46 protein-coding genes and 1 pseudogene (1 of these 47 running past the window's edge) are annotated in these 57,671 nt (G+C 68.5%); 27 read left to right on the top strand and 20 right to left on the bottom strand.

All coding sequences use genetic code 11. The annotated features are described in order from the left end of the window. The first annotated feature begins 129 nt into the window (after nucleotides 1-129). Nucleotides 130-1,617, top strand: a complete 1,488-nt coding sequence (locus ABIB25_RS20505; RefSeq protein WP_354530380.1) for an MFS transporter — start codon at nucleotides 130-132, stop codon at nucleotides 1,615-1,617. Between the two features lie 126 nt (nucleotides 1,618-1,743). Here ABIB25_RS20505 and ABIB25_RS20510 read toward each other — a convergent pair whose 3' ends face one another. Together ABIB25_RS20510 and ABIB25_RS20515 are read right to left on the bottom strand one after the other, a co-directional pair. Further along, nucleotides 1,744-2,598 (bottom strand): hypothetical protein, encoded by an 855-nt coding sequence (locus ABIB25_RS20510; RefSeq protein WP_354530381.1) that lies wholly within the window; start codon nucleotides 2,596-2,598, stop codon nucleotides 1,744-1,746. 239 nt (nucleotides 2,599-2,837) lie between these two features. After that, complete coding sequence (locus ABIB25_RS20515) at nucleotides 2,838-4,763, bottom strand: DUF222 domain-containing protein (RefSeq protein ID WP_354530382.1); 1,926 nt, start codon at nucleotides 4,761-4,763, stop codon at nucleotides 2,838-2,840. A 161-nt stretch (nucleotides 4,764-4,924) separates the two neighbouring features. Between ABIB25_RS20515 and ABIB25_RS20520 the strand changes: the two genes are divergently transcribed. The 3 genes from ABIB25_RS20520 (at nucleotide 4,925) to ABIB25_RS20530 (ending at nucleotide 9,087) form a co-directional block, all read left to right on the top strand. After that, nucleotides 4,925-5,677, top strand: a complete 753-nt coding sequence (locus ABIB25_RS20520; RefSeq protein WP_354530383.1) for a class I SAM-dependent methyltransferase — start codon at nucleotides 4,925-4,927, stop codon at nucleotides 5,675-5,677. A gap of 180 nt (nucleotides 5,678-5,857) precedes the next feature. Then, complete coding sequence (locus ABIB25_RS20525; protein WP_354530384.1) at nucleotides 5,858-6,472, top strand: glycoside hydrolase N-terminal domain-containing protein; 615 nt, start codon at nucleotides 5,858-5,860, stop codon at nucleotides 6,470-6,472. Further along, nucleotides 6,433-9,087: a glycosyl hydrolase family 95 catalytic domain-containing protein gene (locus ABIB25_RS20530; protein WP_354530385.1), complete on the top strand. Its 2,655-nt coding sequence runs from the start codon at nucleotides 6,433-6,435 to the stop codon at nucleotides 9,085-9,087. Before ABIB25_RS20525 ends, ABIB25_RS20530 begins: the two co-directional genes overlap by 40 nt. Before the next feature lie 43 nt (nucleotides 9,088-9,130). Here ABIB25_RS20530 and ABIB25_RS20535 read toward each other — a convergent pair whose 3' ends face one another. Together ABIB25_RS20535 and ABIB25_RS20540 are read right to left on the bottom strand one after the other, a co-directional pair. Then, complete coding sequence (locus ABIB25_RS20535; RefSeq protein WP_354530386.1) at nucleotides 9,131-11,365, bottom strand: diguanylate cyclase domain-containing protein; 2,235 nt, start codon at nucleotides 11,363-11,365, stop codon at nucleotides 9,131-9,133. 154 nt (nucleotides 11,366-11,519) lie between these two features. Then, nucleotides 11,520-13,895 (bottom strand): putative bifunctional diguanylate cyclase/phosphodiesterase, encoded by a 2,376-nt coding sequence (locus ABIB25_RS20540; protein ID WP_354530387.1) that lies wholly within the window; start codon nucleotides 13,893-13,895, stop codon nucleotides 11,520-11,522. Between the two features lie 540 nt (nucleotides 13,896-14,435). Between ABIB25_RS20540 and ABIB25_RS20545 the strand changes: the two genes are divergently transcribed. After that, on the top strand, nucleotides 14,436-15,401 hold the full coding sequence (locus ABIB25_RS20545) for a diguanylate cyclase domain-containing protein (RefSeq protein ID WP_354530388.1): 966 nt from the start codon (nucleotides 14,436-14,438) through the stop codon (nucleotides 15,399-15,401). Here ABIB25_RS20545 and ABIB25_RS20550 read toward each other — a convergent pair. Next, a complete protein-coding gene (locus tag ABIB25_RS20550; protein ID WP_502919873.1) occupies nucleotides 15,382-16,866 on the bottom strand; it encodes a CCA tRNA nucleotidyltransferase in 1,485 nt (494 codons plus the stop codon). The two genes, ABIB25_RS20545 and ABIB25_RS20550, sit on opposite strands and share 20 nt — an antisense overlap. Before the next feature lie 343 nt (nucleotides 16,867-17,209). Here ABIB25_RS20550 and ABIB25_RS20555 point away from each other — a divergent pair, with 343 nt between their 5' ends. From ABIB25_RS20555 to ABIB25_RS20595, 9 genes are all read left to right on the top strand, one after another. After that, entirely contained in the window at nucleotides 17,210-19,531 is a 2,322-nt protein-coding gene (locus ABIB25_RS20555; protein WP_354530389.1) for a bifunctional metallophosphatase/5'-nucleotidase, read from the top strand. A gap of 63 nt (nucleotides 19,532-19,594) precedes the next feature. Beyond that, the gene (locus ABIB25_RS20560; RefSeq protein ID WP_354530390.1) at nucleotides 19,595-20,059 is read left to right on the top strand and encodes an NUDIX hydrolase; all 465 of its coding nucleotides are present in this window, start codon (nucleotides 19,595-19,597) and stop codon (nucleotides 20,057-20,059) included. Then, nucleotides 20,056-23,271, top strand: coding sequence for a hypothetical protein (locus ABIB25_RS20565; RefSeq protein ID WP_354530391.1), 3,216 nt, complete (start codon nucleotides 20,056-20,058; stop codon nucleotides 23,269-23,271). Before ABIB25_RS20560 ends, ABIB25_RS20565 begins: the two co-directional genes overlap by 4 nt. Then, nucleotides 23,268-27,176: a murein biosynthesis integral membrane protein MurJ gene (gene murJ / locus ABIB25_RS20570; protein ID WP_354530392.1), complete on the top strand. Its 3,909-nt coding sequence runs from the start codon at nucleotides 23,268-23,270 to the stop codon at nucleotides 27,174-27,176. The genes ABIB25_RS20565 and murJ overlap by 4 nt, the downstream gene beginning before the upstream one ends. 101 nt (nucleotides 27,177-27,277) lie before the next feature. Further along, nucleotides 27,278-27,964, top strand: coding sequence for an RNA polymerase sigma factor SigM (sigM, locus tag ABIB25_RS20575; RefSeq protein ID WP_354530393.1), 687 nt, complete (start codon nucleotides 27,278-27,280; stop codon nucleotides 27,962-27,964). Continuing rightward, nucleotides 27,961-28,929: an RsmA family anti-sigma factor gene (locus ABIB25_RS20580; RefSeq protein WP_354530394.1), complete on the top strand. Its 969-nt coding sequence runs from the start codon at nucleotides 27,961-27,963 to the stop codon at nucleotides 28,927-28,929. Before sigM ends, ABIB25_RS20580 begins: the two co-directional genes overlap by 4 nt. 288 nt (nucleotides 28,930-29,217) lie before the next feature. After that, nucleotides 29,218-30,276: a thioredoxin-disulfide reductase gene (gene trxB, locus ABIB25_RS20585; protein WP_502919870.1), complete on the top strand. Its 1,059-nt coding sequence runs from the start codon at nucleotides 29,218-29,220 to the stop codon at nucleotides 30,274-30,276. A 76-nt stretch (nucleotides 30,277-30,352) separates the two neighbouring features. Further along, nucleotides 30,353-30,676, top strand: a complete 324-nt coding sequence (trxA, locus tag ABIB25_RS20590; protein WP_354530395.1) for a thioredoxin — start codon at nucleotides 30,353-30,355, stop codon at nucleotides 30,674-30,676. Nucleotides 30,677-30,897: 221 nt separating this feature from the next. Continuing rightward, nucleotides 30,898-32,049 (top strand): N-acetylmuramoyl-L-alanine amidase, encoded by a 1,152-nt coding sequence (locus ABIB25_RS20595; protein WP_354530396.1) that lies wholly within the window; start codon nucleotides 30,898-30,900, stop codon nucleotides 32,047-32,049. 3 nt (nucleotides 32,050-32,052) lie between these two features. Here ABIB25_RS20595 and ABIB25_RS20600 read toward each other — a convergent pair whose 3' ends face one another. Continuing rightward, the gene (locus ABIB25_RS20600) at nucleotides 32,053-32,979 is read right to left on the bottom strand and encodes a MerR family transcriptional regulator (protein WP_354530397.1); all 927 of its coding nucleotides are present in this window, start codon (nucleotides 32,977-32,979) and stop codon (nucleotides 32,053-32,055) included. A gap of 126 nt (nucleotides 32,980-33,105) precedes the next feature. Further along, nucleotides 33,106-33,291: a hypothetical protein gene (locus tag ABIB25_RS20605; RefSeq protein WP_354530398.1), complete on the bottom strand. Its 186-nt coding sequence runs from the start codon at nucleotides 33,289-33,291 to the stop codon at nucleotides 33,106-33,108. Nucleotides 33,292-33,330: 39 nt separating this feature from the next. Between ABIB25_RS20605 and ABIB25_RS20610 the strand changes: the two genes are divergently transcribed. After that, nucleotides 33,331-34,032: an ANTAR domain-containing protein gene (locus ABIB25_RS20610; RefSeq protein ID WP_354530399.1), complete on the top strand. Its 702-nt coding sequence runs from the start codon at nucleotides 33,331-33,333 to the stop codon at nucleotides 34,030-34,032. Between the two features lie 146 nt (nucleotides 34,033-34,178). Here ABIB25_RS20610 and ABIB25_RS20615 read toward each other — a convergent pair whose 3' ends face one another. Next, nucleotides 34,179-34,994 (bottom strand): MFS transporter, encoded by an 816-nt coding sequence (locus tag ABIB25_RS20615; protein WP_502919871.1) that lies wholly within the window; start codon nucleotides 34,992-34,994, stop codon nucleotides 34,179-34,181. A 257-nt stretch (nucleotides 34,995-35,251) separates the two neighbouring features. On the opposite strand from ABIB25_RS20615, the pseudogene ABIB25_RS20620 reads away from it, so the two are divergent. Beyond that, nucleotides 35,252-35,509 (top strand): annotated as a pseudogene (locus ABIB25_RS20620) (helix-turn-helix domain-containing protein); the annotation flags it as partial. An 80-nt stretch (nucleotides 35,510-35,589) separates the two neighbouring features. Here ABIB25_RS20620 and ABIB25_RS20625 read toward each other — a convergent pair. Next, on the bottom strand, nucleotides 35,590-36,213 hold the full coding sequence (locus ABIB25_RS20625) for a DedA family protein (RefSeq protein WP_354530400.1): 624 nt from the start codon (nucleotides 36,211-36,213) through the stop codon (nucleotides 35,590-35,592). A 433-nt stretch (nucleotides 36,214-36,646) separates the two neighbouring features. After that, a complete protein-coding gene (locus ABIB25_RS20630) occupies nucleotides 36,647-37,054 on the bottom strand; it encodes a hypothetical protein (protein ID WP_354530401.1) in 408 nt (135 codons plus the stop codon). Here ABIB25_RS20630 and ABIB25_RS20635 point away from each other — a divergent pair. Then, nucleotides 37,053-37,250 carry a hypothetical protein gene (locus ABIB25_RS20635; RefSeq protein WP_354530402.1) on the top strand — a complete coding sequence of 66 codons (198 nt, stop codon included), beginning with the start codon at nucleotides 37,053-37,055 and terminating at the stop codon, nucleotides 37,248-37,250. The genes ABIB25_RS20630 and ABIB25_RS20635 overlap by 2 nt on opposite strands. A 124-nt stretch (nucleotides 37,251-37,374) precedes the next feature. Continuing rightward, a complete protein-coding gene (locus ABIB25_RS20640) occupies nucleotides 37,375-38,082 on the top strand; it encodes an aquaporin (protein ID WP_354530403.1) in 708 nt (235 codons plus the stop codon). 29 nt (nucleotides 38,083-38,111) lie between these two features. Here ABIB25_RS20640 and ABIB25_RS20645 read toward each other — a convergent pair whose 3' ends face one another. Continuing rightward, a complete protein-coding gene (locus ABIB25_RS20645; protein ID WP_354530404.1) occupies nucleotides 38,112-41,387 on the bottom strand; it encodes a hypothetical protein in 3,276 nt (1,091 codons plus the stop codon). A gap of 216 nt (nucleotides 41,388-41,603) precedes the next feature. Between ABIB25_RS20645 and ABIB25_RS20650 the strand changes: the two genes are divergently transcribed. Together ABIB25_RS20650 and ABIB25_RS20655 are read left to right on the top strand one after the other, a co-directional pair. Then, a complete protein-coding gene (locus tag ABIB25_RS20650; RefSeq protein ID WP_354530405.1) occupies nucleotides 41,604-42,401 on the top strand; it encodes a MerR family transcriptional regulator in 798 nt (265 codons plus the stop codon). Nucleotides 42,402-42,479: 78 nt separating this feature from the next. Continuing rightward, nucleotides 42,480-44,081, top strand: coding sequence for a S8 family peptidase (locus ABIB25_RS20655; RefSeq protein WP_354530406.1), 1,602 nt, complete (start codon nucleotides 42,480-42,482; stop codon nucleotides 44,079-44,081). A 56-nt stretch (nucleotides 44,082-44,137) separates the two neighbouring features. On the opposite strand, the gene ABIB25_RS20660 is transcribed toward ABIB25_RS20655, so the two are convergent. From ABIB25_RS20660 to ABIB25_RS20670, 3 genes are all read right to left on the bottom strand, one after another. Beyond that, the gene (locus tag ABIB25_RS20660) at nucleotides 44,138-44,386 is read right to left on the bottom strand and encodes a hypothetical protein (RefSeq protein ID WP_354530407.1); all 249 of its coding nucleotides are present in this window, start codon (nucleotides 44,384-44,386) and stop codon (nucleotides 44,138-44,140) included. Nucleotides 44,387-44,562: 176 nt separating this feature from the next. Then, nucleotides 44,563-45,672, bottom strand: a complete 1,110-nt coding sequence (locus ABIB25_RS20665) for a Gfo/Idh/MocA family protein (protein ID WP_354530408.1) — start codon at nucleotides 45,670-45,672, stop codon at nucleotides 44,563-44,565. Between the two features lie 94 nt (nucleotides 45,673-45,766). Next, nucleotides 45,767-46,516: a sugar phosphate isomerase/epimerase family protein gene (locus tag ABIB25_RS20670; protein ID WP_354530409.1), complete on the bottom strand. Its 750-nt coding sequence runs from the start codon at nucleotides 46,514-46,516 to the stop codon at nucleotides 45,767-45,769. 290 nt (nucleotides 46,517-46,806) lie between these two features. Here ABIB25_RS20670 and ABIB25_RS20675 point away from each other — a divergent pair, with 290 nt between their 5' ends. The 4 genes from ABIB25_RS20675 (at nucleotide 46,807) to ABIB25_RS20690 (ending at nucleotide 50,213) form a co-directional block, all read left to right on the top strand. Then, the gene (locus tag ABIB25_RS20675) at nucleotides 46,807-47,346 is read left to right on the top strand and encodes a hypothetical protein (protein ID WP_354530410.1); all 540 of its coding nucleotides are present in this window, start codon (nucleotides 46,807-46,809) and stop codon (nucleotides 47,344-47,346) included. 52 nt (nucleotides 47,347-47,398) lie between these two features. Next, complete coding sequence (locus ABIB25_RS20680) at nucleotides 47,399-48,652, top strand: sensor histidine kinase (protein WP_354530411.1); 1,254 nt, start codon at nucleotides 47,399-47,401, stop codon at nucleotides 48,650-48,652. 97 nt (nucleotides 48,653-48,749) lie between these two features. Then, entirely contained in the window at nucleotides 48,750-49,496 is a 747-nt protein-coding gene (locus tag ABIB25_RS20685; protein WP_354530412.1) for a response regulator transcription factor, read from the top strand. 126 nt (nucleotides 49,497-49,622) lie between these two features. Continuing rightward, nucleotides 49,623-50,213 carry a hypothetical protein gene (locus ABIB25_RS20690; RefSeq protein WP_354530413.1) on the top strand — a complete coding sequence of 197 codons (591 nt, stop codon included), beginning with the start codon at nucleotides 49,623-49,625 and terminating at the stop codon, nucleotides 50,211-50,213. A gap of 36 nt (nucleotides 50,214-50,249) precedes the next feature. On the opposite strand, the gene ABIB25_RS20695 is transcribed toward ABIB25_RS20690, so the two are convergent. Then, a complete protein-coding gene (locus ABIB25_RS20695) occupies nucleotides 50,250-51,266 on the bottom strand; it encodes an aldose epimerase family protein (protein WP_354530414.1) in 1,017 nt (338 codons plus the stop codon). 220 nt (nucleotides 51,267-51,486) lie between these two features. On the opposite strand from ABIB25_RS20695, the gene ABIB25_RS20700 reads away from it, so the two are divergent. From ABIB25_RS20700 to ABIB25_RS20710, 3 genes are all read left to right on the top strand, one after another. Then, the gene (locus ABIB25_RS20700; RefSeq protein WP_354530415.1) at nucleotides 51,487-51,744 is read left to right on the top strand and encodes a type II toxin-antitoxin system Phd/YefM family antitoxin; all 258 of its coding nucleotides are present in this window, start codon (nucleotides 51,487-51,489) and stop codon (nucleotides 51,742-51,744) included. After that, nucleotides 51,741-52,142 carry a PIN domain-containing protein gene (locus ABIB25_RS20705; RefSeq protein ID WP_354530416.1) on the top strand — a complete coding sequence of 134 codons (402 nt, stop codon included), beginning with the start codon at nucleotides 51,741-51,743 and terminating at the stop codon, nucleotides 52,140-52,142. The genes ABIB25_RS20700 and ABIB25_RS20705 overlap by 4 nt, the downstream gene beginning before the upstream one ends. A gap of 76 nt (nucleotides 52,143-52,218) precedes the next feature. Further along, entirely contained in the window at nucleotides 52,219-53,211 is a 993-nt protein-coding gene (locus ABIB25_RS20710; RefSeq protein ID WP_502919872.1) for a cation diffusion facilitator family transporter, read from the top strand. A 6-nt stretch (nucleotides 53,212-53,217) separates the two neighbouring features. On the opposite strand, the gene ABIB25_RS20715 is transcribed toward ABIB25_RS20710, so the two are convergent. From ABIB25_RS20715 to ABIB25_RS20735, 5 genes are all read right to left on the bottom strand, one after another. Then, a complete protein-coding gene (locus ABIB25_RS20715; RefSeq protein ID WP_354530417.1) occupies nucleotides 53,218-54,531 on the bottom strand; it encodes an MATE family efflux transporter in 1,314 nt (437 codons plus the stop codon). 39 nt (nucleotides 54,532-54,570) lie between these two features. Next, nucleotides 54,571-55,269, bottom strand: coding sequence for an HAD family hydrolase (locus ABIB25_RS20720; protein ID WP_354530418.1), 699 nt, complete (start codon nucleotides 55,267-55,269; stop codon nucleotides 54,571-54,573). Nucleotides 55,270-55,343: 74 nt separating this feature from the next. Next, the gene (locus ABIB25_RS20725; RefSeq protein ID WP_354530419.1) at nucleotides 55,344-56,411 is read right to left on the bottom strand and encodes a hypothetical protein; all 1,068 of its coding nucleotides are present in this window, start codon (nucleotides 56,409-56,411) and stop codon (nucleotides 55,344-55,346) included. Between the two features lie 178 nt (nucleotides 56,412-56,589). Continuing rightward, complete coding sequence (locus tag ABIB25_RS20730; RefSeq protein WP_354530420.1) at nucleotides 56,590-57,228, bottom strand: hypothetical protein; 639 nt, start codon at nucleotides 57,226-57,228, stop codon at nucleotides 56,590-56,592. Then, nucleotides 57,221-57,671: the 3' portion of a SigE family RNA polymerase sigma factor gene (locus ABIB25_RS20735; RefSeq protein WP_354530421.1), read on the bottom strand. 140 nt of this gene lie beyond the right edge of the window; only the last 451 of its 591 coding nucleotides appear in the window; its start codon lies beyond the right edge, outside the window; its stop codon occupies nucleotides 57,221-57,223. Before ABIB25_RS20735 ends, ABIB25_RS20730 begins: the two co-directional genes overlap by 8 nt.

Genomic DNA, 57,671 nt, shown 5'->3' on the forward strand with positions numbered 1-57,671 from the left:
GGTCCCCGGGCACCAACCCGTGGACGACCGGGGTCCCCGCCCGGGGGGGGGGGGGAGTTCATCCGCCCGGGCGGATGAACTCCGCCACCGGACCTGCCGTACTCATCCTCCTTGCGTAACGTTCGCGGTGTGAACCCGTCATCGACCCCGCCCTCAGGACCCTCGCGGGCCTCCGGGTCGGTCTCGACGAGTCCGCCGCCACAGCGCACGCGATCCCACGGGCCGGAACCGCATCTCGGTGCGACCCCCCAGGGTGTCCATCATCTGGCCCCGTCGGTTCGGGGACTCCGGGGACTGCTCGGCCTGTCCGGTCTCCGGCGCCTGGTCGCGGTGCGGTTGCTGGTCTCGTTCGGTGACGGCGCGTTCCAGGGCGCACTGGCCGGCGCGATCCTCTTCGACCCGTCGCAGCGTTCCAGCCCGGGCGAGATCGCCACCGGCTTTGCGGTGCTGTTGCTGCCTTACTCGATTCTGGGTCCGTTCGCCGGCGCGCTGCTCGACCGCTGGAGTCGCCGGCAGGTATTGGTCTGGGCCAACCTGGCCCGCGGCGCCGTGATCGCCGTACTCGGTGTTCTGCTGGTGTTCGGCACCCCGCTCTGGGTCCAGTTCCTTGCCGCCCTGGTGGTGACGGGGTCGGGCAGGTTCATCGGCTCGGGTCTGTCTGCGTCGTTACCGCACGTGGTGGCCACGGATTCACTGGTCGGCGCGAACTCGCTCGCCACCACCGTCGGGTCGATCGCGACGCTGCTGGGCGCCGGATTCGCGCTCGGCATCCGGTCGTTGGTCGGCAAGGGTGACGGGCCGACGGCGATCGCCACCGCCTCGGTGCTGCTGTTCTACCTGGCCGCCGCGTTCGTGGTGGGCAAGTTCGCCCGCGCCGCCCTCGGTCCCGACGAGACGGACGAGCCGCCGCAGCCGATCCGAGCCATCCTGCAGGGCTTCGCCGCCGGATTCAAACACGCCCTCGAGAGGCGGACCGTCGGCGTCAACATCCTGATGGTGATGGTGGTCCGCTGCTGCGTCGGCATGTCGACGCTGGTCGTCCTGCTGCTGTTCCAGCACTACTTCACCCGGCATCACGGGATCTTCCGGGCCGGTCTGTCCGGCGTGCTCGAGGTGCTCGGCGTGGCCGGAGCCGGCCTCTTCCTCGGTGCGATCGCGACGGCGCCGATGGTCCGCTGGGTGGGCCGCACACGTTATCTGGTCTGCCTGCTGACCTTTGCCGCCCTCGTGGTGGTGATCGCCGGCACGCAGTTCACCCAGCTCGGCACGATGATCACCGCGCTGGTGTTCTCGTTCACCTATCAGTCGTCGAAGATCTGCGCCGACACGGTGGTGCAGTCCGACTGCGACGACGCCCACATTGGACGCGTCTTCGCGTTGTACGACACCCTGACCAACGTCTTCTACGTGGCCGGTTTCGAGATCGGCGCCGCGCTCGTGCCGTTCAACGGGCGCAGCTACCTGCTGGTCGTGCTCGTCAGCGTGGTGTTCCTGATTGCCGCTGCCGGCTACGGACTGGGCATGCGAGCCCTCGTCCGGCGCGGGGCGGTACAGGCGAAAGCCGGCATCTCCATGGTTGCGCCTTCGAGCCTGAACGATCCGCACTACCGTTCGTGACGATGCACCAGTAGGGACGACGCACGACTAGAACTGTGCCGCAGTAGAACGTTGCGGCAGAAGGACTGTGCCGCAGTAGACCCCTGCAGCAGCAGGACGCCACCTGTATGAACGTGCGGCGGTCAGTCAGAAGCCGTGCTGGAAGTCCTGGTGAGCCGGCTCGTCAGCGCTCGTCGCGACGTGGGCGAAGGGGTCGTCGTCACTGCCGACCACCCACGTGTGGTCCGAGTCGCCACTGCCGTCGTCGGTCCCGAGGTCAGGGGTGTCCGGGGCCGATGCCGGCGGCGGTGTATCCGTGCCGTGGTCAGGTGGCGGCGTCGCCGCACTGGCACCGGCACCGGCCGACGTGACGTCGCCGTGGATGGCGTCGGCCTCGTTCCAATGACCGTCGCCTGACGGGTCGTGATAGGCGGTGTCGTACACGCCGTCGTGATGCGAGGACACCAGGATCGTGTCCACCTTCCCGTCACCGTTCGAGTCCCAGGCGATCGAATCGTGGTGCCCGGAGCCGTCGAAGTCCAGGTACAGACCGTCCGGATGACCGTCCCCGTTCACATCGACGTGCGCTTCACCCGTATAGGTGTGGGTCGGAGTGCTGCTGTCACCGAAGGAGTAGGTGAGGACCTGGTCGGCAGTGTCCGGGCTCAGCGTCACGGTGGACGCACCGGAGTGGTCGGCCGGCGGCTCCACCTCGGCCGCGGGCGGCCCGTCGAACGGCTCTGCGGCGTCCCAGTGACCGTTGCCGGACGGGTCGTAGTAGGCGGTGTCGTAGACGCCGTCGTGATGCGAGGACACCAGGATCGTGTCCACCTTCCCGTCACCGTCAGAATCCCAGGCGATCGAATCATGGTGCCCGGAGCCGTCGAAATCCAGGTACACCCCATCCACGTGACCGTCACCGTTCACATCGACATCAGCTGCACTGCTGTAGGTCTCAGTCGGTGTCTGGGAGTCACCGAAGGAATAGGTGAGTGTGGTCACCGTGCTGTCCTTCCCGTGCGATGGAACTGTCAGGGGGTCGTTCGTGTCCGGGTTACTGCATCAGCAGTCGGGCTGTGTGGCCAGGATCGGGGAACATCCCGGGGACCGACACGCCTTCAGACGGGAGGACGTTCCGGCTGGTTCCGCCCATCCTGGACCGATTCGTGTGGCATCGACAGAACTGTCACACCCAGCACCTGGGCGGTGGCTGACCGTGCCCCGACTACGAGGGTGGGGCGTCACTGCTCGGTTCTCTTGGCTGACCCCAGTTCCGAGTCCAGCTCCGGTTCCGAACCCGAACCCGGTTCCGGTCTCGGCTGCGTCACCGAATCGGTTCCGGCGCCGGGGTCTGGCCCGGGTTCCGGGTCGATGGTGAATGCCGGGCCGGAATCGGGCTCGGGTTCGGATGTCAGGTCTGGTTCGGGTGTCGGGCCGGTTGGTGGTGTCGGGTTTGGTTCGGGTGTCGGGTCGGGCCAGTTTTCTGCCGGCAGGGGTGGGTCGGGGGTGGTGTAGGTGTGGCCGGTGGGGGTGGTCCATTGGTTGGTGTGCGGGGTGGTGCGGGTGCTGTGGTGGCCGGCGTGGGTTTTGGCGCGGTGGTCGCCTCGGCATTTGTTGTCCAGGTTGTGGGCGGCGGTCGGTCCTGATGGTGCGGGTTGCAGGTGGTCCAGGTCGCAGCGTCGGCCGGGGACGGTGCAGATGGGGTTGGTGCAGGTGCCGTCGCGGAAGGTGAGGGCGTGGCCGAGTGTGCGGGAGGGGAACCGGCCGAGTTCGGTGGTGGCCAGGAGGTTCCCGGTCTGGTCGGTGAGCAGTTGGTAGAACAGGGTGCCGGGTTGGTGGGCGTAGTCGCGGATGGTGTCGGCGGGGATGAGGGCGGAGCGGTCGGCGAGTTGGCCGGGGGTGTCGGTGTAGCCGAACAGCGATTGGACGGTGATGATGACGCCGATGGTGACCGGTAGCGGCCGCGCGGGGTGCGGTTGGGGGCAGGGGGTGATGACGGGCCGGCCGGGGCGTTCGGGGTCCCGCGGCTGGGTTGCCGGGCCGCCTGGACCGGTGCCGGGTGGCGCGGGGTCGGCGGGGTATGTGGTGGGTTGGGTGCGGGGGTCGGGGCGGAACGCCGACGGCGGCAGGTCCCACTCGTCCTGGACAGCAACGTCCTGCGCGGTCGTGTCTTCGAGGTCGGCACCTTCAGGCGCAGCGTCGTCGGGGACCTTGCCGGCGTCCGGGCCGTCGCTGCGCTCGTCGACTGCGTCCTCGGCCTGCCCGGCCTGCTCGGCGTCCTCGGCGTGTTCGGCCCGCTCGGCCTGCTCGGCCCGCTCGGCTTGCCCGGCCTGCTCGGCGTCCTCGGCCCGCTCGGCCCGCTCGGGGTCGTCGACTTCGGCGGCGTTCTCGTCGACCGCGTCGTCTTCGACAAATTCGTCGTCTTCCCAGGCGACGTGGCAGCCGTTGCTGACCCGACCCAACACCAGATCGACCAGCACATCGGCGCGGCGCTGCGCCCAGGTCCGCCGATCACCCGGCTCCACCAACCCCGCCACCGCGTTCAACACCTGATCCACCGCATCGGCATCGACCGCCGAGATCGCCGCCGACAAAAACGAGATCCCATCGACATCGGGCCGGACCGAGACATACCGGTCGGCGAAAGACCGCCGCAACCGCTCGTTCGTCTGATCCGGTTCGACCTTCGCGACGAACTCGTTCAACCAGCGACCCAGCAGCTCCGCGGTCTTGCACGTCGCCACCGGCACCACCAACAAATTCAACAACCGTTTCGAGGAGTCCCGGGTCAGCCGCAGCAACGCACTGCTGATCTTGCCCGCCCGGCGCAGGTCCACATCCCCGGCCAGCCACGCATCCCACACCCGCGGCGCCTCCTCCTGCAGCCGCCGGGTGATCCCCATCGTCCGCTGCACCGAAAACTTGGTGACCTTCACCGCCAGCCCGATCTCCGTCGCCGCGAACTCGCCCGGCTCGTACCGCGCCGAGATCCCCACCCCGGTGCGGTCGGCGATCCGCCGGACGTCCACATCGTGGCGCAACGCGGCGAACTGCACCATCAACTCCGCCTGCCGCGCCTGCGCACAGGCCAGAACCCGCTGCTGGCAGGACAACTCATCAACCAACGCAGCCGCCCGCTCGGCCTGCACATCGGTGGCTGTCCCCATACCAAAACCCTAGACCGGACCACCGACAGTCACTCCAAGTCAGCAACCCGATACGAACGGGTGTAGCGGGTAGGTGCCTGGATCCAGTTCATCCGGACTACGGCTGCCGCGAGCCGATCCTGTGCTCCGCGACGAAAAGACGTCGCAGATAGGCTCGCCTGGTGCCTTCCTCTGAGCGCGAGTCGTTCTACGACGCCCCCGGCGTCCACGACCGGTACCTCGCCCATCGCGAGCACACGCGACTCAGCCCGAACCACGTCATGGAAGAGCCTGCATTCTTGACCGAGGTGGGTGACCCAGCTGGATTGCGGATTCTCGACCTCGGATGTGGCGACGGTGCATTCGGAAGGCTGTTGCTGGCGGCAGGAGCGCGCAGCTACTTCGGCGTCGACAACTCGCACCACATGGTCGAGCAGGCCACAAGAACCCTCGTCGGCACGACCGGAAGAGCGGATCTTGCTGATATCCAAGACTTCTCACCCCCAGCTCGTTCGGCGGACCTGGTGACCGCTCGACTCTCGCTGCACTATGTCGCCGATCTCGACCGCGTGCTCGCCACCTGCGTTCGAGCGCTCGCGCCCGGTGGACGCCTCATCATGACCGTCGTGCATCCGGTCATCACCAGCTACGACAATCGCACCGCAGGCCCCCGCACCACCTGGACCGTCGACGACTACTTCAACCCGGGACCGCGCCTTCGAGACTGGATGGGCGCGCAGGTCACCTGGCACCACCGAACGGTGGAGAACTACGTCGCGGCCATGACAGGAGCTGGCATGACCGTGACCTCACTGCGGGAGTGTGCGCCGGATCCAGCCCACTTCGAAGGTGACACCGACGAGTACATCAGACGTCGACGCGTTCCGTTGTTCCTGCTGCTCAGCGGTCGTCGCCCCGCGGGCAGTCGAGCCTGACCTACCGCGGCTGGACGGACTCCGGCCGGTGCCTCAATTCATCCCGTCGCGCCGGTGTTTCTGCCGGCCCGTCTTTTGCCAGTATCGCTTTGCCCTAGACATCGGATGACTCGTCGGCCATGCTCGAGCCCGAAGGCGCAATGACGCGCAGGTTCGTGCGGTACCGCCTCGAGAACTCCGATGAATCAGGAGGCCGTACTCGTGGTGCGTTCCAACGGAACCTCAGGACCGGATCGTCGTACCGTGCTCAAGGCGGGCGGCCTGGTCGCGCTCTCGCCGGTGGTCGCGACCCTGCTGGGCCGCGGGACCGCGGCAGCGGGTGCGCCGGAGCTCGCCGGTGCTGCGGCGGGTGCGCCCCGGACATGGCCGACCCTCTCATCCACCGCACTCCGGTACACGAGCCCCGCCACGTCGTGGGAGAACGAGGCACTCCCGCTGGGCAACGGCCGACTCGGCGCCATGATGTTCGGCGGTCCGGACACCGAACGCATCCACCTCAACGAGCAGAGCCTCTGGGGCGGCGTCAACAACTACGACAACGCGCTGGCCGGCCAACCGGACGGCGCATACGACACCGGCATGCTGGGCTTCGGCTCCTTCCGGAACTTCGGCAACCTGACGCTGACCTTCGGTGCCGGCGGCCCGGTGTTGAGCGCGCCGGGCGGCCCGTACGACACGTCGTCGAACGAGACGGTCCGCGCCAGCACGGACGGCCAGGCGGCACGAAGTGGTGCGTCATCGACCCGCCGGTCGCGGTGCTCTGGCAGGTCGAGCTGCCGACACCCGTTGCGGTGAAGGGCTTCGCACTCACCAGCGCCAATGATGTTCCCGAGCGGGACCCCCGTGAGTGGGTGCTCGCCGGGTCGACCGATGGCCGCAGCTGGACCACCGTCGACGAGCGCACGCTGCCAGCCCCGTTCGAGACCCGCGGTCAGACGAAGCGCTTCACCCTGACGAACACCACCGCCTACCGGTGGTACCGGTTCACCTTCGTTCCGGCAGCCGGGGTCAGCCACTTCCAGGTCGCCGAGATCGCCTTGGACGGCGTCGACTTCGCCGGTGCGACGACGGTGTACGTCAGCTCGCCGAGCGGCCACGGTGACGGTCGATCGGCCGCAACCGATCTCTCCCGGTCCGTCGACGGTTCAACCGGAACGGTCTGGACTGCCCTGGTCCAGGACGCGAACCCCGTCGTCTGGCAGGCCAACCTCAGCAAGTCGGCAGCACTGTCGGCAGTGCGACTCACCAATGGCACCAACAGATCCCGGGTCGATCCCGTCGGCTGGACGCTGGCCGGCTCCACGGACGGATCCACCTGGGTGACGCTGTCGGAGCGGGCCGTTGGTCGGCCGTTCGCGGGTCCCGGTCAGACGCTGACCCTCTCGGTCACCGATCGCACCGCGTACAACCGGTACCGACTCCTGCTGCAGGTGCCGCGCGGCGCCCGTCAGCTGGACGTGTCCGAGGTGGCGCTGGTGGGGTCGGGTCTGGAAGGCAGCGCAGCGGACGTTGTCGTCGACTACCAACGTGCACTCGACCTGACCACCGGCGTCCACCAGACCCGGTTCGTCTCCGGGAACCGGCGATTCCTCCGCGAGGCCTTCGCCTCCCGCGAAGCCGACGTGATGATCTTCCGCTACACCGCGGATGTCGGAAAAGCGTTGTCCGGCAGCATTTCTCTCGCTTCCGGCCAGGGCGCACCGACCACCGTCTCCTCGGACGGACGGACCATCGCTTTCGCCGGCGAGATGGGCAACGGCCTGAAACACGCCTGCGCAGTCCGCGTACTGGCGGGCGGCGGCACCCTCGCTGCCGACGGCACGAGCATCGACTTCCAGCAGTGCACCACGCTGACCCTCGTCGTCGACGCCCGGACGAACTACGCGATGGACGCGGCGGCCGGTTGGCGGGGCTCGGACCCGGCACCGGTGGTGGCCGCGGCGACGGCGACGGCCTCGCGGCGGAGTTTCGACGCGCTCAAGCGGGAACACACGCGCGCGTTCTCCTCGCTGATGCAGCGCGTCCAGGTCGACTGGGGACGGACGGACCCTGCGGTGCAGGCGATGTCGACACCTGCGCGCCTGACCCGGTACTCCGGAGGCGAGGCCGATCCATCACTGGAGCAGGCGCTGTTCGCCTACAGCCGCTACCTGTTGGCCAGCTCGTCCCGGCCCGACGGGTTGCCGGCCAACCTCCAGGGGCTGTGGAACGAGCAGGACCAGCCGGCCTGGGCCTCCGACTACCACACCAACATCAACGTCCAGATGAACTACTGGGGCGCCGAGAGCACCGACCTGCCGGGCTCCCATGAGGCGCTGGCGAACTTCATCGAACAGGTCGCCATCCCGAGCCGGGTGGCCACCCGCAATGCCTTCGGGCCGGACACCCGCGGCTGGACGGCCAGGACGAGTCAGAGCATCTTCGGCGGCAACTCCTGGGAGTGGAACACCGTCGCGAGCGCCTGGTATGCGCAGCACCTCTGGGAGCACTTCGCTTTCACCCAGGACGTCGACTACCTGCGCACCCAGGCGTATCCGTTGATCAAGGAGATCTGCCAGTTCTGGGAGGACCGGTTGATCGAGGACGCGAACGGGCATCTCGTCGCCCCCGACGGCTGGTCGCCGGAACACGGGCCGCGCGAGAACGGGGTGATGTACGACCAGCAGATCATCTGGGACCTGTTCCAGAACTGCCTCGACGCCTCGACCACCCTGAAGGTGGACAAGAAGTACCGCACCGTGGTCGCGGACCTGCAGAAGCGTCTGGCGCCCAACAAGATCGGGGCCTGGGGTCAGCTGCAGGAGTGGCAGACCGACCGCGACGATCCGGCCGACATCCATCGGCACACCTCGCACCTGTTCGCGGTGTATCCGGGACGGCAGATCACCCCGGGCAAGGATGCGGCGTTGGCAGCTGCTGCTCTGGTGTCGCTCAAGGCGCGCTGTGGCGAGAAGGAGGGCGAGCCGTTCACCGCGGGCACCGTCTCCGGCGACAGCCGGCGGTCCTGGACCTGGCCGTGGCGGTGCGCGCTCTTCGCGCGGCTGGGCGACGCCGAGCGGGCGGTGATCATGATCCGCGGGCTGCTGACCTACAACACGCTGCCCAACCTCTTCGCCAACCATCCACCGTTCCAGTTGGATGGCAACCTCGGCATCTCGGGTGCGGTCACCGAGATGCTGCTGCAGAGTCACGCCGGCGAGATCTCGCTGCTCCCAGCCATCCCGGCGGCCTGGCAGCGTTTCGGTTCCTTCAGCGGTCTGCGGGCCAGGGGTGGCTATCGGGTCAGCTGCCGGTGGCGCAACGGGCGGGTCACCGAGTACTCGATCGTCGCCGATCGGGCCAGGAACCGGGACGCGGTCACGGTCCGCGTCAACGGCACGGTCGTCTCGGTGAAGCCGCAGCGCGGCTGAGCGGCGTCGGTGTGCGGCCAGGTCGGTGACCAGTCCTGCCCCGTCAGGCCGCCACCACCCGGTCCCGGCCCTCGCGTTTCGCGGCGTAGAGGGCGACGTCCGCACGCCCGACGCAGGCGGCGGCCGGTTCGTCGGGTTGCCAGACGGCGTAGCCGATCGAGCAGGTCTGAGTCCCGGGTACCACGGCGCGGATGTGCTGGAGCACGCCCCCGATGCGCTGCCCGTCATCGCCGGCGAGCGCCAGGATGAACTCCTCTCCGCCCCAGCGCGCGAACAGGTCGTCCTCGTCCAGCGCAGCGCGGACGTCGACGGCGAATTGGCACAGCAGCTGGTCACCGGCCGCGTGGCCGAAACTGTCGTTGTAGGCCTTGAAGTTGTCGAGGTCGATCAGCGCAATGGTCAGCGGCACCGACTCCTGCTTCGACCGCTCCATCAACCGGAGCAGGCTCGTCTCCCACGCCCGTCGGTTGAGCGCGCCGGTGAGCGGATCAGTTGTCGCGGACTTCTCCAGCTCGGACCGCAACTGGGCCGCATGCAGCGATGCGCCGGCCTCCACGGCGAGTACCCGCACGGCGTCGACCGACGGATCCTGCGTAGTCGAGACCGGATGCGGCCACGTCACCTGCAGCACGGCGATCACCTCGCCCTCGACGAGCACCGGTTCCCAGAGCACGCTCACCGGCGCATCCTGTGTCGACGGCACCATCACGGGACGACCGGTGTGGCGCACCAGGTCCGGTGTCGATCCGGCCGGTGGGACAGCGTCGTCGGTCAGGCCGTCAGCCGCCGTCACGGCCAGCAGACCCTGGCCGCCGGGTTCGAGCAGCCGCACCTCCTGGGCCCCGGACAGCGATCGGACCGAGGCGACGACCACCGGACGTGGGTCGGTCCCGGACTGCACGCATCGGGCGACAGCAGCGATAGCGGCCAACTCCTCCTCGGAGCGGCGCAGCGCGTTCTCCGCCTCCTTCCGATCAGTGATGTCCTGGGAGATCGCGAGCGTCCAGGGCTCACCGTTCGGACCGACCGCCGGGGTGATGTTCACCCAGGCGTACCTGATGCTCCCGTCCGGCCAGAAGAAGCGCATCTCGGCCCGCATGACGTGATCCGGGCTGGTCATCTGCCCGGATTCCGACCCGGAGATGAGGTCGAAATCGTCGGGATGGGCGAAGTCCAGGGCCGACCGCCCCACCAGCGCGTCGGGTTCCACTCCCATCAGCCGTCCGAAGGCGTCGTTGACCTGGATCCACCGACCGCTCTCGTCCGACAACCCGATGCCGACCGGGCTGCGTTCGAACAGGGACCGGAACCGCCGGGCGGACTCCTGCAACTCGGCTCGGACGGCCGTCAACTCGGTGACATCGGTAGAGACACCGGCGATGGCATACGTCAGGCCGTGCTCGTCGACGAGCGGGAACTTGGTCGATTGGTAGGTGCGGACGTTCCCGCCCGGAAAGATCCACTCCTCGGTGAAGGTCGTCAAAGAATCGATCTCCACCGCTTCGGAGTCCGCGGGTTGCGGCCGCCGTGCCCGGCGGGGCGACGAGATCTCCGCCTCGACCCGCCCGATGATCGCACCGGTCCCCTGCCCGACGGCCCGGTCCACGGCAGCGTTGGCGAACAGGTACCGGCCCTCCAGATCCTTGGCGAAGACCAGTACGTCGGTGTGGGCCAGTACTTCGTCCAGTAGGTAGCGGTTCTGTCGCAACTCGCTCTCCACCAACGCCTTTGCTGCGATCTCGGACGTCAGGACGGCAGTCTGACGGCGTAGTTCGAGCTGGCTCACCACCTGACGGGCGACCAGCGCGAGGTCAGCCAGCGCCGCCTCGCCGAGCACCCTGGGTACGGTGTCCATCACGCAGAGGGCGCCCATCACATGTCCATCCGAAGTGACCAGGGGAGCGCCGGCGTAGCACCGGATCCCGGGGGCATCGGTCACCAGCGGATTCTCGGCGAAACGATTGTCCCGCAGGGTGTCCGGCACCATCAGGATGCCGGTCTGCTGCACCACGTGGTGACACAGCGACGTCCCGCGGTCGACCTGCTCGTCCGCGACGCCCACCCGCGCCTTGAACCAGGCCCGGTCGGCATCGATCAGGCTCACGACGGCCATCGGCGCCGCGCAGAGGCGGGCGGCCAAGGCGGCCAGGTCGTCGAAGGCCTGCTCCGGCGGAGTGTCCAGGATGCCCAGGTCCAGTAGTGCCTCGATCCGCGACCGCTCGGTTGCCGGATCGCCGGGCGGGAGTCCGGCGACGGACGTCGCCTCTCGCACGATCACGCCCACCCTCCTTTCGATCCGCTGCACTCGATCCAGAGCACTCGAACCAGAGCACTCGAACCAGAGCACTCGAACCACAGCGCACGATCCGACCCAGGCTGAACTGTCCGCCGGGCGGGGCCACCTGCGCAAGAGTCGACCAGGGAGCAACGGATCAGACGTTGCGCACCAGTTCCACGACCGAAGGCCGCCGATCGTTCCTGTTGCGGTGGTCCTCGATGAAATTCTGAGCGGCCACCGGGCCCAGCGACGGCGAGACCAGGTAGCCCTGCCCGCTCCGACAGCCCAGCCGCACCAGCGCGTCCAGCTGGATCGGGTGCTCGATGCCCTCGGCGACCGTGCTCAGCCGCAGGTCGGTGGCCAGCCGGACGATGGTGGCGACGAAGGCGTCGCCCTCGCTTTCCGGATCGTTCAAGGGATCGATGAAGGACTTGTCGATCTTCAGGATGTCCACCGGCAGCTGACGCAGGTAGCTGAGCGAGGAGAACCCGGTGCCGAAGTCGTCGATGGCGACCCGGACGCCGAGGCGCCTGACCTCCCGCAGCAGCTCGGCGATGCCGGCCGGGTCGTCCATCAGGACGCTCTCGGTGATCTCCAGGACGAGACTCCGCGCGGCCAGCCCGCTGCTCCGCAGGGCACCGCGCACCATGTCGAGGAAGCCCGGATCCTGCAACTGCCAACTGGACAGGTTGACCGCGACGTCGAGCGGCCTGCCCGCCCTCGACGGCCACTTCGCGGCCTCCCGGCAGGCTGCCATCAGAATCCATCGGCCCAGCGGGAGGATGAAGCGGGACTCCTCGGCAAGTGGGATGAACCTGTCGGGACCGATCATGCCCAGAGTCGGGTGGCGCCAGCCGATCAGGGCCTCGAATCCCTCCAGCGCCTGATCGGACAGCCGGAACTGGGGTTGGTACTCGAGGAAGAACTCGGAACGCTCGAGCGAGCCCGGGAAGCAGTTGAGCAGAGCCGTCTTCTCCAGGAGCCGGGAGCGCATGGCGACTTCGAAGAACACCATCCGGTCCTTGCCCGCCGACTTGGCCTCGTACATCGCTGCATCGGCCTCGCTCAACAGCGCCTGCGTGGTGGTGCCGGGACCGGCCACCGCCACGCCCACGCTGCAGGACAGGGTGATCGACCGATCCGCCAGCCGGAACGGCTGCCGGACGACGGAGACGATCCGCTCCGCGACCGCGACCGCATCCTCGGGACGCTCGGCGTCGTCGAGAAGGACCGCGAACTCGTCCCCGCCGAGCCGGGCGACGATGGCCGTGCCCCGGATGATCGAGTTGAGGCGTTTGGCGACCACCGTCAGCAGGTCGTCGCCGATCTCGTGGCCCATGCCCTCGTTGATCGCCTTGAACTCGTCGAGATCGCAGAAGCACAGCGCCACGAATCGGTCTGACGGAGCGCGGGCCAGCGCCTGGTCGATGCGCTCGCGCAGCTGGCCACGGTTGGCCAACCCGGTCAATCCGTCGTGCGACGCCTGGTGGCGCAGGTCGTCCTCGAGCATGCGCTGGGCGGTGAGCGCCCAACGCAGCGACTCGCTCTGCTGGTGGAGCAGTTCGTTCTGCCCTCTGACCTGCGCGAACAGTCGCCAGACCCGCAACGCGATCAGGCTGAACACGATCACCGACGTGGCCGAGAGGATCGGGCGGTCGAAGGGCAGCTCGGAGAACCCGTCGAGCAGCAGGATCAACGGAGACAACAGCGCGATACCGGCCGCCAGCGGGAGCCAGTAGATCCGGCGTCGGGCCCGCGTCCCGGGCACGTCGACGACGCGACCGATCGATGGGTGAAGGGCCGCGGCGGCCAGCAGCACGTAGTTGAGGAGAAAACCGATGTTCACCGGACCGGCGGCATCGAAAGTACCGCGGATCGACAGCAGATCGAAGGAGAAGTCGGCGACCAGCATGGCAAAGACGGCGACCACCAGTAGTTGGTCCGCGGTGCGGCGGGTCCGGCCCCACAGGATGGTCCCGGAGACGACCGACAACACACCGACGTCCAGCACCGGATAGGTCATCGTGACGAGTTTGCCCAGATCGAAGCCGGTCGTCCGCAGTCCCGTCACCGGATCCACCAGTACCGGACCCATCAGGAAGTGCCAGACCAGACCGATGGTCCCGACGCAGACCGCTGCGGCGTCGGTCCAGCTGTCGCGGCTCCCCCGGGACCCCGAGGACCGGGTGACGCGGAAGATCCCGGCGAACAGCAGCGGGTATCCGGCCAGGTAGAGGATGTCGGCTACCGACGGAGACGGTGGCGCCGCGTCGTCCAGCAGGTCGTAGACGTTCAGCACCACGTCGCCCAGGACGAAGCACCCGGTCGCACCGGCCACCAGGTACCAGCCACCGGCCGACGACGGCCGGTGCAGGCGGACGCCGACGACGATCAGTATCGCGGCGAAGAGTCCGACAGCGTTGTAGGTCAAATCCTTCGCTGCGTCTCCCGGCACCACGAAGTAGGCAGCGATCACGCAGACCCCGAGCCCGAGCACCCACTTCCACGCTGTGTATCTGGTCAGAGTCACCTCGGGTTCCCCTCTGGGCACGGCTGTCGATATTGCTGCAGCAAAGGCTAGTTCGCGGCAGCAAGCTGCAGAGACGGCTATCCAGTTCGACCGGTGCCGTTTTCACCCGATGTAGTAGCGGGTAGCAAATCCACTGTCGGGACAACGTTTTCACCATCCGACCCCGTTGTACCGTGCGTCACCGAACGAGCGGGTTCGGATGATTTCCGGGCCATGGGGTGAATCATCGGAAAAAGAACCACCAGCCGTCACCTCCGGTGATCCATTCCCGGCATCTCCGCCCTCCGGAACGCACCCAACGAGTCTCGGAGGACCCCACCCACGAGCGGGTGTCCCGCCGTGCGGCTCGGAGCGTCCGGGCACCAGGTGAGGCGATGCCCTGACCCGGACAGCCGCCGACTCGACGCCGTCCGAGCCACGATCACTGCGCCGAACAGCACGCAACCGGGCGAGGCGCCGTCAGATATCACCCTCTGCAATACCTGCTTTCACTCGATGGAGGACAGACTCACGCTACCGGTCCATATTATGTTCATTGACGTGACGAAAATCCCCGGTGTGCCTGCGCAATGGAGCGGCCCGGATCAACATCGTCCGACGCAGCTCGAGTTCGAGGCCGTCAGATCGACGCTCCAGGCAATTCCGATGGCTGCCGTCGCCCACACCCTCGACTACGTCGTCATCGCAGCCAACGAGGAGTGCGCCGCCGTCTTCAGGCTGTCGCCCGACGAGATCGCCGGACGCCCGGTCAAGGACTTCATCCCGCTGGCCGACCGGCTGTCCGCGCTGGACACCGCGCGAGCCATCGGCACGGCATCGACGCACGAGGCCAGACCGGCCAGCTCGCTCCGGCGACTGATCGTCGCGGACGGCCAGGAGATGACGTGCTGGATGCACGTGGGCATCGCCGTCATCGACGGGTACCGGTGCTTCCTGGCCTGTATCGACCTGGTCAACCCGGTGCTGTCCGACGCCCATCGCTGGCGACACCGGGCCGAGCACGACGAGCTGACCGGCCTCCGCCGACGAGGAGCACTGCTGGCCGAGGTGGAGCACTGGATCGACTCGGGACGGGCCGTCATGCTCGCGTTCCTCGACATCGACAACTTCAAGTCCGTCAACGACACACACGGCCACGCGGCCGGCGACCACGTGCTGTCCACCCTGTCGCAGCGGCTGGAGCAACACGCCCCGCCGGGATGTGCGGTCGGGCGCCTGTCCGGTGACGAGTTCGTCCTGAGTCACCCCGTCGGCACCTCCGTCGACTCCTACGGTCGGCACGCGGACCCGATGAGGGAACGCCGAATCGCGGACGAGAGCCGGCTGCTCGCGGTCGGAGCGCGCTGCGTCGAGGAGCCGATCGCCTGGGGAGACCACCTGTTGATCATCTCGGTGAGCGTCGGCATCACCATCAGCGAGCCGGGCGAGGACGCCTCGGCGCTGCTGCACCGTGCCGATCACGCGATGTACGAACGCAAGTCCCGGGTCAGCCGGCCGGTTCGCTAGCGGCCGGGTCGGCCGGCTCGTCGGCAACCGGTTCGGCGGCAGCCCGCCCCGGCTCGGCCGGGACCAGACCCTGCTCGGCGGCCCAGGCCAGCAACGCCGCCTCCGCTACCTCGCGTTCGAGCGGACCGTGCTCCAGCCGCAATTCCTTCAGGAACGCCCACGCCTTCCCGACGACCGGTCCCGGCCCGACGCCGAGCAGCACCATGATCGCGTTGCCATCGAGGTCGGGACGGACCCTTGCCAGGTTCTCGGCGGCCCCGATCGCCGCGATCCGCGTCTCCAGGTCGTCGTACGAGCGCTGCAACGCCAGCTGACGACGGCGGTTGCGGGTGGTGCAGTCGGCCCTGACCAGCTTGTTGAGCCGGTCGAGCAGCGGACCGGCATCGGTGACGTAACGACGAACGGCCGAATCCGTCCACGTGCCGTCGCCGTACCCGTGGAACCGCAGGTGCAGGAACGTCAGCTCGGCGACGTCCTCGGTCAACTGCTTGGGGTACTTGAGCTCTCGCATCCGCTTGCGGACGAGCTTCTTGCCGACGACCTCGTGGTGGTGGAAGCTCACGCCGCCGCCGTCGGTGAAACGGCGGGTGGCCGGCTTGCCGATGTCGTGCAGCAGGGCGGCCATCCGGAGCGTCAGGTCGGGGCCGTCCTCCTCCAGCGCGATGGCCTGCTCCAGCACGGTGAGCGAGTGCTCGTAGACATCCTTGTGCTGGTGGTGTTCGTCGCGCTCGAGGATCAGCGCGGGCAGCTCCGGCAGCACATGGGCGGCCAGTCCGGTGGTGGTCAACAGGCTCAGCCCGGCCCGCGGATGGTCGGCCAGCAACAGCTTGGACATCTCCGCGGCGACCCGCTCGACGGTGATCCGGGTGATCTCGTCGGCCATCGCCGTCATCGCGGTCACCACGCGCGTCGCCGGCGTGAAGGACAGCTGGGCGGCGAACCGGGCCGCTCGGAGCATCCGCAACGGGTCGTCGTGGAACGAGTGCTCCGGCGTGCCGGGAGTGTCGAGAACCCCTGCGGCGAGCTGGGTCAGGCCGCCGAACGGATCGGTGAAGCGGTGGTCCGGCAGCGAGACGGCCATCGCGTTGACGGCGAAGTCCCGGCGCAGCAGGTCGCCCTCCAGGGTGTCGCCGAAGGAGACGACCGGATTGCGGGAGTCGCCGTCGTACAGGTCGGTGCGGAAGGTGGTGATCTCCAGCCGCAGCTCCCGCTTGGCCACCCCCACCGTGCCGAAGGCGATCCCCGTCTCCCAGACCGACTCCGCCCAACCGTCGACCAGCGCCAGGATCTGCTCCGGACGGGCGTCGGTGGTGAAGTCGAGGTCGTCCTGAATCCGCCCCAGCAGGGCATCGCGGACGGTGCCCCCGACCAGGTGCAACTCGTGGCCGGCCCTGGCGAACCGGCGTCCCAGTTCGTCGACGATCGGGAAGACCTCGAGCAGCTCGGTGACCGCCGAGCGCTGCAGGGCCGAAAGGGCACCCGGGTCGGACGGTTCGTCGGGGTCGTTCTCGCCGGGCACAGACTGGTCGGAGGTGGACACAACATGCCAGTCTACGGGGCTGCCTTCGATGCGCCGAGGTATCCGCGCGCGGATGACGATCGCACGATGCGATCGTCATCGAATGGCCTTGCGCCAGGTAAACACCAGGCAAACCGGACAAAGGTGCTGTGCTGTCGTCCGTTCACCCCACACCGTGCGTCATTCACGGGGCCGGCCCTGTCCACGAGGTCAAGGATCCGTCTAGTCTCCGAATGACCCTCACCGCCAAGGATTCAGCAACGACAATTCAGCAACTCTGGGAGATTGAATGAGATTCCTCCGTCGAACGCTGGCCGTCGGCGTCATCGCCGGCACGTTCCTCGCCGCCACCTCGCAGTCCGCGTCGGCGACCACTCCCCGCGCCACCATCGCCGCTGCCACCCCGACGGTGGTGAACCTGTTGAACTTCAACGACTTCCATGGGCGGATCGACGCCAACACGGTCAAGTGGGCCGGCACGATCGAGTCGCTGCGGGCCGCCGCGGGCGAGGGCAACAGCCTCCTGCTGTCGGCCGGCGACAACATCAGCGCCTCGTTGTTCGCCTCCGCCTCGCAGGAGGACCAGCCCACCATCGACGTGCTGAACGCCATGGGCCTGGCCGGTTCCGCGGTGGGAAACCACGAATTCGACAAGGGCTACAACGATCTGATCAACCGCGTGATCGCCGACCCGAACAACGCGAGGTGGAACTACCTCGGCGCGAACGTCTACCAGAAGGACACCACCACCCCGGCCCTTCCGTCGTACGCCGTTTATACGATCGACGGCATCAAGATCGGGGTGATCGGCGCCGTCACCAAGGAGACACCGGCACTGGTCAGTCCGGGCGGTATCACCCAGATCGACATCGGCGATCCGGTCACGGCGGTCAATCGCGTCGCGGACCAGCTGACCGACGGCAACGCAGCGAACGGCGAGGCCGACGTCCTGGTCGCCGAGTACCACGAAGGCGCCACCACCGGCAGCGACGTCGGCGGCACGCTCGAGGGCAACCTGGCGCTCGACGGTCCCTTCACCGAGATCGTGAACCAGACCAGCCCGAAGGTGTCGGTGCTGTTCACGGCGCACACCCACCAGCTGTACGCCTGGGACGCGCCGGTGCCCGGATCTCCCGGCGTCACCCGCCCGGTCCTGCAGACCGGCTCCTACGGCACCAACATCGGTGAGGTCTCGCTGAGCATCGACCCGGCGACCAAGAAGGTGCTCTCCTACGCATCGAAGAACGTCCCGCGGGTCACCACCGACGACGCGACTCTCATCGCGACGTACCCGCGGGTCGCGGCAGTCGACACCATCACCAAGAAGGCGATCGCCGACGCTGCCGTCATCGGCAACAAGGTCATCGGCAAGGTCGACGCCGACATCACCACCGCCTTCACCACCACCGACCAGGGACCGGTGCGCGATGACCGCGGCTCGGAATCGACCCTCGGCAACCTGGTAGCGAATGCCCTGCGCGATGGACTGTCCTCCACCGACCTCGGCGCCGCGCAGATCGGCGTCGTCAACCCCGGTGGTCTGCGGGCGGAGCTGCTCTACGCCCCGGACGGCAGCATCACCTACGCGGAGGCCAACGGCGTGCTGCCGTTCGTCAACAACCTCTGGACGCTCACGCTGACCGGCGCGCAGTTCAAGAACGTGCTGGAACAGATGTGGCAACCGGCCGGCTCGTCTCGGCCCTTCCTCGACCTCGGGCTGTCGGACAACGTGACCTACACGCTCGACCCGGCGGCAGCGACCGGCAGGCACATCACCTCCATCACCGTCGACGGCAAGCCGATCAATCCGGCCGCGCCCTACCGGATCGGCACCTTCTCGTTCCTCGGCACCGGTGGTGACAACTTCACCGAGTTCACCAAGGCCACCGACGTGAAGGACACCGGACTGATCGATCGTGACGTCTGGATCAACTACCTGACGGCGAAATCACCGGTCAGCCCGAGCTTCGCGCGGCGCGGCGTCGTCGTCGGTCCACTGCCGAGCGCCGTGACGGCCGGTTCGCCGGTGAGCTTCGGCGTGTCCAAGCTGGACCTGACCAGCCTGGGCAGCCCGGCCAACACCAGCGTCGTCGCGACCATCGACGGCGCCGCGGTCGGCACCTTCCCGGTCACCGCCGGCGCAGCGACCGTGGCCTTCACCGTGCCCGGCGCCCTGGTCGGCGCCAAGACCCTCACCCTGACGGCATCGCCCTCGAAGACGACGGTCAGCATCCCGCTGACGATCGCCAAGAAGCCGACCGCCAAGGGCACGGTGACGGCCAAGCCGTCCACCGTGCGCGCCGGTGGCAAGGTCGCCGTCGGCCTGAAGGCGTGGGACCCGAAGACGAAGCTGACGGTCACCCTCGACGGCAGGAAGGCGGTGGGCAAGGTGGTCACCGACGCCAGCGGCGCTGCCACCCTCGAGATCGAGATCCCGCGCTCGACGAAGGTCGGCGCACACACCGTCGCGGCGACCACGCCGGACGGGGTCTCGAGCTCGGCCGCCCTGGCGGTGACCAAGTTCTGCTTGCCGTTCCCCGGCCCGCATGCCTCCTTCGTCCAGTACCTCGAGTGGATCCTGGCCTGGCTGGCCGGGCGGGCCTGCCAGTAAAGCGGCCTGAGTCCCCGTTCGGCGAACAGTGTCCCTACGGTCCGTGCAACTAACATCGGGCCCATGGCTCCCACCCGTGCGCGCGCGCCCCGGCGCCGCCGGGCGGACGAGACCTCGGCGGGCGGGCTCGTCATCCGGACGGAGGACGGGGTGTTCGCTGGGGCCTTGATCGGACGCCTCGACCGACGCGGCCGGCTCCGCTGGTCGCTGCCGAAAGGGCACGTCGAGGCCGGTGAAACCACCGAGGAGGCAGCCGTCCGGGAGGTCGCCGAGGAGACCGGAATCTCCGGCCGGATCACCGCGCGCCTCGGCAGCGTGGAGTACACCTTCACCGTCGAGGGCCGCCGGATCCACAAGCGGGTGCACCATTTCCTGATGGAGGCGGTGGCCGGCGAACTGTCCGACGCGGACATCGAGGTCACCGAGGTCGCGTGGGTACCAATGGACCAGATGACGGTGCGCCTGGCCTATGCCGGCGAGCGACGGCTGGCCGAACGCGCGGCCCAGCTGCTCGCAGACAGCGCGTGAGGGGCGCCGGGGGCAACTCGGGGGGGCGCGGGCGATTCGGATCGGCTCTGCTCGCGCTGCTGTTCGCCCTCACGGTCCCTTTCACCGTTGGCCTCTCGGTGACGGGGATCGCCGCCGCCGCACCGGCCGCCGATGGTCCGGGACCGGTCGCGAACGGTGGCGGCAACGCCGATCAGGACCAGGCCCGCGGCGTCGAGGTCAGGGCAGCAGCATCGTCGACGGCGTCGAGTACCGCCGTGACCGGTATGAACGCGGCGCCGGTCATCGACCCCGCCTACCCCTACGCCGGCTATCTGCGCACGACCATCACCGGGATCACGCCCACCGTGGTCGCCGGCACCAGTGGGCCGCTGATGACCGTCACCGGCACGATGACGAACGTCAGCAAGGGCATCCTCTACGACCTCCGCTACGTCTGGCAGCGGGGTGCCGCCCTCGCCGGCGTCGCCGCGATCAGGGCCGAGATCGCAAAGCCAGGGCGACCCTCCGCGGTGGTCGGTGACAACTGGCGGATCCTGGCGCCGTCGACGAACGCCGTCGTGCAGACCGATCTGGCCCCGGGCGCGAGCACCACCTTCACCGCGGTGACGTCGATCGGGGCGGGCGGCCTCGAACTGGCCCAGCGGGGGGTGTTCCCGCTGATGATCAAGGTCTCCGGCGATGTCGGCCAAAACGGCGCGACCCTGTACGAGCGCGTCGGTGAGATCCACCTGCTGACCACGGTGCTGACTCCAGGCCCCGTCGCCACCACCCGCACCAGCACCACCAGCACCAGCGCCAGCACCAGCACGTCTGCTGCCCCCGGCAGCGGGGCTGTCGGTTCAACCTCGGCATCGGGGTCGGGCAACGCCTCGACGACCGACATCCCCACCCAGGGATTTCCGACCACCTCCTCGGCGGCTGCCTCGACGGCCCCTGGCTCGACGGCCCCTACCTCGCCGCCCGCCTCGTCGGGTGGGGCCTCGTCGGGGGTCCCCGCGTCCGGCGACGTTCCGACATCAGCCGCCTCGACCGCACCGACGAGCACCGGATCGACCACCACCGCACCCGTGGCGGTGAGCGCGCCGGCGCCGATGGGCGTGAACGTGCTCTGGCCGATCGTCGACCGGCCACACCTGGGTGTCAGCGGCATCTTCCTCGACGACGACCTGGCCAAGCTCATCGCACCGGGTGGGCGGCTCTACAAGGTCCTCGCGGGCCTGACCGCAGTCGGGATCGACCCGGCCGCCACGACCCTGGTGCTGGACCCCGAGCTGTTGACCGAACTCGGGGTGATGGCCCGCGGCTACCGGGTGGCGAGCACCAGGGGCAAGCCGCAGGCGGCCCTGACCCCCACGTCCGTCCCGACCACCCCCGCGTCCGTCCCGACCACCCAGCCCGCCGGCACCCAGCCCGTCACCGCATCGCCCGCCGGCACCAGCAGACCGGTTGCGCCGCGCACGACCCAGCCCACCGCCCCGACCACCGGCAGGTCGACCACCCGGCCGACCACCCCCGCCCGGCCCGTCACCTCCAGGTCAGTGCCACCTGCCGCGGCGCCGCCCGGCACCACCTCGAGATCCGCCCCGGCCACCTCGACACGGCCGGTCACCACCGCCCCATCCACCTCCACATCCGACACAGCGAAGTCCACCCCCGCCACGACCACGACTCCCACGACCACGACCACGACTACGACTCCCGCGACGACGGTCCCGGCGCCGAACACGGTGGCCGGCACGGGCCAGCAGCGGGCCATCGTCTTCCTCGCGCTGCTGCAGCAGGTGGCAGCGGATCGTCAGGTGCTGGTACTGCCGTACTCCGATCCGGACGCGGTGGCCATGGTCCGGGCCGGCCTCGACTCGGAACTGGCCAACCTCATCGCCACCGGCCGGGCGGTGGCGAGCCGGGTGCTGCAGGTGAAAGCCGGTGGGCCGCAACTGATCACGCAGATGGCGTACCCGCCGGGCGGCTCCGTCGACGACGCCACCCTCACGTTCTTCGCCGGCCATGGCATGGCGCAGGCGCTGCTGTCGCCCAGCACGCTGGCGCACGCCGGCGGTGCGGTCGGCGCGGTCGGGATCCGGACGCAGCACGACGGCGCGACCATCAGGGCCGCCGTCACCGACAGCGATCTGCTGACCCAGGTCCAGGACTTCATGGCCCGGGGCACCTCCTCCGGGCTGGCCGTTCGCTCCAACAACCTGGCCGCTCTGCTCGCCGGTAGCAGTCTGGCCGGCACCGGCACTCCGCTGATCCTCACCCAGGCCCGCGACTTCACGCCCAACACGGTCGGGCTGACGTTGTTCACCGCTCTGCTGCGCACGCTGCAGGGCGGTGGTGCGGTGACCGCCCGCCCCCTCACCACCGTCGCCGCCGCCGCGACCGTTCCGGCCACCCTCACATACCCGGACGCGGCGGCGGGGGCCGAACTCGATCCGGGCTACCTCGGCGAGCTGGGCCGGGTGAACGCCGCGATCGTCGACATGAGGTCTTCACTGGTACGGGTCAGAGGCAACGACACCCCGATCCCCGGCGAGATCCTCGACCCGTTGACCAGCGCGCTCGTCCCGGCGGCCTCCATCGGGCTGCGGGCGAACCAACACGTCGGCCGCAGCATCCTGGCGACCGCCGACCAGACCCTCCGGACACTCCGGGCGGGCGTCTTCATCACCGACACGCAGACCTCGTACACGCTGGCCGCCTCCAAAGCGCCGCTGGTGGTCACGGTCCGGAACGACCTGCCCTACGGCGTCAAGGTCAGGGTCGTCATCCGGGAGGGACAGAGCGTTGGCCTGACGGCGACCGATCCCGGCGTGCTGATCATCCCGGCCGGACGCTCCCAGCAGTTCAAGATCGAGACCGAGGTCGTCAAGGCCGGTAGGTTCCAGGTGCGGGCGCAGTTGCTGGCCGCCGACGGCGCCGACTGGAACGATCCGGTGACCCTCACGGTGAGTTCGTCGGCCTACGGGACGCTGACCATCATCCTGATCGCAGTGGCCGGTGGCGCACTGTTCCTGATGGTCGTGCTGCGGATCGTGCAGCGAATCCGTCACCGCAGCGACCCACCGGAGGGTGCCCGCGGCGGTGCCGCGGTCGGGGCCGGCCCACCCGACCCCGATTCGATCCAGGCCGCCGCCAACGCGCCACCGGCACGGGAACCTGATCGAACCGCACCGGCACGGGAACCTGATCCGACACAGCACCGACCACAGGAGCGGGAGGGCGAATGATGGCCGAACGACCACCGAACGCACCGCCCGACTGGTTCAAGCAGGCGCAGGACGACCAGGCCAAGCGCGCCCGCCGCGATCGCGAACAGGCCCAGCAGGCGGCACTCTCGCGGGCACAGCAGACGCGCCGGGCACCGATGACCCGTCAACAGCCGGGCCGACAGCACCACGGTCCGGTCCGGCAGAACGAGACCCCGTGGATCGGAGTGCCCCCCGGGGCGATGTTCCCGGCCGCCGAAGACGCGACCATGCTGATCCAGCGGATCACCGACGCGGCCGTCCCGGAGGACGTCCAGGAGAATGCGCCCGCCTCGTCCGCAGCTGGGATGAAGACCGCCAGCACGGCCGGAGTGGTGCGGGCGGGCGCATTGATGGCGATCGCCACCGTCGTCAGCCGGGTGACAGGGCTGCTCTCCAAGAGCGCCATCGTCGCGATCCTCGGCGGGCTGAGCACCGGAAGCTCCTACACGGTGGCCAACACGCTACCCAACATCGTCTTCGAACTGCTGATCGGCGGCGTGCTCACCTCGGTCGCCATTCCGCTGCTCACCAGGGCGCAGCGCAGCGACCCGGACGGCGGCCAGGAATACACCCAACGCCTGATGACGATCGCGCTGGTCGGGCTGCTGATCGCCACCGTCATCGCGGTGCTGGCGGCTCCCCTGCTGGCCCGGCTCTACCTTTCGGACAGCAAGTTCGCCGACCCGGAACTCACCACCCAGCTCGGCAGGCTGCTGCTGCCGCAGATCTTCTTCTACGGCCTGGCCGCGCTGTTCGGCGCGATCCTCAACACCAAGGAGAAGTTCGCCGCCAACGCGTGGGCGCCGGTACTCAACAACATCGTCGTCATCGGCGTCGCCGTCGTTCTGTACCTCGACACCCGCAACGGCCCTGATCTCACCCAGGGACTACCCACCCGCCAGCTGCTCATCCTGGGCGTCGGCACGACGCTCGGCATCGTGCTGCAGGCGGCCGTGATGATCCCGTCGCTGCTGCGCTCCGGGTTCCGGTTCAAGTTCCGCTGGGGTTGGGACAAGCGACTGACGGAGGCCGGCGGTCTGGTCGGCTGGGCCATCGTCTACGTCCTGATCTCGCAGGTGGGCGTCGTGGTGACCACCCGCGTCGCGTCCGGCGACAGCCAGAGCGGGCCACTCGTCTTCAGCTACGCATCGCTGCTGTTCCAGATGCCGTACGGCATCCTCGGCGTCGCGGTCCTGACGGCGATCATGCCGAGGCTCTCCCGGCACGCCGCCGCCGGTGAGATGGAGGACGTCAAGAACGACGTGTCGCTCGCCAACCGGCTGTCCGCAGTGGCCCTGCTGCCGGTCTCCGCCGCGTTGATCGTGGTGGGCGGCAGCCTGTCGGTGATCCTGTTCGCCCACGGGGAGTTGAGCCAGGACAGCGCATTGCAGATCGGGCTGACGATCGGCGGCATGGCCATCGGGTTGGTACCGCTGGCCATGACGCTCGTGCAGATGCGGGTGTTCTACGCCATGAAGGACGGTCGCACCCCGACCATCATCAACGGGATCATGGTCGCCGTCCGGGTGCCGTTGCTGCTGGCCAGCGTGTGGTTGGAACCGAAGTGGGTGGTGCCGGGACTGGCCATGGCCACCGCGGTCTCCTACATCGTCGGGGCCGTCGTCGGCGAGATCTGGCTGCGCGCCCGCTTCGGTCCGATGGGTACTTCCCGCACGCTGCGCACCATCGGTAAAATGGTGGTGGCCTCGGCCGTCGGCGGCGTGGCCGCCTTTGCTGCCGTCCACTACACAGTCGGTCTCCGCCCGACCGACCTGTTCGATGCGGTGAAGATCCTCGTCATCGGGGCGGTGGTCGGGGGCATCGTGATCGCGATCATGACGCTCCTGCTCGGCGTCGAGGAACTGACGCCCGTCCGCAACCGGATCCTGCGTCTGGTCGGGCGCGCCCCGACCGGTGTCGCCGCCGCGGTCACCGTGACTTCACCCACCGGGATGGGAAGATCTCCCGGTCAGGTCGGTACCGGACCCGGTAAGAGGCCCGGTACGGGCCCCAGCCGACGAACCAGCCCAGGATCAGACAGAGAGCAGGTCACCGAGCGCGTGACGCAGGCAGGCGCGGGCGGTCCCCGCAATCCCAGTGGTCCGGTCGGCACCGGCGGTTCGAGCAGCGGCGGCAGCCCGGACGTCGCGGGCGACTCGACCACCACCCGCGGCGACCGGGACCCGATCGCGCCACCACCCCCCGGCGGTGGCGGCCGCTCCAGCACCACCAGTGGCGGGGAGAGCACGGTCAACCTCGGCGGAACGCCGGCGAGCAGCGGTCCGCTGGGCGTGCTGGCCCCCGGTGCCACCGTGGGCGGCCGGTACCGGCTGGTCACCCTGGTGGCCACCGACGACGCCGGCAACCGGTTCTGGCGCGCCAAGGACACCGTGCTCCCCCGCGACATGGCCGTCACACTGCTCCCGGACAACACCGCGACCTCGGCGACCGTGGCCCGCACCCTGCGGGTCGGTCGGCTGCACCACATCGGGCTTCCGCAGACTCTTGACGTCGGCACCGAGCAGGGCCAGTCCTACGTCGTCGGGCAGTGGGTGGACGGCGCGACGCTCACCGATCTGCTCGCCGGCGGCCCGCTGGAACCCGACGTGGCCACCTCGATCACCGCCAAGGTGTCTGAGGCGGTGGCCGAGGCGCACCGCAACGGCATCGCGCTCGGCGCCATCAACCCGTCGCTGGTCCGCGTCAACTTCGACGGGCAGGTGCGGTTGTCGCACGTCATCGCCCACGGCAGCGCGACTCCCGACCAGGACATCCGTGCCGTCGGCGGGCTGCTCTACCTGATGCTCACCGGCACCTGGCCGCTCCCGGCCGGCGCTGCCGCGGCGACCGTCGACCTCTCCGGCGCCGACCGGACGACCAAGCTTTCCGGGCCCGGCACCGGACAGCTGACCCCGGCCCCGACCCGGCTCGGGCGCGAGGTGCCGGCCGCCGAGGTCCGATCCGGCATCCCCAGTGCGCTGTCCGCGCTGGCCGAGCGTGCGTTGCACCCCGACGAGCCGTCCGGCATCCACGCTGTCGGAGCCATCGCTGCGCTGCTCCGCCAACCCGAAGTGGGCCCGGCGGCCACGGTCACGCCGGTCGACGAACCTTCGCGGCCCAGCCTGAACCCGGCTGAACGTCGCCTGGTGAAGGAGCGTCGGGTCAAACTCGGCATCGCCACCGTGATGATCGCAGTGTTCTCGGCGCTGATCATCATCGTGGTCGCCAGCCTGGCCAAGCAGGTGATGAGCCAGGTCGCCGGACCTTCCGTCACGATCCAGCAGAAGTTGGCCACCGGACCGGACACGACCGCGAAGCCGGTCGCGCCGGCCAGGACGACCCCGAAGACCACCACCGCCCCCACGAAGTCCGAGGCAAGCACCAGTTCGTCGGTGTCGACCAGTTCGACCGCGCCGGCGGCTGCCGTCCAGAAGCCGGTCGACGCCACCGTCTACGACCCGATGGGCGACGGGGTGAAGGACAACATCGACCAGGTGCCCCAGGCCTTCGACGGAAACCCGCAGACGTTCTGGTCGACCTTCGTCTACAAGCAGCAGTTCCCGTCGCTCATCAAACCCGGCGTCGGGCTGAACCTGGAGTTCACCGCCCCGATCACGCCGACCTCGGTGACCGTCTCGTCCGACACCCCGGACACCACGATCGAGGTGCGGGCCTCCAACGGCAAGGACCTGCCCTACGTGCAGACGACGGTGCTTGCCCAGGGAAACATCGCCAATGCCTCGAACGCCATCCCCGGGTCGGTGACGATCGCCCTGACCAACGCCCCCAAGTCCAAGTACCTGGTGATCTTCGTGGTGCACATGGCCGCGGACGGCAGCCAGTACAAGTCCGACATCAACGAGATCACGGTGTCCGGCTCCTGACGAGGGGTTTCGCCGCCCTCCGAACTGCGCAAACCCGACGAACGGGGGCATCGGCACGGTGGGCTCCCCGGTTCCAGCGCCGCGGCCATTAGGCTCGCCCTGTGCCAGCACTGGATTCCGGACGGACCGACGCGGAACTGCTGGCCGCGCACGTCACGGGCGACCCGGACGCGTTCGGCGAGCTGGTGGCTCGTCATCGGGACCGGATGTGGGCGGTGGCACTCCGCACGCTCCGTGATCCGGAGGAAGCGGCGGACGCCGTCCAGGACGCTTTCATCTCCGCCTTCCGGGCTGCCGATCGGTTCCGAGCAGAATCCGCGGTGACCACCTGGTTGCACCGGATCGTCGTCAACGCCTGCCTCGACCGGATCCGCCGTCGTCAGGTGCGGCCGACCGTTCCGTTGCCGGAGGAGGGACCCGGCGAGCCGGCCGTGCAGGGCGACCAGTACGCGCACCGCGAGTTGGCGATGGACATCGAGCAGGCCATGGGCACGCTGCCAGGTGACCAACGGGCAGCGATCGTGCTGGTGGACGTCGAGGGCTACTCGGTCGCCGACGCCGCCGTCGCACTCGGGGTGGCCGAGGGGACCATCAAGAGCCGTTGTGCACGCGGCCGCGGAAAGCTGGCAATTCTTCTCGGACACCTACGGAACCCGGACGGCGACGGCCGCGTCAGAACCTCCGACGGTGAGCCATCCCCACCGGCATCCCGGGCTGTTCCAACCGCCCGGGGTTCCGCCAGCGGTGGAATTCCACCGCAGAGCACCGGAGGGAGCGACAAACGATGAGCACCGAGTCAGAGCTCGAAGCGATCCCCATGGGGCCGCCGTGGAGCATCGACGTGATCGCCGACCTGCATGCCGGCCTCTACTCGGACGACGTCTCCGCGCAGCTCCGCCTGCGGATCGCCGAGGACGCATCGGCCGCGGCCATCCTGAGCGCTCTGGACGCGACCGTCGACGACCTGTCCCTCCTGCCGTCCCCACGAATGCCGGAGCGATTCGCCCTGCGTCTCGACGCGGCGATCGCCGCCGAGAGCGCCGCCCGGTCTGCCGCCAGCCGCCCGGACCAGGACCCGAAGCGGTCCGGCCAGAACACGAACCGGTCGCCGCAGGAACAGCCTGGATTTCGTCCCGAACCGGGACCGCCCCGCTTCGACCAGCGTGAACGCCAGGTGCCCACCCAGTTCCAGCCGCTGATGGCCGTCCCGTCCTTCACGCCGACCCCGCCCGGTCAATCGGAGCCTGCCCCCGGGTCGACGTCGCCGTCCGGCGGGAACGTGGTGTCGCTCGATGCCGCCCGGACCAGGCGCCGGCGCTGGGTCACCGGCATCGGGGTGGCGGCCGCCGTTGCCATCGCGGCCACCATCACCGTCGCGTCGCTCAACGGCTCGAAGCCCGGGCCCCTCAGCCAGGCCGGCGGCGAACCGGCACCGGCGGCGACCGCAGCGCCGGGCAGCGGCCCGAACGCGCTGGAACTCGTCCCCGGTCAGTTCCAGGACGCGTACAAGAAGATCAATGGCACCAGGTCGGGCCCGCTGGCCAACGGGATCACCGCCGCCGGGTGCTTCGCCGCCAACAGCATCGCCGGTCAGGACATCCTCGGTATCAGCCCGGTGACCTACCGGAATCAGCAGGCGTCGGCCATCGTCGTCGCGGTCGACGCCACCCACGCCCGGATCGTCGTGGTCGGACTGAGCTGCGGCGTCGACGGAGCGAAGGCCCTACTGGACCAGGAGACGGTCACCCGCTAGACCCCCACCCCGCGCTTATCAACTTCGCCAGCGCTCATGATCGTGCGGATTTTGGGGCCCGTGGGGCAGAAGTCGACCCGATCATGAGCGCGACGCCGCAGGGGCCTGAGCGCGACGCCGCAACGGCCTGAGCACGGCGCCGCAAAGCCCTGGCCGGGAATGACTGTCGGTAGGCTGGCGTTCTATCGACTGTGCGGCGGATCAAACCGTCAGTGAGCACGCTGTGCCGGGCGCGGATCGGGCGGATGTCGCCTTCGACGCCCGGTTCAGGCGCCCGAAAGGATTCTTGTGTCCGACCTCGTCACCCCCACCGTCACAGCCACGGCCCCCGACGGTTCAGAGACGATCCACGATGTCATCGTGATCGGCTCCGGTCCGGCCGGCTACACGGCTGCGTTGTACCTGGCGCGCGCCGACCTCAAGCCGCTGGTGTTCGAAGGTTTCTCCTACGGCGGCGCCCTCATGACGACCACCGAGGTGGAGAACTTCCCCGGCTTCGCCGACGGCATCATGGGACCCGAACTGATGGGCAAGATGCGGGAGCAGGCCGAACGCTTCGGTGCTGACCTGCGCGGCACCGACGTCGAGTCCGTCGACCTGACCGGCGCGGTCAAGTCGGTCACCGTGGACGGCGAGGTCTTCAAGGCCCACTCCGTCGTGCTGGCCACCGGCTCGGCCGCCCGCTACCTCGGCCTCCCGGACGAGGAGCGGCTGATCGGCCGCGGAGTGTCCGCCTGCGCCACCTGCGACGGCTTCTTCTTCCGTAACCAGGACATCGTGGTCGTCGGCGGCGGCGACTCGGCGATGGAGGAGGCGACGTTCCTGACGAAGTTCGCCAGCTCGGTGACGATCGTCCACCGTCGCGAGGACTTCCGCGCCAGCCCGATCATGCTGGACCGCGCGAAGGCCAACCCGAAGATCAAATGGGCGCTGAACTCCGCGGTCACCGCGGTGCGCGGCGACACCAAGGTCGCCGGCGTCACCCTCACCGACACCAGGACCGGCGAGACGTCCGAACTGGCCGTCACCGGGCTGTTCGTGGCGATCGGCCACGACCCGAGGTCGGACCTGTTCACCGGGATAGTCGACCTCGACGACGAGGGCTACGTCCTGACCGGCCCGCACGTCGGGGCCGACCGGGCGACGGCCACCAACGTGTCCGGCGTGTTCGCCTGTGGCGACCTCGTCGACCACACCTATCGTCAGGCCATCACAGCGGCCGGGTCCGGTTGCTCGGCAGCGCTGGACGCCCAGCACTTCCTCTCGACCCACCACCTGGCCGCGGTCACCGATCCGGAGCCGGAAGCGAAAAGCTCTGCTCTCGACCAGGTTTCGGTCGGCGTCTGACGCCGGCACCACCAGCTCGAACACAAGATTTCACAGCCGCCCATCCACGCTCCCCCACAGAGATAGAGGTTCCCCCATGGCTACCGTCAAGGTCACCGACGCCAGCTTCGCAGACGACGTCCTGATGTCCGACAAGCCCGTCATCGTCGATTTCTGGGCCGAATGGTGCGGCCCGTGTCGCATGGTCGCCCCTATCCTCGAGGAGATCTCCAACAAGCACGGTGACAAGGTCACCATCGCCAAGCTGGACATCGACGCCAACCCGGAGATCGCGCAGCAGTACCAGATCCTCTCCATCCCGACGATGCTCGTGTTCCAGGGCGGCAAGCCGGTCAAGCAGGTCGTCGGCGCGAAGCCGAAGGCGGCCCTGCTGGCCGAGTTCGCCGACATCCTGGCCTGATCAGCTTCCAGCCTGATCGACTCACGCCCCAACCACCGAACGGCCGGACGCAGCCAATGTGTCCGGCCGTTCGGGCGTGATCCCACCGATGTGGCAGCAAGCCGTCCGCGGGCGTTGCACAATGGTGAACGGCCCGCAGCCATCCGACGTCCACGACGCGGTCGCTCGCTGCGGTCGAGATGTTCACGTGAGGCGAGAGAGTACAGGGACGAGGCGGGCCGATGCTGTTGCGGCGAGGCGATCGAGGACAGGCCGTCGCAGCCGTCCGTTTTGCACTGTCCTCGCTCCAGAAGCTGCCTGCCCTTGATCCGGCCATGGACCCGGCGGAAGTGGAGTTCGACCGCGAGACCGACGCCGCCATCCGCCAGTTCCAGCAGGAGCGTGGGCTGATCGTCGACGGCATCGTCGGCCCGGTCACGGTGCGTTCGCTGACCGATGCCCGCTGGACCCTCGGCGACCGGACGCTGGCCTACACCCTGTCGTCGGTGATGAGCGGCGACGACGTGATGGCCCTGCAGATCCGCCTGGCCGAGCTGGGTTACAACACCGGGCGCCCGGACGGGATCTTCGGACCGCGGACCGATGCCTGCGTGCGCGAGTTCCAGAAGGCGCGGGATCTGCCGGAGGACGGTGTCTTCGGGTCGGACACCTACCGCGACCTGAACCGCATCGGCCGCATGGTGACCGGTGGCCGGCCCTTCTTCCTCCGGGAACACCAGAACCTGCGTCAGTCCGGCCCCCGCCTGAGTGGAAAGCGGATCGTCATCGATCCGGGCAACGGCGGTGATGACCCCGGCTGGATCAGCGGGGGCGTCCGCGCCGCCGACCTCACCTTCGACATCGCCAAGAAGCTGGCGGGGCGGATGGTCGCCACCGGGATGGAGACCTTCCTGACGCGCGGCGCCCACCAGAACCCCACCGTCGAGGAGCGCTGTGGGCTGGCCAACAAGGTCGACGCCGACCTGATGCTCAGCCTGCACATCGATGGGTCGACGTCGCAGCTGGCGTCAGGGATCGCCGCCTTCCACTTCGGCACCGACTCCGGCGCCACCTCGAGCGTCGGCGAGACGTTGGCCGAGCTCGTGCAGCGGGAACTCGTGGCCCGCACCCAGATGACGGACTGCCGGGTGCACCACCGCACCTGGGACATCCTCCGGCTGACGAGGATGCCCGCCATCCAGGTGGAGCTCGGGTACCTGTCCAACGACGCCGAGCGGGCCAGGCTGGTGCGGGACGACTTCCGCAACACCCTCGCCGACGGGATGCTGGTGGCCGTCAAACGGCTCTACATGGACGGGCGCGACGAACCCCACACCGGCACGTTCACCTTCTCCGAGCTGCTGGCCCACGAAGAGTCCGTTCGCGGCGCCTGAGCCTCAACCCACTGCGGTGAGGCCGCCGTCCCGCAGCACGGCCAGCACCTGGGCGCAGGCGCCCTGGATACGGGTGCCGAGGTAGGTTCCCTGGATGTGCTGTCGGCTGCGCGGGGTGCCAAAGCTGTTGCCCGCGTAGAAGACCGGAATGCGTAATCGGTGGACGGCGTCGATGGATTCGACCGCATGACGACGTCCGGTCGGCATCTGGGACACCACCACGACCGCGGCCGCATCGACCACGGTCGCCGCGGTGACCAGGGTGGCGGTCGGCGTCCGGGCACCGAGCACGCGACAAGGCCACCCGTCGTGCCTCAGCATCATCGCCATGCACTCCAGGCCGATGGTGTGCAGATCGGAGGGGCCGCAGGCGAGCAGGATCATCCTGGTATCGGTGGGCGGTGGTGCGAAGGCGCTGCGACGGTCCAGCCAGGTGCGGACCGACTCGGTCGTCGTCCGCTCCTGGGTGACGTCGCAGTGCCCGACGGACCACCAGATACCGATCTGACGCATCGACGGCAGCAGCACGTCGTCAACGCACTCGCCGAGGCCGAGGGTCTTGGCGGCCAGATCGAGGGTGGCCCTGATCGCAGCTGTGTCCCCGTCCTCCGACTGCTCCAGCAGACGATGGATGAAGACGCCGGCTGGTCCGCCGATGCCGAGCACCTCGCGGACGGTGGCGGCCGCCAGCGCGGCCTTCTGCCCTCGGGAGATCTCGTCCCTCATGAGGCGGATGGCGTGGACCTCGTCCGGCAGGTAGCGGCGATGACGACCGCTGGTGCGATTCATCGTCGGGATCCCGTACCTCAGCTCCCAGGAGCGCAGGGTCGGCATCGGCACGCCGAGCACGGCCGACAACTCGGCGATCGGCACGCCGTTCGCTGTCGGCTCGCGACGGCCAGGGACTTCGTCGATGGGGGTTGTGGCCACGTCGACCTCTGTCTTTCGGTGCCCGGGACGGATGGACGACATTGACGTACGTTGTAAGGCCTTGGTGTCGAGCCTAACCGTGATCCTCCGTCTTCGATAGCCTTGCACTGGGCGAACCGGACAAATCTACGCTGCAAACTGTGGCAGAACCGGCAGCCACTGCATAGTTTCGATCCACTGGTCGATGGCCGCGGCCGACACAGTGAGCACGAACAGCGCGTCGCTGCCGAACTCGGAGGGACCAGTATGACGCTCCATCATTCGGTTGCCACTCGTGATCGCACTCCCCTCGATCAGGATCCCCTCGACCATGCCGCTCAGGATCCGGTCCGGCGTGACCTTGCCGAGCTGGTGCTCGACCTCGATGGTCGACCGACCCAGGCCGACACCCGCCGCGGGGTCACCGAGCTGGGCGCCGAGCTGGTCCGCTGCGCCGCAGTGGACATCGTCCGGATCACCGCGGCCGGGCAGCTGCGCATCTCGGCGTCCAGCGATCCCGGGCTGAGCGAGCTGTCGGCTGCGGTCTGGCTGCGGTGGCCGCACTGTCCGGTCATCGGGATCGAGTCGCCCGTCACCGTCCTGACGTCGCAGGACACCAACTACCTGAGGCAGATGCGCGCGTCGGCCGGGATCGTCCAGGAGCTGATGATCCCGATGCGGGCGGCCGACCGCGATCACGGACACCTCCGGTTCCTGTTCGACCACCGATCCGAGCACGGGTCACCTACCGGATCCGACCTCCACCTGATCCGCGCCTTCGCCGAACATGCCGCCTTCGCGTTGGACCGGATGGCTCTGCTCGAGCAGGTGGACGGCCTACGGACCGCGTTGGACAGCAACCGTGAGATCGGGGCGGCGGTCGGGGTGCTGATGGTCCGGGAGCACCTCACCTACCCGCAGGGCCTCGCACGCCTGACGACAGCCTCGCAGAACGGCAACCGCAAATTGCGGGAGGTCGCCGAGGGTGTACTCCACACCGGTCAACTGGCGGCCGGCGGGGTGGCCTGTCGTGCCGGCGCGCACCGCCGGCCGGTCGCCGGGGTGCGGTCCTAGCGCTGAGTTCTCGTCGGCTCCCGGCCTGGCCGATGACCGCTGCGGTCAGGGCGTTCTCGGGTGGATCGAGTCCCTCGACCCCACGGCGATGGTCAGTCCGACCAACCCGAAAACGGGGATGGTGAGCGGCAGGACGAGACCGTCCGTCATCCCGAGAATTCCCGCCCCGCGAGCACACCGGCCACGACGAGGATCACGCCGGCCACGGCGAAGACGGCCAGGCAGGTGGACACCAGGATGCGAGGGTAGCGATCGATGAACACCGCCGTCAGTGCGATGCCGCCGATGGAGGCGATACCGAAGACCAGCAGCAGGATCTCGACCGACACTCCGGAACCGGCGGCGCTCAGATACGGAGTGATGTAGGTGCAGGCGGTGCTGTTGCCGAGCATCCAGACGAAGATGACGGCGAGAATGGCTGCCACGCCTGGGGTCCGGAAGACACCGGCGAGCGGCATCCGAGCAGATGCGGGTTGGCCCCTGGCGTCCCGGAGGAATAGAGCAGCGAGCACCACGACGACGGTGAGGATCGCCAGACCCCCGAAGGACCACCGCCAGCCGAAGGTCTTGCCCAGAGCGGTGCCAAGGGGCGTACCGAAGGCGATGCCGACGGGCGCGCCGGCCGCGACGAGCGACAGCGCCCGTCCGATCAGGGTGGGCGGGGTCATGCGCACGGTGTAGCCGCCGAACATGCCCCACAACATCCCGAAGAGACCCCCGGCGATGAAGCGAGAGACGAGTGACAGAGCGACATCCGAGGAGACTGCCGTGATGGTGTTGGCGAGGAGGAAAGCGGCGATTCCGATCAGGAACAGTTTCTTGCGACTGAATCCGCGGGTCAGGACGATCGCCGGAATGGTGAACAGGACGGTGCCGAGGGCATAGGCACTGACCAACTGCCCCACGACGCCTTCGCTCGTCGCCATGCCGTCGGCGATCTGCGAGCGGATGCCGGCGGGCATCGTCTCGGTCGAGATGAGCAGGAAGCCCAGCAGCGCCAGGACCAGCAGGGCGGCCAGCGGAAGCCGGTGGCGACTGGCGCGGTGCTTCGGCTGACGGCGGTCACAGTTGGTTCTCCTGACATGGGCTCGGTGGGTTGCAACTCCATGTCACCGCACCCGCCATGTCACCGCACCCGCCATGGACGGGGAAGGCCCTGCGGTGACGTGTACCGGCAGGGCATCCCACGCGGGGCGCCGGCCGATCTACCGTGGTGGACATGGACAACCGAACCGAGGTCCGCGAGTTCCTCACCACCCGACGGGCCAAGGTCACCCCACGTGACGTCGGCCTGCCCGTGATCGGACAGCGCCGGGTTCCGGGCCTGCGCCGTGGTGAGGTGGCGGTCCTGGCCGGCGTCAGCATCGAGTACTACGCCAAGCTCGAACGCGGCGCCCTTGGCGGCGCCAGCCCTTCTGTCCTGGACGCCATCGCCAGGGCCCTCCAGCTCGACGACGCCGAGCGAGCTCACCTTCTCGTGCACGGGCCGCAGCGCGGCCACACAATCACGCAGATCGATTGCGGAGCGTTCGCGAATCACGGTCGACGGGAGACAGCTCACTCCAACGGGCCGGGGTAGGCCGCCTCGGCCTTGTCCGCCAACAGGTTCGTCTGCTTCCGGACCACCAGGAAGACGATGACCGCCAGGACGACCGCGATACCGATCGCGGCGTAGTTGACCACGCTGGACAGCTTCTTCAGGGTGTTGCCGGCGGCGTAGAAGCCGAACGCGTAGATCGCCGACCAGACCAGTCCGCCGAGCGCGTTGTACAGGAGGAAACGCGGCCAGGCCATGCGCACGGTGCCGGCCAGGAACGCCGCGAAGGTGCGGAGCACCGAGACGAACCGGCCGAAGAACACCACCTTGCCGCCGTGCCGGTCGAACATGTACCGGCCCACCTTGAGCTTGCGCTCGTCGAGGTGGATCTTCGGTCCGTACTTGCGCGCCAGCTTGTATCCGCCCTTGTTGCCGATCCAGTAGCCGATGTTGTCGCCGATGATCGCCCCCGCGGCTGCGGCCGCGAAGATGAACCAGATGTTGAGGTTGCCGGTGGTCGCGGCGTAGGTGGCCGCCGCGATCAGCACCGTCTCGCCGGGCAGCGGGATGCCGATGCTCTCCACCCCGATGATCGCGAACACCGCGAGATAACCGAATGAGCTGATCAGGTGGTCGACGTTCATCGTCCGCTTTCTTGGGTTTCGTGGGAACGGATGGAGCGCGGCCGATTCTCCGCCGATGAGCGCCAGCGTAGCGGCCGACCATGACCCGCGAGGAGGTTCGCGACAGGATCACCACCCGGCTGACGGACCCCGGAAGTTTCTCCGCCAAAGAAAGTGTCCGGATGTTGGCCGGTGCCGCGATGATCGGCGGCTTCGCACTTCTCGCTCTCACCGCCTGCAACGCCGGGCTCGACGGGGTCGGAAGCCGCCCGCGGCGGTGGGCAAGCCGGCCACTGCCGCTCCGACCACTGGTGGGCCGGTCACTGCTCCATCCTCCAGCGCCTCTGACTCGTCGACCTCGGACTCGTCCACGGCAGATTCGCCGACGGACGCCACCACCACCGCCGACACCACCACTACCTCCGACACCACCAGCAAGTCCGCGCAGCCTCGATCAACTGCGACTACTCCGACAGCGACCAGACCTGACCGTGGCGGCCGCCGTGATCACCGTCCTCGTGATCGGAGCGCTCTTCGTCATCGGACGGCCGGCCGCCGATCCACAGGCGGTGCGGGGCCCGGTCCCCGCGGTGGTCGCCTCCGTTTCGACGTCCAGCGCATCGACCGCGGCGACATCGACCTTCCCGCAAAGCCTTTCACCCACGCCGTCGAGACCCACTGCGCCACGGAGCACTCCACCGACCGCACGGCCCACCAGGGCAATCCCGACGACCCGACCGCGCACGACGGTGCAGAGCGCCCCGCCCACGAGGGCGGGCGTCACGACCAGCGAGCCAAGTACGCCCGCCCCGACGACAGCCGAGACCACAGCTGGAACAACAACACCCAACACCCGGAGCATGGATCTGTCGGTCGACGACCCCGGCGTCGTCGGCTCCTACGGAACGGGCCACCCGGCGTCGGGCCAGATGGAGTTGCCGCGCAACGGATGTGACCCGGCACTAGGCACGCAGATCTACACGGTCTACGCGAACTGCATCGACGGCACCGTCGTACAGCGCACGATCAACTGGACTCCCCCGCCCGTCATCGGCTGACCGCTCGCCGGCCCAGGTGACCCACGTCATACCGGGCGGTCCATGCCGTTCTCCGGAATCCCGGTGTCCTACGAAGGTCGCGTCGTGCGGCAGACCCAGCCATTTCGTAGAAAGAAGTCATCCTGTGAACACCGCCGTCAGCCGGCTTCTGGCCGAATTCGCCGGTACCGCCCTCCTCGTCCTCGGCGGAGTCGGCACTGCCGTCCTGGCACCCCAGGTCGGGCCCGTCGGCATTGCGCTCGCCTTCGGCCTGAGCCTGCTCGTCCTGGTCTACGTCCTCGGACCCATCTCCGGATGCCACCTGAACCCGGCCGTCACGCTCGGGATGGCCCTGTCCGGAAGACTTCCCGGTCGCGACGCCGCCGGCTACGTCGTCAGCCAGATCGTCGGTGCAATCGCCGGTTCGGCCGTGGTCTACCTGATCGCCTCCAACCGCTCCGGCTACCGTCTGGCCAGTGACGGACTAGGCGCAAACGGTTGGGGCACAGCCTCTTCCGGCGGCTATGGACTTCGTGCCGCGCTTGTCGTCGAGGTCGTGCTCACGGCGTTGCTGGTCTTCACCGTGCTGACGGTGACGGCCACGACCAATCTGGCAGCAGTGGCCGGGCTGCCCATCGGCCTGGTCCTCGTCCTCTGCCATCTCGTCGCCATCCCGATCGACGGCACCTCGGTCAACCCGGCGCGCAGCATCGGCTCGGCGCTGTTCGCCGGACACGTTGCTCTCGGCCAACTGTGGCTGTTCGTCGTCGTGCCCCTCGTCGGTGGCGCGCTGGCCGCGCTGGTCCACCGGGCACTGCGGCCATCGAGCCCCGACCTCGAGTACGCGGGCTGAGACCCCCTGACCACGAGCTACTCTCAGACTCACACGCGGCCCAGGGCGACATGGCCGGAGGCGTCGATCACGGCACAGAAGGCACTGCTCGCGCAGGATAACGACGTGATGCTTCCGGCTCCGGCGATAGCCTCCGGCGGGGACCATGCCGCACCGTCGAAGTTGAGGGCGCGGCCCCGCAGATCCACTGCGGTGCAGAAGATCGCGCTGGTACAGGAGACTCCGACCAGTCCCTGCGAGAAGTCGTCGATCGTCCGCGGTGGGCTCCACCGGGAACCATCGAAGGTGAGCACGTCGTCAGACAGCCCGACGGCAGCACAGAACCCGGTGCCGGCGCACGAGATCGCCAGCAGCGGGCCGCCCTGGATGGCGACGCCCGGGGAGCGGACGGCGCCGGCGAACCGGTAGGCATATCCATCGGAACCCACTGCGATGCAGACGGTCCCGGCGCAGGACACGGACGTCAGGCCGTTGATGCTGCCGAGCGTGAGAGGGTGGCCGGACCAGGTGACCCCGTCGTAGGTCACTGCGCGACCCTGCGCCGTCACGGCCGCACAGAACTTCCGGGAGCTGCACGACACCGACACCATGGTGTCGCTGGTTCCGGCCGACCCCAGCGCCGACGTCGGCATCGACCACCGACGGCCGTCGAAGAGGAACGCGCGCCCGGCCAGATCCACCGCCGCACAGAAGTTCACGGCTGGGCAGGACACTGAGGTCAACCCCCCACCCTGGTCGATCGTCGTCGGCCCGGACCACTGCACGCCGCCGTAGGAGAACACCCGGCCGGCTCCGTCGACGGCCTGGCAGAAGGTGCTGGTGGGGCAGGAGATCGAGGTCGGCAGATTGTTGAGCTCGACCCTCGACGGCGAACTCCAGTCGGTCCCGTTCCATCTCGACCCGTTGCCGTCGGTGTCGACCGAGACACAGAATGTGGGCGAGACACAGGACACCACTGGCGATCCCGCGCCGGCGCCGACCAACGTGACGGCCGATCTCGTCCACGCCCCACCGGTCGTGGTGAGCAGACCGCCGTCGACATCGGTGGCCGCGCAGAACCGGGCAGCGGTGCATGAAACCTGATACATCGGAGCACCCTGACCTACGATCGCGGGGGCGCGCCAGGAGCCGTCGTAGACGACGGCCCGCCCGGTGTCCTCCACCGCAACGCACCAGGTGGTGGTCGCGCAGGAGACCGCCCACATGCCGACACCGAACGAACCCGAAGGTTGATCGGGATCCGTCAGGATCGGCGACGACCAACGGGTCCCGTTCCAACGGAAGGCGCGGCCGGACAGGTCGACGGCCTGGCAGAAGGTGACGCTCACGCAGGCGACTGCGGTTAGTTGACCCTCGGCATCGACGTCGCTACCGCGCCACGTCCGGCCGTCGAACCGGACGATCTGGCCGCTGAGCCCGACGGCCATGCAGAACGAGTTGCTCACGCAGGACAGCCCGGCCAGCCCCACCGGATCGACCGCTTGGGGCTCGGTCCAGGTCCGTCCGTCGTAGGTGACGACCCGGCCGTCGACGTCGCCACCGACGCAGAAGGTCGTCGAGGTGCAGGACATCGCGACGAAGGAGTGGTCCGGATCCACCGCCGCCGGTTCCGACCACACCCGACCGTCGAAGCGCAGCACGCTGCCGAACGCATCACCGGCCATGCAGAACGAGTTGGTAGCGCAGGAGATCGCCAACGGGTTTCCGTGAACCGGTTGGAGCAGCGTCGTGGGGGACCACGTCAACGCGGTTCGGGCGCCCGTCAGGAAGTAGCCTGCGACATCCGCAACCAACTGCACCGATCCGGTGGGAGAACCGTTGAACAGCTGGATCCGGCCGTCGGAGCCGACCGGCACGACGACCATGTTCGACACGGTCCGGCCCGCGGTGTAGTTGAGGTTGGAGGCTAGGGGCCGAACGGCGCGGCCGGCGAAAGCCGTCAGATAGCCGCTGCCCACGGGGTTGGTCACGGTGAGCGTGAGCGCCACCGCGGAGACGCCGATGCTCGGCACTCCCGCCCGACCGGCGACCGGCAGCGTCAGGACCCGAGGTCCGACAACTGCTGCGCGCGGGGCACCAAGGCCGATCCGGGTATCGAGCACCCGGCTCGGGGTGAGCGGCGTATACGAACCCGCGGCATTGGCCACTCCGGTCCGGATGTAGCCGGTGACGTCGACGATCAACGAGATGTTGCCGGCGGACCCGTTCCGGAGGCGGATCCGACCGTCGGCGCCGACCCGGACGATCGCCAGGGTCGCGACGGTGCGGTGGGCGGCAAAGGTCAGGCTCGAGGTGGCCGGGGCGGCCAGGCCGTTCGGATAGGCCGACACGTAACCGGGTTGGGTCGCGCCGGTGACGGTCAGATTGACCGCGACGGCCGAGATGTCGGTGGTCGGAATGCCGTAGCGGCCCAGTACCCGCAGCGGCAGCGTCCCCCGAGGTCCGATCGCGGCCTGCGGCGCGCCGTCACCGATCCTGGTGTCGAGCACCCGGAGTGGTCCGACCGGGAGAAATCCACCGATGACCGCACCGAAGCTCGACCCGTCGGTGGACGGGTTGTAGTAGCCCACGAGGTCGGCGAAGAGCTGGACCGGAGTCTCAGACCCGTTGTACAGCAACACTTTTCCGTCGTTCCCCAGCTCCGCGACGACCAGATTCGCCACAGTCGCGCCCGCCACGTAGTTGAGGTTGGACGCGATCGGCCTCGACAGCCCGCTGGGGTAGACGGTGACGAAGCCGGGCCCGGTTGCGGCGGTGGCGGTCACGTTGAGAAGCACGGCCGCTGCGCCCGAGACCGGAATACCGGCCAACCGGGCGACATCCAGCGTGATCGCCCGTCGCGCGCCGACCGGCGCACGGACGACGCCGACGCCGGAGCGGGTGTCGAGTACCCGCCGGGACGGCAGGGGGACGAACGCGCCGGAGGGGGGAGCGGTTGATTCCGCAGGGGTCGACGTACCCGGACCCTGGCCGGCCGCCCGGAGGCGGGAGAACGGGATGGCGGCATGGCCTCTCACGTCTGCCGCCGTCTGGCTGGGTGGCACCCGCACCGGGCGACCGGAGCCGCCGACGACGGGCTCGCTGCTCGAGCCGACGACGGGCTTGTTGCTCGAGCCGGCCACGGGCTCGCTGCTCGAGCCGACGACGGGCTCGCTGCTCGAGCCGACGACAGGTTTGTTGCTCGAGCCGACGACCGTCGAGCCGATCGGACTGCCGGCCGGTTGGGCCGCCTCCGCCGGCAGGGCGGTCGAGGCCATGGCGAGCATCGCGCCGGCGAGGGCGATCAGGCCGAAACGTCTGAACACGGATCTCCCCCGGGGCGGCACTGCACGATGGTGCCGATTCTGGCACGACGATAGAGCGAGTATCAGTACGCCGGACCTTTCGACTCTGCATCGATGGGTGATCCGTTGCCCATTCAGCCCCTCGGCACCGTCACCAGGGGCAACGGAGCCGCTACCGGAAAGTATTTGGTCCGAGGGGTTGCTCCTGACGCGACGTGAGGTCCTACCGCCATTCCCATGACGATCAGCGAAGAGGTCGAGTCCTGGAAGGTCGGAGCGCTGGCGGCTTCGACCGGCGTCACCGTCCGGGCGCTGCATCACTACGACCACATCGGTCTGCTCAGCCCGTCGAGCCGAAACGTTGCGGGCCACCGGCTCTACACCACCCAGGACGTCACCCGGCTCTACCGCATCAGCCTGCTGCGGCGGCTGGGCTTCCCGCTCGAACAGATCTCGCACGTCCTGGACGACCCCGACTGGGACCTTCCGGCTGCGGTTCGACGGCACCTCGTCGACACCCAACGGCGGGCCGCCATCGCAGCGGCGCTGTGCAACCGCCTGACCGTCATGGCCGATCAACTGGCCGCGCACACCACCAGCCCATCCCCCGACCAGATGTTCGGGGCACTCGAGGAGATGACCATGCTCGATTCATCCGTCCACAGCACCACCACGATCCTCATCTACGACGACCTGCCCGCCGCCCACGAATACGTGGTTCGCGTCTACGGTCTGACGCCCGGCGAACTCGAACGCACGCCCGACGGCACTGCCGTGCACGGGGAGGTCAGGGCCGGCGAACAGGTGATCTGGATGCACCCGGCCGGCGACGGATTCCGGTCGCCCCGCGACCTCGGCGGCGTCACCGGAATGACCGTCATCAACGTCGACGACGCCGACGCCCACCACGCGCGGAGCGTTGCCGCCGGCGCCGTCATCGTCGAGGAACCGGTCGACCAGAACTACGGAGTGCGGGAGTACGGCGCCCGCGACCCGGAGGGCCAGCTCTGGTTCTTCCACTCCCCGCTCGACTGACCCGCCCGTGGGAGAGCCGTATTTTCTGGCGTTCTCCACCACTCTTCTCGACTACAACCCGACCGAGAAGAGAGCTCCATGACCGAGATCGCCGGCGATGTACCCCAGCCCGTCCGTGGCCGGGGCTGGACGCCTCGAGTAGTCGTCAAGATGAAACGCGAAGCCCGCATACCGTTCTCGAGATCCGCACAGTTCTCCATGCCGGACGGCGCCGGTGAGACGGTCCGGCGCACGGTGCAGCGGATTCACCCACGAGGACGTCTCGTTCCCTACCTGTCCGAGACCGACGGCATCAGCGCCGGCCGCCGGGACCGGCTCAGCCACTACTTCTCCGTCACCGCCCCGGACGCCGACCGCGCGGTCGCTCTGGCGCGCGAGATCAGCGCGCTCGATGACGTCGAGACCGCCTACGTCGAAGGCGGTCCCACCCCGCCGCCGACGGTCAACGCCACCGACGACCCCCTCAGCGCGACCCAGGGTTATCTGGATGCCGCCCCGCACGGCATCGATGCACGGTTTGCGTGGGGACACACCGACGGACACGGCGTCGGTTTCGTCGACGTCGAGCAGGGCTGGACACTGAACCACGAAGATCTGGCCGCTGCCGGGATCCACCTCATCTCCGGGGTGAACACGGCCTACTTCGGGCACGGCACCGCAGTCCTGGGTGAGGTCGTCGCGGTGGACAACACCCTGGGCGGAGTAGGGATCGCGCCCGCGGCGCATGCTCGCGTCGTCTCCCAGTACCGGGCGGACGGGAGCTACGGCACCGCGGCCGCCATTCTCTCTGCGGTGGATGTGATGTCCGCCGGTGATGTGATGCTGCTGGAGGCACAGACCTTCGATTCGGCAGGGGCCTACCTACCGGTCGAGATCGAGGCCGCCGTCTTCGACGCCATCCGGGCGGCGACCGACGCCGGCATCGTCGTGATCGAAGCCGGCGGCAATGGAAGCGTCGACCTGGACGCGTGGACGGATGATTCGGGCAACCACCTCCTTCGCCGCTCCGATCCGGCTTTCCAGGATTCCGGGGCGATCATGGTGGGGGCCGCGAGCGCGGACGTGCCACACACCCGTCTCTATTTCTCCAACTTCGGCTCCCGCATCGACTGCTTCGGTTGGGGCGCTGACATCGTCACCACCGGAGACGGCTGGACCGGTACCTCGACCAGCGCGTACACGGACAGCTTCGGTGGAACCTCCGGTGCCAGCCCGATCATCGCCGGCGCCGCCTTGCTGTTGCAGGCGTTCTCGAGGCAGCATCGAGGACGCGTCCTCGATCCGTCGACCATGCGCTCACTGGTCAGCGGCGCCGTCAACACCCACAGCGGGGATCCAGCAGCGGATCGCATCGGCGTGCTGCCGAACCTGCGGGCGCTGATCCAGACCCTGGTGGACGACGACCGGTTCCTACCCCACATCGATGTCTACGTCGAAGGGCTCTACATTCTCTTCGGCCTGATCAACGATGCGCCCGGGATGATCTGGGTCCCCGGTGTCGGCCCGGTCCCGGTCAATCCCGGGTGGGAAAGCATCTCGAAGGAGCTGCAACTCCAGTTCATCGCGACGGTGGCCGGCGAGCTGGAGAGGGAAGGTCTGACGGGCATCAGCGCCGAACAACTGGGCCACGTGTCGATTGCCGCTTTGCGCAAGACCCTGGAGGTCGGCTCGCGGCGATAGGTCGACCGGGATCTGGTTCCGCCGAGGCAGTTCTGCTTCATCAGCCCGGCCGGGCGTCACCGCCGTCGCAGCACACTGACCGGTGCGGTCAGATCGTAGTGGCGACGGTCGGCCAGCCCGGCGAACTCCACGCACATCTCCGGAGGTGCACCTTGCATCCGCAAGGAGGTGACGGTGCGCAGAGCGCCGCTCTCGCGGACCACGTCGGTCACGTGGAGCTGCGCGGCGAGGATCGTCTCCACCCTGCTGACCGCTGTCGGGCGTCCATCCGATACCGCCGCCTGTTCATCACCGTTCTCGATCACCGCCTCACCATTGCATCCACCACCGACAGTGCAGGCGGGTCGAGTCACCTGGCAAGGCTCGCCTGGTCCTGGCAAGGCCCGTGGGCCCTGCCAGGACCAGGCAGACCTTGCCAAGACGGTCGAGGGCCGGCCCGCGCCGGGGGCCGGCTGTAGGGGCCCAGCTGCGGAGCTGACGGCTACAGCGTGCGTTCGGTCGGATCCCAACCGTCCGGAAGCGGGGCCACCGGCTCGAACCGGGAATCAACCGTGACGAACGCACCGGTGTCCATGGACTCGGCCGTCGCGAACATCGCGTCCAGCACGTGCAACGCCAAACCGCCGTTGGCACGGTGCCCGGCGCCGGCATTCCGGCCCCGGATCGTCCGGGCCATGTCGACCACGCCGATCCCCCGACCGGCCGGACGCTCGCCGGCGGCCACGACGTGGTCCTCGTCAGCGCCGGCCTTGACCAGCCGGATGTCCCCCGTGAATCGGTTCGGATCGGGCGGCACGATGGTCGCGGAGGTGCCGGTGATCTCCAGGATCCCCACCCGTTCCAATGCGGCGTCGAAGCTGAAGGTGGCCTGCGCCTCGAGACCATTGGCGAATTCGTAGAGAGCACTGATATGGGTGGGCACGGTGACGTCGAACGACTCGCCGGCCCGCGGGCCTTCACCGATGGTCCGGGTCGGTCCCGAGGACGAGCCGAGCGCCGCCACCCTGACGACCGGTCCGAACATCTGCGCGAGCGCCGTCAGGTAGTAGGGCCCCATGTCGAACAGGGGGCCGCCCCCACGCTGGTAGAGGAAATCAGGGTTGGGGTGCCAGCGGTGCGGGCCGGCCGACTGGAACACCATCGACGCGGTCAACGGTGTGCCGATGTCGCCGCGTTCGATCATGCTGCGGGCCACCTGCAGACCGGGGCCGAGGAACGTGTCGGGCGCGGTGCCGACCAGCAGGCCCGCGGCGGCTGCCTGCGCGACCAGCGCGACGGCGTCCTCCTGTTCCGCTGCAATGGGTTTCTCGTTCCAGACGTGCTTGCCGCTGGTCAGCGCGGCGGAGGCCACCGACGCGTGGGCGGCCGGGATGGTGAGGTTGACGATCAGCTCGAGATCGTCCCGGGCCAGGGCGTCCTCGACGCTGCCGGCTTCAGGAACGCCATGTTCGTCCGCCTGCGTGCGGGCCCGGTCGGGAAACAGGTCGGCGACGAAACGTACGTCCAGGTCTGGATAGCCGGCCATGTTGGCGAGGTACTGCTCGCTGATCTTGCCGGCGCCGACCACCCCGACGACGAGGGGACCGGTCACTCCACACCGCTCTTCGCACAGGCGCTCATGGCCACATCCACACCGCTCCTCGGTCGTTCCTCACAGCGATGCTCGCTCACCGTGCTCATCGCGCTCATCGGGCAAGCCCGGCGGCGAAGGCGAAGCCGCGGCGCAGGCCCTCGAAGATGTCACCCGCGTAGTCGTCGAACTCCAGCACCGGGATCTCCAGATCGGTTGCTGCCGAGACGATTTCGGCAACCGGCATGGCACCATCGCCGAGCGGCAGCTGCTCGATGTTGTTCTTGTTGATCGGCCCGTCCTTGAGGTGCAGGAACCGCACCCGGCTCCCGAGGCGACCCAGCGCGGCCGGCACGTCCTGCCCGCCGACGGCGGCCCAGTAGGTGTCCAGCTCCAGCACGATCGACGGATCGGCAAGGCCGGCGAAGACCTCGAGCGCCGGGGTTCCGTCGAGAGCGCTTTCCCACTCGAAAGCGTGGTTGTGGTAACCGATCCGCAGTCCGTAGCCAGCCGCCTTCTCGGCGGCCTTCGCCAGTTCGTCGGCGACACCCTTGACGCCGTCAAGGGTCTGCCAACGCGCCGGGTCGATCATTGGATCGATGACGGTCTTGACGCCCACGGCTGCCGCGGCCGTGAAGACCTGGTCCAGATCGTTGCCTGAAGCCAGCCGGGAGTGCGCGCTGGGCGCAGTCAAACCGTTGTCGTCCAGAGCTTTTCGCAGTCCGGTCGGATCGCTCACCAGATCGTAGGGCTCGACCTGGGTCAACCCGATCCCGGCCAGCGTGGCCAGGGTGCCAGGCAGATCCTGCGCCAGCTGGTTCCGGACGGAGTACAGCTGCACCGACAGTGCCGGAATGTTCGCCATGTCTTGTCTTCTCTCCCTCTCACCGCGCCGTGAGGCCAGGTGGTTTGCGCGTACCCGGTGTCCCAACCTACCCACCGGCCCTCGAGACACTCCACCTCACCTCCGCCACGGAGTGCTCTCCACCCCCGGGTGGAGCGCCCCAGCTCCACCCGGACTCCACCCGCAGCCTGATGTCCCGGCGGGCCGAACCGAGCAGAGTTCTCCTCAGCGGCCAGCAGGCCGGAACAGCAGGGCCCAGCGGGATCCGGTCACCGAGATCCTCACCCAGACAGACAGAAGAGGAAGACACCATGAGCGAGTTCATGACGGCACTTGTCATCAGCGGCAGCATCTTCGGAGTGATGATGCTGACCCAGTTCGGCCGCCGGGAGTACACCTGGCACAAGGTGTTGATGCCGGTGGTCTCCGTCGCCGCCTTCGGTTGGGCCTACCTCCGCGACATCCCGACCGTCGGGAACGCAGTCTGGCTCTACGTCGTCGGCATGGCCATCGGGGCGGTCTTCGCCGTGGCGGCCACCGTCACCACCGGCATCGAAAGCGACTCCGGCAAGCTCTACACCCGCACGGGAGCCGGGTTCGTCATCACCTGGCTGGTCGCCATGGCGCTGCGGGTCGGCTTCGTCTGGAGCGTCGACAACATCCCCAGCTTCCGCAACGGGGTCGGCACCTTCATGATGAGCCACGAGCTGGTGCAGGACTCGATCGCGCCGTTCTTCGTGCTGATGGCCCTGACCACCGTCATCGTCCGGGTCATCGCCATCAAGGTCCGGACGAACCGCATGGCCGGTGCCGCCGCCGCTCCGGCCCAGCTCGTCAACTCCGCATTCTGATCAGCCCGGGACACGGACCAAGACGGTCACGACGAAGAACGTGGGTGCGACGATGACAAGCGTGACCGATCCGGCGACACCGACACCCGTGCACACCGCGGGGACCGGGGTCGCCGGATCGGCGTCGTCGGTCTCCCCCACGGTTTCCCGGTCGGGAGCCAGGGCAGGCGGTGACCAAAGGCTGCAGCTGGCGTTCTCCGTCGTCGTGGTGACGGGCACGTGGATCTCGCTGCTGCCACTCCGGTTCAGCGGCCTGGATCTGCTCGTAGTGATGCTCCTGGTCATCAACACGGCGTTCCAGCTGGCAAGGCACCTGCCGGAGGGCTCCGTCCCCCGCCATTTCGACCTGCCGCTCCTGTGCGTCTGGACGGTCCTCGCTGCGGCCCTGCTGAGCGTCCGATCCTTGGGCTGGGCCTCGGCTTTCGCCTACGTGGCCGCCGGCCACGCCGGCTATCGACTGCCGGCACGGCAGGCCCTCGCCGTTGCCACTCTCGGCGGGGTGCTGTCCGCCGTCGGCCTACGAGTGGCACAGGCCCAGGGTGTCTCCGGATGGCCCTGGCTGCTCGGCCTGACGGTCGCCCTTCCGGTCTTCCTGGGGATGGCCAACCGATCCAGGGATGAGGCGATGAACAGCGCCATCGACGCGGCACGATCGGCCCAGCGGGCCGCCGAATCCGAGGCCAGGGAGGAAGCGCTGGCCGAACGGGCCCGCATCTCCCGTGACATCCACGATGTCCTCGCGCACTCGCTGTCCGGCGTCAGCATGCAGCTCGAACTCAGCGAGATGTTGCTGGACAACGGGGACGAGACCCGGGCCAGGGAGGCGATCGGCAACGCCCGCAGCATGGTCCGCGAGGGCATGGCGGAGGCGAGGCGGGCGGTCACCACCCTGCGCGCCGAGACGTTGCCGCTGGCCCAGACCCTGCAGGCTCAGTTCTGGGGTTCCGGTGATGTCACCGTGGTTGGCGAGGCGTCTTCGAAGGGTGCCGAACTCCCGGTCGAGGCCGCCCAGACCCTGGTCCGGGCGGCTCAGGAGGCGCTGACCAACGCCCGTCGTCATGCCCCCGGCGCCCCGATCGACGTCCGACTCGAGTACGGCGACGGGCTCGTCGGTCTGCAGATCGACAACGGTCCCGCGCCTTCTGCCGTGGGTTCGGCAGACGCCGCCAGGTCGCCGGGCTCCGGGATGGGTCTGGTCGGGATGCGCGAGCGGGCTGCCCTTCTCGGCGGCCGGGTGGAGGCCGGACCGATCCTGGAGGGCCCGATGGCAGGTGGATGGCGGATCATGATGACCCTGCCGCGCTGACCGGCCGTCAACCACCAGGATCGCCATCCACCACCGCCGACATCCAGCCCCGCCCAGCACCGCCGACATCCAGCACCGACGACGAACGTGAGCCAAGATGACCGAGTCCTCCAGCCCGACGGGCACCGAACCGGACCTGCGGCTGATCGTCGCGGACGACCAGGCGTCGATCCGCGAGGCCCTGGCGATGATGCTGGACATGACGCCCGGACTCAGCGTGGTGGCGACTGCCGCCGACGGCGAGGAGGCAGTGGCAAGAACGGCCGAACACCGACCGGACGTCGTGCTGATGGATCTGCGAATGCCCAAGATGGACGGCATCGCCGCAACCACGGCGATTGTCGCCGCGCATCCCGACATCGCCGTGGTCGTTCTGACGACCTTCGATGACGACGCGTCGATCATCGCGGCCCTGGGCGCCGGAGCGCGGGGCTACCTGACCAAACAGGCCGGGCGCGCCGACATCGCTCGTGCCGTGAGGGCTGCCGCGGCCGGGCAGGCCGTGCTCGATACGGCGGTCCAGGCCCGCCTGGTCGCCGCGGCCACCGGTGGTCCCGCCAGCGTCATGAGAGCCCGCCCGGCAGAGGCCGAGCTAGGCCCGACGCCGGCGGCCGCAAAGGCTTCGGCTTCTGGAAAGCCCGACCCGCTGCCGGACGGGCTGTCTGCCAGGGAAGGTGAGGTGCTGGCGTTGATAGCGGCCGGCCGCTCGAACCGGGAGATCGCCGCATCGCTGTTCGTCAGCGAGGCCACCGTCAAGACCCACGTCAACAACATCTTCGGCAAGGCCGGTCTTCGTGACCGCGCCCAGGCCGTTCACTACGCCTTCACCCGGGGCATGGTCTGAGGCAACATGGTGTGAGGCAGCATGGTCTGAGGCAGCATGGTCCGAGGCAGCCGATCTGAACGAAGTCCGAACATTTTGCCGCGCAAAGCTGAACAGCGCAGCGACACAGTGAACTAGATCCGGCGCGTGGCCGGCGCGAACCAACACACCCTGGAGAACATCATGTTGAAGAAGATCGCCTTGGTCGGCGGCATTGTCGCAGTGGCTGGACTCGGTGTCGGCGGCGCTGCGTGGGCCGAATCGAACTCGTCGGCTTCGCAGGCGGTCGCCTCGACGTCAGCCTCGGACGACTCGGTCGTGCCGGCCGTCGACACCGTCACCACCGCGTCACCCGGGGCCCCCGGAACGACCGCCGTCGGGAAGGCCGCGAAAGGCCGCGAGCACAAGGGCAAACACCGCGGCCTGGTCAAGCGTCTGGAGAAGGTCAGCCATGCCCAGTGGGTCAGCAAGGACGGCAAGACCGGCAGCTTCGTCACACATGACGCCGTACGCGGCAGCGTCACCGCCGTTTCGGCCGGCTCGATCACCATCAAGGCCACCGACGGCACGTCCGAGACGTACGTGGTGAACGGCTCGACGAAGGTGCACGTCAAAGGCGACAAGGGCACCACGTCCACGGTTGCGAAGGTCAAGGTAGGCGATCAGGTCGGCGTGTTGGGTACAGGCGCCACGACGAGAACCGCCACCCAGATCCGCGACCGCGGCGTCACGAAGTAGGCGCTGTCTCCTCGATCGCGTCCGGCCGGCCTCAGGTCAGTTGGCCGTGAACCGATAGACGGAGCGGTTACGGTACTCCTGGCCGGGCCGCAGCACCGTGTTGGGGAAGTGCGAGTGGTTCACCGAATCGGGCAGGTGCTGCGGCTCCAGGCAGAATGCGTCACCCTGCCGGAGCGTCGCACCTGCCCTGGTGACGATGGCCCCGTCGAGGGAGTTGCCGGTGTAGAACTGGACGCTCGGCTGGTCGGTGAACAGCTCCAGGATCCGGCCGGTGCTGTGATCGAAAGCTCTTGCTGCCAGACGCATACCGTCGTACTCACCGCCGGAACCGTCGAGAACGTAGGCGTGGTCGTGTCCACGCACCAGGAGCATCTGCGGATGCGCTGCACGCCAACGCTTGCCGATCAGATTGGGCTGACGGAAGTCCAGCGGCGTGCCGGCGACGTCGAGTAGCTCACCGGTCGGGATGAAATCGGCGTTCACCTCGGCGAAACGGTCGGCGAACACGGTGACCTCGTGGTCCGCCACCGAGCTCGGCACGCCCGAGAGGTTCAGGTAGACGTGGTTCGTCAGGTTGACCGGCGTCGGGGCGTCGGTGATGGCGCGGTAGTCGACCGTGAGGTCCGTTCCCGACACGGTGAAGACGACGGACACGTCCAGGTTGCCGGGGAAGCCCATCTCGCCGTCCGGGCTGGTGCGGCGCAGGGTCACGCTCATGTCATCGGCGGTCTCGACGACCGGTTCCACCTCCCACTCGCGCGTCTCGAACCCGGCGGGACCGCCGTGCAGCGCGGTGTTCCCGTGATTCAGCGGCACCGTGTGGGTGCGGCCGTCGAGCTCGAAGGTGCCGCGGTCGATGCGGTTCGCGTAGCGGCCGATCGTCGCGCCCTGATAGGTCGTGTCGGTGCGCCAGCCCATCGGGTCGTCGAAACCCATGGCCACGTCAGCGAATTCGCCGTGGCGGTCAGGTGTGCGGATGTACCCGAGCCTGGCTCCGTACCCGACGATCCCGACGGACAGACCGGCGCTGGACAGTTCCGCATCGACGGACAACGGTTGCTCCTTCTTGCTGTTTGCACCCCTGAAAACGACGGACCGCCGGCGGTGACGACCGGCAGGCCCGCGCCAGCCTAGACGAGGGAGACCGACTCGATCACGCGCGCGACTTGCAGCACCAGCCCGAAGACGCCAGGAGGAAAAAGATGCCGCGAAAGCGGCTTACCGGACATATAGCCCACCCGCTCTGTGTGGCACGAGTGCGACGGTGACGCACATGACCACCATCGCATCTCGCGACCTCCGAAACCACACCGCCGAAGTCTTACGGCAGGTGGCCGGAGGGACCCGTGTGACGATCACGGTCAACGGCAGGGCCGTGGCCGAGATCGCCCCGGTGCGCGTTACCCGCCCCCAGTTCTTCGCCAAGGCTGATCTGGTCGAGTTGCTCACCCGACATCAGGCCGACCCCGGGTTGGCGAGGGATCTGGAGATGCTCGCCGGTGACACCACCGACGAACTCGATGCCCGGTGAGCGCCCGCCCCGGGTTACTCGACACCAGCGTGCTGATCGCACCGGAGTCGGGTCGACGTCTCGACTTCGACTCGCTCCCCGAGGAAACCGCGATCAGTGTGGTGACGGTTGCCGAACTGCACACCGGCGTACTTGCGGCCGCCGACACAGCCACCCGGGCGCTGCGCCTGTCGACCCTCGAAGCCGCTTCGGCCGTCGAGGTGTTGCCCATCACCGCAGAAGCAGGCCGATGGTGGGCCGAGATGCGAGTGCGACTCGCGGAACAAGATCGACGCGCCAAGATCAACGATCTCTGGATTGCTGCCGTGGCCAAGGCCAACGGGATGGACGTCATCACCCAGGACGATGACTTCGATGTCATCGAGCAGGCCGGCGGTCCGTCCGTCATCCGGGTTTGAGGTCGGTCCCGCAGCGTCGGGACTCGAACCCACCGGCTGCGAGAGACGCGGCCGTGATCCGTGCTAACCATGAAGGGTGACCGACGCACCCCCTGACGCTCCGAAGGAGCGCTCCGCATCCCGCCTGCCGATCCCCAGCAGTGGAGGTGACGCAGAGACCCTGACGACGGTGATCATCGCGTTCGCCGCGAATCTCCTGGTGGCGATAGCCAAGTCGGTCGCGGCCCTGATCACCGGATCGGCGTCCCTGCTCGCCGAGGCCGCGCACTCCTGGGCCGACACCGGCAACGAGATCTTCCTGCTGGTGGCCAACAAGCGGGCGAAGATCCCGGCCGACGAGGACCATCCGCTGGGCCACGGCCGCGAGGCCTACGTCTGGTCGATGTTCGCGGCGCTGGGACTCTTCGCTGCCGGGTCGGCGGTCTCCATCACCCACGGCGTCAGCGAGCTGATCGACCCGACCCCCGCCGAAAACTTCACCGTCGGGTACATCGTCCTGGCCATCTCCTTCGTGCTGGAGGGGATCTCGTTCCTGCAGTCGGCGCGGCAGGCCAACGGCGAGGCCGGCAAGTTCGACCGTGACCTCCTCGAGCACATCCTGGCGACGTCGGATCCCACCTTGCGGGCCGTCTTCGCGGAGGATTCGGCCGCGCTGATCGGGTTGGTGGTGGCGGCTGCGGGGCTGGCCGCCCATCAGATCACCGGCTCGGCAGCGCCGGACGCCATCGCCTCGATCGTCATCGGCGTGCTGCTGGGCTGGGTGGCATTCATCCTGATCAACCGCAACCGCCGGTTCCTGGTGGGCGAGGTCGCGGACCCGCGGGTGCGCGACTCCGTCCTCGAGTCTCTGCAGAACATGCCCGAGATCGCCCGGGTCACCTACCTCCGACTGGAGATCGTCGGCCCGAGACAGGTCAGCCTGATTGCCGATGTCGATCTCACCGGCGACGACCAGGAATCGCGGCTCGCCGTCCGACTCCGGGCGCTGGAAGCCCGTCTCACCGAGACGCCGGCGGTCGTCGGCGCCGTGCTCAGCCTGTCGGCGCCCGACGAACCGTCGCTGGCCTGACCTCGCTCACCCGCGGGTCTCGCCGACGATCAGCCAGCGCCCGCTGCTGGTGCGCCAGGCCATCCCGAGGAACCGCAACAGGATGAACGCCGCCAGGCCGGCCCAGACCCCGCCGATGCCCCAGTCGAAGAAGTGGGCGCAGAGCGCCAGGGGGATGTAGCCGACCACCGCCGACACCAACGTGACGGTGCGCAGGAAGGCGTTGTCGCCGGCGCCGATCAGCACCCCGTCGAGGGCGAACAGCACACCGCCGACCGGCATCATGCCGACCAGCCACGGCCACAGCAGGTGCGCCTGGTGCTGGACGCCCGGATCGGAGCTGAACACCAGCGGGATCAGATACCAGCCGGCCGCCGCAAGACCTGCGAACACCAGGCCCGCGACCCAACCGTAGCGGCTGACCCGCCACGCAGTCGCCCTGGCCGCCTTGGCATCTCCGCTGCCGAGCGAGGCGCCGACCAGCGACTGGGCGGCGATCGCGAACGAGTCCAGCAGCAGCGCGGTGAAGTTCCAGAGCTGCATGCCGATCTGGTGCGCGGCCAACTGTGCGGCACCCATCCGGCCCGCCACACCCGCCGCGGTGATGTAGGACGCCTGGAAGGCGGCCGCCCGGAGGACCAGGTCCCGGCTGACGACCAACTGGCGGCGCATGACGGCCCACTGCGGCCGGCTCGGCACGTGCTGGCGCCGCAGGGCGAGGACGCAGAGCGTGCCGCCCACCCATTGGGCGGCGACGTTGGCGATCGCCGAGCCCTCCAGCCCCAACCCCACCGGGTACACCAGGATCGGGGACATGATGGCGGACAACACATTTGCCGCCACGACGATCATCACCGGAGTGCGGGTGTCCTGCACACCCCGCAGCCAGCCGTTGCCGGCCAGCACCAGCAGTACCCCGGGTAGTCCGAGAATGGCGATGCGCAACCATGATTCGGCCGCGGCGGCGACCGGTCCGTCAGTACCGACGATCAGCCGAGTGAGCGGATCGGCGACCAACTCCCCGACGACGACAGCCAGCATGCCGATGATCAATGCGAGCCAGGACGCCTGCACACCCTCGTTGATCGCGGCATTCCGCCGCCCCGCCCCGAAGAAGCGCGCCGCACGTCCGGTGGTGCCGTACTCGAGGGACGTCCCGATCAGGGCGAGCAGCGTCATCACCGTGCCGGCCGCCCCCAAGCCGGCGAGCGGGATCTGACCCAGGTGCCCGACGACGGCCGTGTCGACCAGCAGGAACAGCGGTTCGGCGGCGAGCACCACGAACGCCGACGCAGCCAGTGAGACGATCCGCCGCGTCGGGATGGTCTGCGCGTCGGTCACCACAGCATTATCGGGGCTCGTCGTCCCACGCTCGAACCGTCAGAAGTGCTCGAGCAGAGCAGGTAGGGCCGACAGGTGCAGGACCGACGTGTCGGCCGGGTCGATCTCGGCGTGCTCGAGGACCCAGCTGCTGACGTGCGGGATGTAGACGGCGTTCATCCCGGCCGCACGGGCCGGCAGGATGTCCGACTTGGGGGAGTTCCCGATCATCCAGGTGTTGGCCGGGTCGAGGTCGTGCTGCCGCGCCACCTCCAGATATACCGTGACATCCTTCTCCGGAACGATGTGGACGTGCCGGAAGTGCTGCGCCACACCGGATGCGGCAACTTTGCGTTGCTGCTCCGCCGAGTCGCCCTTGGTCAGTAGGTACAGGTCGTGACGTCGTCCGAGGGTGCCGAGGACGTCCATGACGCCGGGCATCAACTCGATGCGGTGCTCGAGCAGCGCGGTGGCGAGCCGCTCGATCTCGCGGGTCTCGGCCTCGCTCACCGGCCTGGCGTTGAGTCGCTCGAACGTCTGGCCGAGGTTCGTCAGGAAGGCGCGGGCCCCGTAGCCGTGTGTCCGGGTGTTGGCCGCCTCGATATCGTCGATCATGGAACGGATCTCGCCCCGGTCCAGGGTCGGGTGGGCGAGCCAGTCGAGGTAGTCCTCGATCACCCTCTCGAAGAGGATGTTGTTCTCCCACAGGGTGTCGTCGGCGTCGAAGATGAGGGCGCGACGGGTGGCCGGTGAATCCATGCTGGACGAGGTTCTTCTTCCCACTGGAATTCTTCCATGCACATTCTCCCCCCGGGAGCGCCGAGCAACAGGGGTCACGACTTCACGACGACCGCTGCCGGCGTGGGGGCTACGTGCGGCCCGCCAGGGCAGCCCGCCCGCTTCGCGGGCGTCCAGATGGTCGCCGTCGTCAGGGAATCCTTGAAATCGCACCCCACTGCTACGCCTCGATCGTTGACGGCAGTGAGGGTGTCGCCATCCGGCGATGCTGCCGGCGCGACGATGACCGCGGGCCGGCCGGGCTGGCGGACGAACGATGACGGGGCCGAAGTGGTCGCCCACACCGGGTTGATCATCACGCCGACGACCTGACCCCGGTTGTTGATGTCCGTCGCCGTTCCGTAGGTCGAGCCGGGCAGGTTGAGATCGGTGATCCTGCCGCTCCGAGACCATTCGACCGCACGCAGATCGCCGCTCCCGGCGGCTGCGTAGCTGTAGCCGACCGCGACACCGGCGTTGTTGACATTCGTCGCAAGGGAGTCGCCACCCTTCGCACCGAGCGCCGTCAGGGCCTTCGGCTTTCCGGCGGCGTCCCATCGGACGGCCTGCTGACGATCGCCGACGTAGCTGTACCCGACCACCTCGCCACGATCGTTGACACCGCCGGCACCGGATCGAGGACCAAGACCATCGAGGTTCTCGGTCGTTCCCGTACGCCACAGGAATGCGTGCTGCGAACCGTCGGCGGAATTCCCGGAGACCCCGACCACGTCACCTCGCTCGTTGAGACCGGTGACGTACGAGTAGTTGTCACCGACCACCGCGAACGCGATCTCGACGATCTCCTTCCCGGTCCACAGCGCGGCCTGATTGCCGACGGCACCGGCGATCTGGCCGCGGTCGTTGATCAGGGCGGCCGAATCCAGACCGGCCGGCAGCGGCTGGGTCTTTCCCGCGCGGTAGAGATGGGTGGCGGTCACCACCACACCCGCGTTGTTGACGTCCGTGGCGCACTCGTCGATGCCGAGGCTGGTCAGGTGGCCTGCCGATGCTGCCGTGGGTGCGCTGCCACCGGCCGAAGCCGAAGCGCTACCGGCCGAAGCCGAAGCGCTACCGGCCGGCACCCCCGGGGCCGCGGTGGCGACGCCGGCGATTCCGATCATCGAAGCCAGGAAGGCAATCGAAAAGACTGTGGTTCGCAACAAGACTGCCCCCGAGTATTTGCCGGAATCAATGCCAACAGGAGAATAACCGCCGCAGACCGCAGATGACGACACCTGCGATGATTGGCGCGCAGGGCTGGCAAGTCCTGCAGTTTCATCGATTTCGGGCGAGATCGAGCTAGGGCGCCAGCGGGGTTATCGGGGTCGCCGCAGCCGGAGTTGTCGCCGTTGGCATTGTCGAAGGCGGCAAGGCGTTGGTGGAAGCAGTTTCTGGGCGTCGGGTGTCTGGGAGCACCACTGAGGAGGGCACCGTCACGGTCGGCACCGTTTCCGCCGTAGGACGGGAAGCGCCCGGCAGGAACGTATCCGGTGCCGACGAGCCTGGCGGGCGGGCCGGCCCCTGACTCGTGACCAGGGAAGCCGTCGGCGAGTGACCGGGACTTGAGGTGGGGATCGGCTGCGAGGAATTCACCGGCACAGGACGGACGGTGCGTGGCACGGTGGGCGGCGCCTTGCCGGGCAGCGGGCTCGTCGTGCGGATCGACGAATCGCTGGTGGCCGGCATCGGGGTGCCGACCGTACTCGAAGCGGGGGACGGTTGTTGAGCCGGCGGAACCGCAGGCTGGGAACGTTGGCCGACCAGCAGGATCGCACTGCCGATCACGGCGACCGAGGCAGCGACGCCCAGAGCCGACCATCGCTGGCGCTGCCGGCTCGGTGCGCCGTGACGGGCGGTCAGTTCTCGCCGGACAGCCTCGACATCGGGTACGTCCTTGGCGATGTCCTGGAGTCGACGGCGGAGGTCGTCCTCATCCATGCCGATTCTCCTTGCTGTGCGGGTCGTTGCTGTTCGGGTCGCTACCATTCCTGTCACTGACCGCGCGCTCAGCCGATTGACGACTCACCTCGATGGTCCAGCCCTGAACCGCGCTCGCCGTGATGCGGAGCGTGCCGAGCGCTCGCGAGATGTAGCTCCGGACGGACGACACCGAGCACCCCATCTCCGCGGCGATCGATCGGTCGTCCAGCCCGAGGTAGTAACGCAGCACCACGGCGGCCCGCTCGCGGGGCGCGAGGGTTCGCAACAATTGGTCGAGTGCATCCCTGGTCTCGACGCGAGCGGTGGCGGCGTCCGCGGGAACATCCGGCAGCTCACCCGATCGCGTCGTGAAGATGTGCCTGGCCACCCAGGATCTTCGTTCGGAGATCAGGGTGTTGGTGATGATCCGTCGGACATAGGCGACCTGCGAATCGGCGCCG

It is taken from the genome of Nakamurella sp. UYEF19 (assembly GCF_040546275.1).
Classification (GTDB): Bacteria; Actinomycetota; Actinomycetes; order Mycobacteriales; family Nakamurellaceae; genus Nakamurella.

Coding starts and splice junctions, on each gene's coding strand:
- ABIB25_RS20515 (WP_354530382.1), bottom strand. CDS start 4,763: ATGGGGACAGCCACCGATGTGCAGGCCGAGCGGGCGGCTGCGTTGGTT.
- ABIB25_RS20525 (WP_354530384.1), top strand. CDS start 5,858: ATGAATCAGGAGGCCGTACTCGTGGTGCGTTCCAACGGAACCTCAGGA.
- ABIB25_RS20555 (WP_354530389.1), top strand. CDS start 17,210: ATGAGATTCCTCCGTCGAACGCTGGCCGTCGGCGTCATCGCCGGCACG.
- ABIB25_RS20560 (WP_354530390.1), top strand. CDS start 19,595: ATGGCTCCCACCCGTGCGCGCGCGCCCCGGCGCCGCCGGGCGGACGAG.
- murJ (WP_354530392.1), top strand. CDS start 23,268: ATGATGGCCGAACGACCACCGAACGCACCGCCCGACTGGTTCAAGCAG.
- ABIB25_RS20580 (WP_354530394.1), top strand. CDS start 27,961: ATGAGCACCGAGTCAGAGCTCGAAGCGATCCCCATGGGGCCGCCGTGG.
- trxA (WP_354530395.1), top strand. CDS start 30,353: ATGGCTACCGTCAAGGTCACCGACGCCAGCTTCGCAGACGACGTCCTG.
- ABIB25_RS20595 (WP_354530396.1), top strand. CDS start 30,898: ATGCTGTTGCGGCGAGGCGATCGAGGACAGGCCGTCGCAGCCGTCCGT.
- ABIB25_RS20605 (WP_354530398.1), bottom strand. CDS start 33,291: ATGGTCGAGGGGATCCTGATCGAGGGGAGTGCGATCACGAGTGGCAAC.
- ABIB25_RS20615 (WP_502919871.1), bottom strand. CDS start 34,994: ATGCCCGCCGGCATCCGCTCGCAGATCGCCGACGGCATGGCGACGAGC.
- ABIB25_RS20625 (WP_354530400.1), bottom strand. CDS start 36,213: ATGAACGTCGACCACCTGATCAGCTCATTCGGTTATCTCGCGGTGTTC.
- ABIB25_RS20635 (WP_354530402.1), top strand. CDS start 37,053: ATGGATCTGTCGGTCGACGACCCCGGCGTCGTCGGCTCCTACGGAACG.
- ABIB25_RS20630 (WP_354530401.1), bottom strand. CDS start 37,054: ATGCTCCGGGTGTTGGGTGTTGTTGTTCCAGCTGTGGTCTCGGCTGTC.
- ABIB25_RS20650 (WP_354530405.1), top strand. CDS start 41,604: ATGACGATCAGCGAAGAGGTCGAGTCCTGGAAGGTCGGAGCGCTGGCG.
- ABIB25_RS20655 (WP_354530406.1), top strand. CDS start 42,480: ATGACCGAGATCGCCGGCGATGTACCCCAGCCCGTCCGTGGCCGGGGC.
- ABIB25_RS20670 (WP_354530409.1), bottom strand. CDS start 46,516: ATGGCGAACATTCCGGCACTGTCGGTGCAGCTGTACTCCGTCCGGAAC.
- ABIB25_RS20675 (WP_354530410.1), top strand. CDS start 46,807: ATGAGCGAGTTCATGACGGCACTTGTCATCAGCGGCAGCATCTTCGGA.
- ABIB25_RS20680 (WP_354530411.1), top strand. CDS start 47,399: ATGACAAGCGTGACCGATCCGGCGACACCGACACCCGTGCACACCGCG.
- ABIB25_RS20685 (WP_354530412.1), top strand. CDS start 48,750: ATGACCGAGTCCTCCAGCCCGACGGGCACCGAACCGGACCTGCGGCTG.
- ABIB25_RS20700 (WP_354530415.1), top strand. CDS start 51,487: ATGACCACCATCGCATCTCGCGACCTCCGAAACCACACCGCCGAAGTC.
- ABIB25_RS20720 (WP_354530418.1), bottom strand. CDS start 55,269: ATGGATTCACCGGCCACCCGTCGCGCCCTCATCTTCGACGCCGACGAC.
- ABIB25_RS20725 (WP_354530419.1), bottom strand. CDS start 56,411: ATGATCGGAATCGCCGGCGTCGCCACCGCGGCCCCGGGGGTGCCGGCC.
- ABIB25_RS20730 (WP_354530420.1), bottom strand. CDS start 57,228: ATGGATGAGGACGACCTCCGCCGTCGACTCCAGGACATCGCCAAGGAC.